Below are 57,671 nucleotides of genomic sequence, written 5' to 3'. Positions count from 1 at the left end.
CGGGTCCGGCTGGCCGCAAATGGCAGATACCACAGCCAGCCCCTGGGCCCCGGCCGCAAAAACCGCGCCGACATGTTCCTGCTTTAATCCGCCAATGGCGACAGATGGCAGCGGGCTTTGGCGGGCAAGGTGTGCCAGCCCGTCAAAGCCGATGGCTGGTTTGTGTCCGGGTTTGGTTGATGTCGCAAAAACCGGGCCGATACCGATATAGTCGACAAGTGCCGGGTCCGCCGTGCGCAGCGCGGTCGGGTCTTCGACCGAGAGGCCAAGTATTTTATCCTTGCCCAGTTTTTGCCGGGCAAGGCTGGCGGGCATGTCATCCTGTCCGATATGAAGGCCATCTGCATTAATTGCCAGGGCGACGTCGATATTGTCGTTCACAATCAAGGGGACGCCACTGCCAGCCAAAACCGCCATTAACTGATGGCCGACCTTGATCATGGCGTCGGTGCTGGCGGTTTTGTTGCGCAGTTGCACCATGGTAACCCCGCCGCGAAGGGCGGCACGGGTGGTTTCGACCATGGTATGTTCACGGCATAAATCGGGGTCCAGAACCAGATAAAGCGATAGATCAAAGGTCATGACAGGGTTTCAATCCGCGATTTGGCGTTAAGGGCGTTGGCATCCAGCCCATAAAGGGCATCAATGAAATGCACGGCAAAGCTGCCTGGCCCGTTTGCTGTATCGGCAGCAATGGCCCCGGCGGCGGCAAAGGTGGCAAGGGCGGCCACGGTGGCGTTAAAGGGGGCATTCGGGGTAATGGCAACAAAGGCCCCCACCAGGGCTGTTAACGAACACCCCATTGCCGTGATTTTTGGCATTAAATCTGATCCACCATGAATGCGAACCGCGCGGGTGCCATCGGTGACGAAATCAACGGTTCCCGTTACCGCAACCACGGCATTCCGGTTTTGGGCCAGGGTTGTTGCGGCCTCTTCGGCCTGTTCAACCGGGTCGCCGCTATCAACCCCCTGTCCGGTACTTTTGCCCCCTGCAAGGGCGATGATTTCCGATGCATTGCCGCGAATAATGGCGGGGTTAAGTTCTAAAAGTTCGGCCACGGTATCGCGGCGAAAGGCGGTGGCAAAATGGGCAACCGGGTCCAGCACCCATGGTTTGTTTGCCTGATTGGCACTTTGCGCGGCAGCTTTCATGCCCTCCACCCATTGCGGGGACAATGTGCCGATATTAACCGTTAACGCCCCGGCGATGGTGGCAAATTCGCCGGATTCCTCGGGTGTGTGTACCATTGCCGGTGAAGCGCCCGCCGCCAGCAAGGTATTGGCGGCAAAATTCATTGCGACATAATTGGTAATACATTGCACCAGCGGCGATGTGTCGCGCATTTGGGCAAAAAGGGCAGAAGGTGTGGGGTTGGTGGCATCGTTGGTCATGTTAAGGCTCCAATACAAACATGTCTGGAAACCCAGTTCGAAGCCGGAATGATGTAAAAATGCCGAAAAACAGCATTCGCACCCTCCCTACGCCAGTATGAACTGGATCAGGTTCAACGGGTCACTGCGCTGCGGGTTTTCCGTGTGGCAGTTTCTCAGCCCCCTGTCGGGGCTCCCCTTGGTGAAGATGCAAGATGGGTGTTAAGGCGGGATGTGTCAATCGGCTGTTTACCGGTGGGTGGGCCCGGCCTGATAAATAAATGGCGGCGGAACGATTATGATATCGTTCCGCCGCCAGCATAGGATTGCAAAGGCAGATAACCCGCGCCGTTGCCGGGATCCGGTTTTATTTGCGGCGTTCCATTGCAGCTTTCAGGGCCGCGGCCATGGCATTGCCACCGGCATCACCTGCGGACATATTGGCGCGGTTGTTGCCGCTGCCTCGGTTGGCATCACGGTTATTAGTGCCGTTATTTCCTGCCGGGCGACGTTGCGCGCTCCGGTCATTGCTGTTGCGCGCACCTGAGGGCTGGCTGCGCTGTTCGCGGCGGTCCTGTGCGCCTTCGTAATCCGGGTCCGATTTCATCGACAGGCCAATGCGTTTGCGCGGTGCGTCAACTTCCATCACGGTCACCGAAACGATTTGCCCGGCCTTGACCACTTCACGCGGGTCGGCAACAAATTTGTCGGCCAGTTGCGAGATATGAACCAAGCCGTCCTGATGCACGCCCACGTCAACAAACGCGCCAAAATTGGTCACGTTGGTAACCGTACCTTCCAGCTTCATGCCAACTTTCAGATCCTTGATTTCATTGACGCCTTCAATGAATTTCGCGGTTTTGAATTCCGGGCGCGGGTCGCGGCCCGGTTTGTCCAGCTCGGCCAGAATATCGCGGATGGTGGGCACGCCAAAAACGTCATCGGCGAATTTTTCGGGGTGCAATGTTTTCAAAAATGGCGAGTCGCCAATCAGGCTGGCAAGGTCGCGGCTGCTTTCACGGCTGATTTTTTCGACAATCGGGTAAGCTTCGGGGTGAACCGCCGAGGCATCAAGCGGGTTTTTACCGCCCAGAATACGTAAAAAACCGGCGCATTGTTCAAAGGCTTTTGGCCCCAGCCGTTCAACCTTGCGCAAATCGGCGCGCGAGCGAAAGGCCCCGTTGACATCGCGGTAGGTGACGATATTGCGCGCCAACCCTTCGCTAAGCCCGGCAACGCGGGTAAGAAGCGGGATAGAGGCAGTGTTAAGGTCAACGCCTACGCCGTTGACGCAATCCTCGACCACGGCATTAAGCGAGCGGGCCAGTTTTGCATCTGACACATCATGCTGATATTGGCCGACACCAATTGATTTGGGATCGATTTTCACCAGCTCGGCCAGCGGGTCTTGCAAGCGGCGCGCAATCGAGGCTGCGCCGCGCAGCGACACATCGAGATCGGGAAACTCTTCGGCGGCAAATTGCGACGCCGAATAAACCGATGCACCTGCTTCGCTGACGATAACCTTGGTCGCCTTGATTTGCGGAAAGGAGTTTAACAACATGCCTGCAAGCTGGTCTGTCTCGCGTGAATATGTGCCGTTGCCAATCGCGATCAGTTCGATTTTGTGTTTTGCCGCCAGGGCGGCCATTGTGTTGATCGCGCCTTGCACATCGTTACGCGGCTGGAACGGGTAAACGGTGGCGGTATCAAGCAACTTGCCCGTGGCATCGACCACGGCAACCTTGACACCGGTACGAACCCCCGGGTCCAGCCCCATGGTGGCTTTTTGCCCGGCCGGGGCGGCCAGCAACAGGTCTTTCAAATTGTCGGCAAACACCTTGATTGCATCTTCTTCGGCGCTGTCGCGTAAATTGCCAAACAAATCCAGCTCGATCGACAGGGACAATTTAACCCGCCAGGTAAAGCGCACAGTGTCGGATAGCCATTTGTCGGCGGGGCGACCCTGGTTGCGAATACCCACATGGGCGGCAATCACGGTTTCGGCCCGGCCCGGTTCGCCGCGCGGGCGGTCTTCGTCTTCGGCGCCCAGGGTTAGTTTAATTTGCAAAATGCCTTCGTTGCGGCCCCGGAACAAGGCCAGTGCGCGGTGCGACGGGCAGGTTTTGATCTTTTCCGAATGGCTGAAATAATCGGAAAATTTTGCCCCTTCGGTTTCCTTGCCTTCAATGACGCTGGCGGTAACTTCGCCGTCATCCCACAAAAGCTGACGCAGGCGGGCCACCAGGTCGGCGTCTTCGGCAAAGCGTTCCATCAAAATCTGGCGCGCCCCATCAAGGGCGGCTTTGGTATCGGCAATGCCTTTTTCAGCATCGATAAATTTGGCGGCTTCGGTTTCGGGGTCAAGCTGCGGGTTTTGATACAACCCGTCTGCCAGCGGCTCCAGCCCGGCTTCGCGCGCGATCTGGGCTTTGGTGCGGCGCTTTTTCTTGAACGGCAAATACAAATCTTCAAGGCGGGTTTTGGTATCGGCCGCGTTAATGGCCTTTTCAAGCTCGGGTGTCAGTTTTTCCTGCTCGCGGATACTGTCAATCACCGATGCCCGGCGTTCTTCCAGTTCGGTCAGGTAACGCAGGCGTTCATCCAGGTTACGAAGTTGGGTATCGTCCAGTCCGCCGGTCTTTTCCTTGCGGTAGCGGGCGATGAAGGGCACGGTCGAGCCTTCATTTAGCAATTCGATGGTGGCAAGGACCTGCTCGGGACGGACAGAAAGTTCTTCGGCGATACGCTGGGGGATTGAACGCATGGTTTCTCCTTGGTTTTGCTCGTCCGCTTGAAATAGCGGCTTTCACCCCTGCTGGAAAGAGCCAGTTTGCGGCAATCACAAGGCAGCCATCATAAGCCGGGGCTTGTCGTTGGCCGTTTGCGGCGCTATCTGTTGGGCAGTATTGAAAAATCGCCGCCCTACGCGGCTTTGATCGGAGGCTCCCATGGCCGGAAAATTCCGCGAAACGGTTATCCATCGTTCAACTGGTTCCGTCCCTAATGCGGCTTCGCCTGCAAACAAGGATGACGAAAAGGCAGCAGATAGCACCGTTGCCGGTGCCAATGATGCGCCTGATATGGCGAAAGAAGCACCGGCTTTATCGCAAGATGCAATTAATGCCCTTGCCGAAGCGAAAGCCTTTCGCGAAGCCGCCCAGCGCGAAATCGGTGGCCCCAAAGGCCCTGAACCCACCCGCTTTGGCGATTGGGAACATAAAGGGCGTTGTATCGATTTTTAATGTCTGCGGTGGAATAAAAACGGCGATATTCTTTAACCGGAATATCGCCGTTTGTTCTTTTGATGAGGCTTAATTCCCGCGAATGGCCTTGATATTGGGGGCATACTGGCTGGGGCCACCCTTGAAAGTGGCGGAGCCTGCGACCAGAACATCTGCACCCGCAGCGATCACGTCACGCGCAATTTCGGGGTTTACACCGCCATCAACCTCAAGATCGATGTGGCGGCCGGTTGCGTCGATCATTTTGCGGATGCGTTTGATCTTTTCAAGCTGACTTGCGATGAATTTTTGCCCGCCAAAGCCGGGATTGACCGTCATGACCAGCACCAGATCAACCTGATCCATCACATATTCAATCACACTTTCCGGGGTCGACGGGTTAAGCGACACGCCGGCCTTTTTGCCCAGAGATTTGATCAGTTGCAGGCTGCGATGCAGGTGCGGGCCTGCTTCGGCATGGATGGTGATGATATCGGACCCGGCATCGGCGAAAGCCTGGATGTAGGGATCGACGGGTGCAATCATCAGATGCACGTCAAACACCTTGTCGGTGTGCGGGCGCAGCGCCTTGACCACATCGGGGCCGATGGTGATGTTGGGCACAAAATGGCCGTCCATGACATCGATATGGATGTAATCGGCACCTGCGGCGTCAATTGCGGCAACTTCTTCGCCCAGCTTGGCAAAGTCAGCCGAAAGAATGGACGGGGCAATCTTGATGGTGTTTTGCGTTGTCATGGCGCGGCACGGTCCTGATCGAAACACGAATGAAAAAGCGGGAATTTGCGGCTGCTATAACGCAAATTCCCGTCTTTGTCACTTAAACCAGCCTCGATTGGCATTTAGCAGTGCTTATCCGCGCTGTTTTACCAGCCGTGCGCAATAAAACCCGTCCATGCCACCAAGATCGGTCATATGAACCGGTAAAATGCGTAATTCACCGTCGGCTGTTATGGCTTCATCCCAGCCACCCAGTTCGTCAGCTGTAATCGGCTTGCGGGCATAATTGGGGTGGTCGGCCAGAAATGATTTAATCTGAAATTCGCCTTCGTCGGGCTGCATCGAACAGGTGCAATATATCAGCTCGCCACCAACAGCCAGAACCCGGTCAGCCTGAAGCAGCAGTTTTTGCTGGATTGGCAACAGTGATTTCATCAAGGCATCACCCGAGCGCAGCAAAATATCGGGGTGGCGGCGAATGGTGCCAGTCGCCGAACATGGTGCGTCGAGCAAGACCGCATCCGCAATGGGGGCATCGTCAGCAAGCTCGGTGGCATCGCCGGTGACAATTGCGGCACCCAGATCAACCCGTTCAAGATTTTCATAAACCCGGCGTAAACGCCCTTCCGATTTATCAACCGCAATAGTATTGGCGCCGCGGGCCGCTAACTGCATGGTTTTACCGCCAGGGGCAGCACACAAATCGTAAATGGTTTTGCCTTCATAGTCGCCAAAGAGTGTGGCGGGAAGGGCCGCAGCGGCATCCTGCACCCACCATTTGCCGTCTTTATAACCGGGGAGATCGCGGATACGCTGGCCGCTTTCAAGGCGGATCGTGCCGGTGGGAAGCAGGATGCCACCCAGTTTTTCGGCCCATTGTGCGCGTTCTTCGCCGTCGCGTACTGAAATATCAAGTTTGGCGTAACCAAGGCTGGCACGCGCGATGTCGCGTGCGCGATCTGCCCCATAGGTCTTTTTCCACACACCGCGCAGCCAGGCCGGAATGTTTAACTGCCAGTCTTCGACGCCTTCAGGTAATTCATAGCCATCGCGTTGTAGGCCACGCAGCACCGCGTTCACCAGTTTGACATATTTATGCAAACCGGCATCACGTGCGAGATTTACCGTGCTATCAACAGCGCCATGTTCAGACACATCCATAAAAAACAACTGGGTCACACCCAGACGCATGATGTTGGTCAGGCGGTTCGCGGTGCGGTCCTGCGGCGGGTGATAACGCGGAGCAAGAATGGCATCAATTTCGCCCAGATGGCGCAGGGTGCTACCCAGGAGCTGGCGCAGAAAATTACGGTCCCGCGAGGGCAGGCCATAACCGTGTTTTGTCAGCAGTTCATCAAGGGTGACCTCGCCGCCACGCAATTCCTGCAGGGTTTTAAGGGCCAGCATACGCGGGTCTACGGCCACAGGGGTACTGGTGGCGCGACCATTGGCATTGCGGTGGTCAGGGCGGTTTGAACGGCTTTCACGCACGGAAGGGTTTCTCCTTGAACAATATAACAGTGTAAGTAAGCGCGATGATCGGGGGTGTAAAGCGTCTTGCCCGCAATTCAGCCCTGTCACACCGATGGTTTAGGTGGAAAAAGCGAAAAACCTTGCGGTTGAAGGTTGGCATCGCTAATCCAGAAATCAAATCTTACTTATGAACGGGTCTGTTTAATGTCATTTGCTGCCCTTGCCGGTTTTTCAGGTGGATTGCTGATTGCTGCGTTGCTGCTGACCGGGATTGTTTTGCGCTATTTACGCCATAAAGCGATTCTGGACATGCCGAACCATCGATCCAGCCATGCCGTTCCAACCCCGCGCGGGGGTGGCCTTGCGGTGACGCCACTGGTGTTATTGATGGTGGCCGGGGTGACGATCTGGTTTGGGGATGCGGGTTGGCAGCGCTGGCTGATGCTGGCGGCCGCCCTTGGTCTGGCCGCCATATGCTGGATGGATGACCGCCACGATTTGTCGGCACGTTTGCGTTTCGGGTTTCAGTTTGTTGCCGTTATTTGCGGGATCACAGCCCTGAGCGGCCCGGTTTTGCAAGGATTGGTACCCCTGTGGCTGGATCATGTTCTGGTCGTGCTGACATGGGTGTGGTTCGTAAATCTGTTTAATTTTATGGATGGCATAGACGGTATTTCCGGGGTTGAAGCCGGGTCGATCGGCGCAGGGGTGTTTGTGGTTGCCCTGTTGGCTTTTACCCCGGTTTTTGTTGACCTTGGTGTTATCGGCCTTGGTATTGTGGCGATCGTGCTGGGGTTTTTGATTTGGAACTGGCACCCGGCCAAGCTGTTTTTAGGGGATGTCGGGTCTATCCCGCTGGGTTATGTCCTGGGCTGGTTGTTGCTGGAAGTGGCAGCACGCGGGGCATGGTTGCCCGCGTTGATATTTCCCGCTTATTATTTGTTTGATGCGACCTTTACCCTTTTGCGCCGGGCCGCACGGGGGGAAAAAATATGGCAGGCGCACCGCCAGCATGCCTATCAGGTGGCAACCGGGCGCGGCATGAGCCACGGGACGGTTGCCTTGTTAATCCTGGTGGCAAATTTGTTTTTGATTGCGGTTGCTTTTACGGCATTGCCGGTTGAGTTTGACGGGGCGATTACCCGTTTGGTGCTGGCACTGGTTGTTGTATTGTTGCTGGTCGGGATTTTGCGGTATTGGCCGGTTAAAAAGGCTGATGGCCTGGTCGGGAAATAACCTGTCAATATACCACCTGTGCTTGACTTGCCCCCGGCTGGGCGCGAAAAGATCGAGCTAGGATAATATACAAATAAGTCAGCCGCATATTTCCCTGGAAATGAGGCGGCGCACCGGCAACTGGTTTGGGACATTTATGTGGCGATTGATACAGCGTAGCAAAGTGGCGTTTGCTCATGACGTGATCATGGCAGCAATTTCATTTCCGCTGGCGTTATATTTGCGCGTTGGCGATGCCCTGCCTTATTTTGTGCCGCAAAACATGGTTCTGGCAACGCTTGGTTTTGCGGCTCTTGCCGGCTGTATTTTTTGGTTGTTCGGGCTTTATCGCGGCATTTGGCGATATGCGTCGTTAAATGACCTGTCGCGTATTGCCAAGGCGGTGACATTGGCAATTGCTGTGTTATTTGCCGTTCTGTTTTTAACCACCCGGCTAGACTGGTTGCCACGCTCGGCGCCGATTATTCAGTGGTTTTTGTTGATGGCGCTGCTGGGTGGGCCGCGCCTGTTGTATCGCGTGATCAAGGACCGGTCGGTATCGCTTGCGATGGCGCGCCAGGGCGAAAGCCGCATTCCGATTTTGCTGATTGGGGCGGGGGATGAATCCGAAGCCTTTATTCGCGAAACCCGCCGATCTGCACTTGCACCGTTTGAAGTTGTTGGCATTGTTGGCCTGACGGACGGGCGCGTGGGCCGCAACATGCACGGGGTCAAGGTTTTTGACACGGTTGATAACCTTGAGGCGACCCTTGATAAGCTGGAAAAATCACGTTTTGATCACCGTCCGCGCAAGCTGGTATTAACCGGTAATGCCTTGCGCCATTCTGATGTTGGAAAGTGGGTGGAAATTGCCGACCGGCGCGGGCTGGTTTTATCGCGTTTGCCCAAATTGGGTGATTTGCGCGACGGCGTTTCCGACCCGCTGCAAATTCGCCCGGTGGCAATTGAGGATTTGCTGGGACGGCCCGAAGCCCGGCTGGACCGGGACAAGGTGCGCGATATGATCGCCGGGCGCCGGGTTCTGGTAACCGGGGCGGGCGGGTCTATTGGCTCGGAACTGGTGCGTCAGATTGCCAGTTATGGCCCGGCACATATTTGCCTGTTCGATGCGGGTGAATATAACCTGTATGAAATCGACATGGAGATGTCGGAAAAACATCCCGACCTGTCACGACATAGTGTTTTGGGGGATGTACGGGACCGGGTGCGCCTGGATCAGGTTTTTGCCGTTGAAACCCCCGATATTGTGTTTCACGCTGCGGCCTATAAACATGTGCCGCTGGTGGAACATAACCCCAACGAAGGCATTTTAACCAACACCATCGGAACGCATAATGTTGCCGAGGCGTGCCGGGCGGCTGATGTTGAAACCATGGTTTTGATTTCAACCGACAAGGCGGTAAACCCGGCCAATGTCATGGGCGCGTCAAAGCGGCTGGCGGAATGTTATTGCCAGGCGTTGGAAACCCTAAGTGATGAGTTGCGTGGTAAAACCCGGTTTGTGACGGTACGGTTTGGCAATGTTCTGGGCTCGACCGGGTCGGTTGTGCCGCTGTTTCGCCGCCAGCTTGAAGCAGGTGGGCCCTTAACTGTGACCCACGAAGGTATTACCCGCTATTTCATGACCATTGCCGAGGCAGTGGAGCTGGTGTTGCAGGCGGCCGAAATGGGCCGGCAGGGCATGACAGCTGGGGGCAAAATTTTCGTTCTTGATATGGGACGCCCGGTAAAAATCGTTGATCTGGCACGGCAGATGATTTTGCTGGCCGGGTTGCGCCCTGATACCGATGTGAAAATCAAGGTGACGGGGTTGCGTCCGGGCGAAAAACTTTATGAAGAATTGTTTCATGATTCTGAACCTCCGCAGCCTACGGCTACAGAGGGTGTGTTGCTGGCTGCGCCGCGTGTGCTGGATTATGGCCTGATTAAATCGGTGCTGGAGCAATTGGCCGAAAGTGCACAGGCGCGCAATTCGCAGCGTACGCTGGAACTGATTTCACAACTGGTGCCCGAATTTCAGCCCCCTGAAATCAGTGTCAGTTCGATTTTGGCCGAACAACAGGCCGAAATTGCCAATCGTGCTGTCGATGCCGGGTAAAAACCGGTTTGCCTGAAAAAAGGGCAGGTTTCATTTGTGCCGACGAGATAGCCGCCTTGCAACAATTCGGGGTCCACATTTGGCCCGTTGCGTGCTATTGCTCCGCCCGAAATCGGACCGGGCCCATTAATGATGTGTGTTTGCCGAAATTGCGGAACCATCATTAATGCGCCCGGGCCATGTTCCTGTTTCCGTTCCTGCATGAAAGCGAAGCCACGATGACAGCCCGTATTGCGCGCGCGCTTATTTCTGTTTCCGATAAAACCGGCCTGGTTGAATTTGCCAAATCCCTTCACGAACAGGGTGTTGAAATTCTTTCGACCGGTGGTTCTGCCAAAGCCATTGAAGCGGCTGGTATTCCGGTTAAGGAAGTTGCCTCTCATACCGGTTTTCCTGAAATTATGGATGGCCGTGTCAAAACCCTGCATCCGAAAATTCATGGCGGCCTGTTGGGCCGTCGTTCTGTTTCCAGCCACATGCAGGCAATGACGGATAACGACATCACGCCGATCGATCTGGTGGCCGTTAACCTGTATCCGTTCGAGGAAACCGTTGCCAAAGGTGCCGATTATGACACCTGCATCGAAAATATCGATATTGGCGGCCCCGGCATGATCCGTTCTGCCGCCAAAAACCATGAATCGGTTACCGTGATTGTTGATCCGGCTGATTATGGCCGTGTGGTTGCCGAAATGGGCGACAATGCAGGGGCAACTACCTATGAAACCCGCCGTGCACTGGCCGCCAAGGCCTATGCCCGCACCGGGGCCTATGATGCGGCGATTTCAACCTGGTTTGCCGGTCAGCTTGGTGAAACCTTCCCGCAGCGTTTGAATGTTTCGGGTGAACTGAAACAGACCCTGCGTTATGGCGAAAACCCCCATCAGCAGGCGGCATTTTACACCAATGGCAAAAACCGCCCTGGTGTTGCCACTGCAACCCAGCTTCAGGGTAAGGAACTGTCATTTAATAACCTGAATGATACCGACGCGGCCTTTGAACTGGTTTCCGAATTTTCCGAAAAACCGGCTGTTGCGATTATCAAGCACGCCAATCCGTGTGGTGTCGCCGAAGGCGAAACCCTGATTGAGGCCTATCACAAGGCTTTGTCATGCGATCCGGTGTCGGCATTTGGCGGTATTATTGCCGTGAACCGTACGCTTGACGCGCAAACTGCTGAAGAAATTGCCAAACTGTTTGCCGAAGTTGTGATCGCACCTGACGCTGACGATGCAGCAAAAGCCGTTTTGACCGCGAAGAAAAACCTGCGCGTTCTTCTGACCGGTGGTATGGCCAACCCGGAAGAAGCCGATATGACCCTGCGGTCACTGTCGGGCGGGTATTTGTTGCAGAACCGTGATGCAGGCCGGGTAAAGCGCGAAGACCTTAAGGTCGTTACCAAACGCGCCCCGTCTGATCAGGAACTGAACGATTTGCTGTTTGCCTTCCGTGTGGGCAAACATGTGAAATCAAATGCCATTGTTTATGTCAAAGACGGCAAGACCGTTGGCATTGGTGCCGGTCAGATGAGCCGGGTTGACAGCTCGCGCATTGCCGCGTGGAAAGCCGAAGAAGCCAGCAAAAACGCTGGTGAAGAAATCGTGCGGACTGAGGCGTCGGTGGTTTCGAGCGACGCCTTCTTCCCGTTTGCCGATGGTTTGCTGGCCGCGGTTAAGGCCGGTGCCACGGCTGTTATTCAGCCGGGTGGTTCCATGCGCGATCAGGAAGTGATTGATGCCGCGGATGAAAACAATATCGCCATGGTCTTTACCGGCATGCGTCATTTCCGCCATTGATCATTTTGATCGGGCAAAATTCTGAATAATTAAAAACGGCGGCCCGTCAAATATCGGGTCGCCGTTTTATATTCTGCATGGTTTATTGCGGTTGGAAATCTAGCGATTGGCGGTTTTTTGCTCGATCGCCTTTTCATCCCCGTCAATCGTTGTGCCAGCGATTGAAACAGCCAGCGGTGCGTCCGATTTGTTGCTGGTATCAGCATGGCCATGATCAACATGGGGGTGATTGTGCAGACGTAACGGTGCACGCCAGTCAATCGCACCAAATGAATGGCAGGACGGGCAAATGACCGACCATTTACCGGTTTCCGTCCCACAAGCACCACAGCGCCAATCCGGGTCGGGGTTGGCGTGGCTGGCTTTGACCAGTAATTCACGCGCCTTGGCCGGGTCCTGTTTCTCGGCAAATTCCAGATCGGCGAGCAGACGGTAATGACGGGCCTGTGCGTTTTTGGTAATTGCCTTTTCAAGGTTGCTGCGTGCCATGCCCCACAGCTGGGCATTAATGGCCGCTTCGGCCAGCAGCAACTGGCTTTCGGGGTGGTCGGTTTTACCGGCAATCAGTTTTTCAACGGCCTTGATTTTGCCAAGCGCATCGCCATCAAGGCTTTGCAAATAAAGCTGACCCAGCGCCCCATTGGGGCTGACTTGCCAGCTTTGGGTAACAATATCGCGCGCCTTGGCGGGTTGATTGACCTTGATGTAAAGTTCGGTCAGCAAAATGGCCGCACCACTGAAATCGGGATGGGCGCTTAAGGCTTTACGCAACAGTTTGACCGCTTCGCTGTTTTCCCCGTCACGTACTGCATCTTCGGCCTTCGCGGTAATCAGCAGGGCGCGACGGCGTGATAGTTCGTCTTCCTTGAAAATCTCGGCCTTTTGCGCATCAACCAGCAGGGTTAAGGCCCGGTCCCAGCGTTTTGCGCCCAAAAGCAGGTCAAAATAAGTGACAAGAACCGACGGATTGCGCGGGCGTAAACGATGGGCGCGCTCGGCATAGTCAAGGGCTGCGGTGCGGTCATCGGCTTTAAGCGATAACTGCAACAGGCCGCGCAGGCCAAAGAAGGCTGAATCAGGTGATTTCAGCATTTCTTCAAACTGGTGATGAGCGGCTTTGTCGTTGCCTTCAAGTTCGGCGGCCTGTGCGGTGAGAAGCCGGGTGAGGGTATCGTCCTCAAGGTATTTATCAACCGCACGGGTGTGTTTGAGGGCCTGACGAACATCGCCCGATGCCAGTTCAAGCAGGCCCATTGTCAGCGCCTGCTGGCCCTTTTTACGGCGACGGCTGCCCAGCATCCGGCCGACCCAGCCAGGCGAACGTGAAATGACAAACCATATGCGCCACAGCACCACCAGCACCATCACCATGGCAAGGATGGCGAGCACCACCATACCGATGGAACCATCAAACCGGTAGCCTAGCCAGATGACTGTCATGGTGCCTGGATTATTGGCAAACCACACGGCACCGGTCACAAGGGCGGCTGTGATCAGTACAAATATAACCAGCCGGATCATTGGGCTGCCTCCGATCCGGTGGTGGGATTGCCGGCTTTATCTTCGGTGCCGGTCAAAAGGCCAATCGCGTGACTGCTCAGCACATCAATCGCCTGATTGATGGTTTGGCGCGCACGGGCCTGATCCAGCCAGGGTTTAAGGGCGGTTTGGGCATTATCGCCGTCTACACCTTCAAGGGCGGAAATGGCATTGGCCAGATTATCCTGTGCCAGGGCCTGTTCGGCACTTACCAGGCGGCCATCAAGTGTTTCCTGGCCGACCACATCAACACGGCGGATCGGGAACAGCTTTTTCAGGTTTGCCACCGTCGAGTCCCAAATGCCGCCCGAATTATCATCGCTGGCAGATTTGATTGCGTCTTCCGCAGCTTTGGAAAATGTTTGGCGCAACAATTCAATTTTCAGTGCGCCCGTACTTGCAAGCGGTTTTAGCTTTTCGATCTGTTCTTGCACAACAGGATCGTCCGAACCGCTACGGGTAAGCTGGTTTAAGGCAACCTCGAACGGTCCGCCACGCTGGGCGGCATCGCGCAGGATGGCAACAGCGATGCCGATTGCCTGCCCACGACCGGCAATGCGCAGCCCTTCGGTGGCTTTAAGCTCGTCTTCTACCGTTGCCATCCGGGCGGTAAGGTCACGCATTTCGCTGGCGACACCGGAAAGTTCGGATTGCACCCGGGCAACTTCGTCAATCGGGGCCGTGCGGGTTTCAAGTTCACCCAGACGGCGGGCAACAGAATCGTTCAACTCGCCGCCGCGTTCCTGATCCAGGCGTTCGCGCAGGGCGCTGATTGTACCTTCCAGGTGTGAAAGACGGGCGGTCAGATCGCTTGCGACAACAACATTGCTGGCATTTGAATCACCTGCATTATCCGGGGCGTCCTGCGTTTCCGAGGCGTCCATATCGGCTGAGGGGGCTGCCTGTTGTGTATCCATTCCCATATTGCCCATGCCATCACCATTGCTGGCGGTGTTGGCCGGTTGCGAATTGGTGTCGGCATCATTTGCGGGTGTGGTCGCAGATGGGGTGGTTTCGGGTGCCGTATCGGTTGTTTTCGCACCGTTCTCAGTGGCTGGTGGCAGTGGTGTGTCAGGTGCTGGTTGTTGCGATATGTCAGCATTGTTTTCGGCATCGGGCGCCAGGGCTTCTATCGCGGTTTGCGGCAAAATGTCTGTCAGCGCTGGTTGGGCCTGTTGCCACCATAAGGCGCGGCTGGCCCATGCAAGCGCCAGAACGATACCAACAATGATAATCGCCCATACCACCACCATAATGGCCGGTTTGCCGGGTTTTCCCGGTTTACCTGACGCAGCACCGGAAGCAGGGCGCGCGGGGCCATCATTATTACCACCGGGCGTTTTGCCGCCTGCACCACCTGCCGAGGCAGTTCCGGTTCCTGTGGCCGTACCGGCGGGTTTTGATGTGGTGCCGTTTGCGGGTGCATTTGTGCCAGCGGTTTTGTTCGCACCGGATGTGGTTGCGGCAGACTTTGTGTTGCTTGCTGCATTGCCAGGTTGTGCTGTGCTGGTGGCAGACGCAGGCTTGGATGATGCGCCATCCTTGCCAGATGGGGCATTTTGCCCGGGTGTTTCGCCCGTATTGGCATTGCCTTTGCTGTCGATCGAAATTGTATCCTGGCCTTTGGCCGGCGTCGCAGAGGTGTCGGTTCTTGGCGTTTCTGGTTTTTTCACGGTCGGACCATTGCAGTTTGCGGTTGTTCCGATACGCCCATTGGCGCAGGACAGTCAGGCGATTGCGTTATCTAGTGCAGATAACAGGCTTTGTTGTGTCGGTTGTTCCGCGACCTTGATCTTGCGCCAGTCAAGGCAGGCAAGCCGGTCTTTTACGGCGGGGCTTAGACAAATTGCGGTCATGTTGGCCATTGCCCCTTTTATATTGTGATGTTCAACCAGCTTAACAAAGGTTTCCGCAGTGCGGGGAGAGAAAAATAACACTGCATCAATGTTAGCGTGAACAAGGCCATCCATAATGGCAGGTGGAAAACTGTTTGTCGCGTGGGCTTCGTACAATGTTTCGCGGCGTACCAGATAACCCTTTGATGCCAGTAATGTTCCCAGGCCACCGGCGGTTTTTCGTGCTGCAGGATGATAAAGTATACCGGCGTCCGGTGACAATCGTTGCGAAATCAGCCGGGCTAAATCATGGATATCGCCGCCTGCACTGGCAATATTTACAAACCCGGCGCTGCGTGCGGTGCTGGCGGTAGCATCACCCACGGTCAATACCGGCCAATCGCGCCTGTTACAATGGCAGGTAAAGGCGCGCACCCCGTTGGCCGAGGTGAAAACCAGCGCATGAACGTCCTCAAGATCGAGGGTGTTGTTGCCATTGGTCAGCGGGGGGAATTCTATCGTCAACATCGGCGCGCTACAGACCTGATACCCACGTACAGCCAATTCTGCACGTAATTCAGTCGAGTCTGTTTCCGGCCGCGTGTTGAGGACAGTTTTCCCCATATTTTCTTCCGTGTTGTTTAAGTTCGGTCGTGCATTGTTACGTGGTTGCAAACGGCATGTCAGGCCAGAATAAAGTCTGGCCCACCACGTTCCTTAAGCTCATTTCCGGCATCGGTGCCGATTTTGTCGGCACCGGCAATATCCGGGTTTTCCAGAATCCGTTCCGCATTAAGCCATTCGCTGCCATCGGGGCGCACAATGGCGACGCGTAAACGCATGGTGCCGTTGGCGTCAAATTCTGCCAGGGCGGCGATGGGCGTTTTGCACGATCCGTCAAGCGCACGTAATGCGGCGCGTTCGGCTGTAATACGCAGGTCGGTTTTATGGCAATGCAGCGGGGCAAGCCAGTTTGCCACTTTTTCATCGCCCGTGCGAATTGCAAGTCCGATAGCCCCCTGCCCAACGGCGGGCAGCATGTCGTCTTCGGCGATAACATGGGTGGCAATTTCGGGATGGCCCAAACGGTTCAGCCCGGCCATTGCCAGCAAGGTGGCATCGGCTTCGCCGTCTTCAAGTTTGCGCAAACGGGTTTGCACATTGCCGCGAAATGTTTCGACTTTCAGGTGCGGGTATTTGTTTAACACCATTGCCTGACGGCGCAGCGATGCGGTGCCAACAACGGACCCGGCGGGCATATCGGCAAAGTTTTTGTATTTCACCGAAATAAAGGCATCGCGCACATCTTCACGCGGCATAATCACGGGCATGGCAATGCCATCTGGCAGGATGGTTGGAACATCCTTGATGCAATGAACAGCGATGTCGATCTCGCCCTTAAGCTGGGCTTCGTCGATTTCCTTGGTAAACAGGCCCTTGCCGCCAATTTCAGATAGCGCACGGTCGGTTACCCGGTCGGCAACCGTGGAAATAACAACGATTTCAATATCGTTTTCGCCCGCAAGGTCGGCATGGGCCTTTGCCAGCAGGTCGCGTACTTCATACGCCTGTGCCAAAGCAAGAGGGGAGCCACGGGTGCCGATGCGAAGTTTTACTGTATCTGTCGCTGTATTTTTCATGGTGCCGGTTTGTAATCCGAATTCAGTGTTTAAACAAGTTTTGCACGGTATCGTTGCGGTGCCGCTGGTGTCCATGATCATTATGTAGCCCTGACGATGCGGGCCTGCATAGGATCAATATCACGCAGGATAGATGAAATTTCCTAATCTGATCGTATTTGATTGCTGCGATATCCTGCAAGGGGTGGCAAGGCGTGTTACTTTGGGCTACATCATCGCCCACAGGCTCGCTTTGATCGGGCGCAAATCAGTGATAGCCGGATATCAAAATCCATGATTGTTCTTGGTATTGAAACCAGTTGTGATGAAACGGCCGCCGCCGTTGTAAATGACAAACGCGAAATTTTGTCCAGTCGCGTTTTGACCCAGCTGGAAGACCATCGACCCTATGGCGGGGTTGTGCCCGAAATTGCTGCGCGCGCGCATCTGGAACATATCGACCGTCTGGTGGCCGAGGCCATGGATGATGCCGGGCTGGAATTTGATGATCTTGATGCCATTGCCTGCACTGGTGGCCCCGGCCTGATTGGCGGGGTGATGGTTGGTACTATGACGGCGAAATCAATCGCCTTTGCCACGGGTAAGCCGTTTCTGGCGGTCAATCATCTTGAAGGGCACGCCTTAACCGTGCGCCTGACCGATGATGTTGCCTTTCCTTATTTATTGTTGCTGGTTTCGGGCGGTCATTGCCAGGTTTTGATCGTCGAAGGGGTTGGGCAATATAAACGCATTGGCACGACCATTGACGATGCAGTTGGCGAGGCCTTTGATAAAACAGCGAAAATGATGGGCCTGGGCTATCCCGGTGGCCCCGCGCTGGAAAAGCTGGCAGCCACCGGCGATCCGTTGCGGTTTCGCCTGCCACGTCCGTTGCGCGGGCGACCCGGCTGTGATTTTTCGTTTTCCGGTTTGAAAACGGCGGTGCGGGTGCATTTGGACGGTTTCCCGGTAGAGCAACGCACGCCAGAAGTTAAGGCTGATCTGGCGGCATCGTTTCAACGTGCGGTGGGTGAAACCCTGATTGATCGCTGCAAAAACGCGATTTACCAGTTTATGAACGATTATTCGGCGGGCAATACACTGGTGCTGGCCGGTGGGGTTGCGGCGAATAAGTATTTGCGCACCCGCCTGACAGAATTGACCGACAAGGCAGGGATGAAGCTGGTTGCCCCGCCGTTGGAACTGTGTACCGACAATGCCGCCATGATCGCATGGGCGGGGCTGGAACGTTTTCGACTGGGGCAGGAGGATCCGCTGGATTTCAAGCCGCGTCCGCGCTGGCCACTGGACCCTGAGGCCCCCAAACGACCTGGTGCCGGGGTGAAGGCCTGACCTTGATAACCGGGTATCGTTGCCCGGAATATATATGAATATTTTACGTTAATGGAAATAACCGGCATGTCGGAAAAACGCATAGGAATTGTTGGTGGCGGGGCATGGGGCACAGCATTGGCGATACAGGCGGTGCGGGCCGGCGCGCAGGTGCATATGTTACTGCGCGACGGTGACCTTGCCGCGCGGATGAACGAAACCCGCGAAAATGACTTGTATTTGCCCGGCGTTAAGTTGCCAAACGGATTAACCGCAACCCGAAATCCCGACGACGTATTACAGGCCGATGCCGTTTTGCTGGTAACCCCGGCCCAGTTTTTGCGCGAGTCCTTAGGGGCCATTGCTAATAAATGGCAACAGGGCGTGCCAGCCATTATCTGCGCCAAGGGCATTGAAAAACACACCGGTGCCTTGATGGAAAACGTGGTGCGCGATGTTTTGGGCGATGTGCCGGTTGCGGTTTTGTCCGGGCCAACATTTGCCCAGGAAGTTGCTGCAGGTTTGCCTGCCGCCCTGACATTGGCATGCCGGGACCGCGAGATAGGCAAAAACCTTGTTGATATGATTGGCACGGCGTCGTTCCGTCCCTATTACAGTTCGGATGTAACCGGGGTGGAAGTGGCAGGGGCGATTAAAAACGTGCTGGCAATTGCCAGCGGTGTTGTCGCCGGTATGAAGCTGGGCGACAATGCCCGGGCCGCTCTTGTGACACGTGGGCTGGCTGAAATGTCGCGTTTGGCAATCGCCATGGGCGGGCGGGCAGAAACCCTGATGGGGCTGGCCGGTTTGGGCGATTTGATGTTGACCTGTACCGGTACGCTGTCGCGCAACTACAGCTTTGGTGTGGCCCTTGGCGAAGGACAGAAGGCCACCGATATTTTAGCATCGCGTCGCAGTGTGACCGAAGGGGTGCATACCGCCGCCTCGGTTAGTGCGGTGGCCGAAAAATACGGTGTGGAAATGCCGATCTGTAACGCGGTGAACCAGGTTGCGAACCATGAAGCGGCACTCCGCGATACCATTGACGCATTGCTGACCCGCCCGTTTCGGGACGAGCAGGAAGCCCGTCTTTAACCCTGTTTTTGTGTGTTTTACGGTCGATACCACACATATAGTTTTTGGTGGGTCAGATTTGACATCACTTTGAACTTACAGGCTGAAACTATTTTTTCGCTTGCGGTGTTGTCGGCATTAATACGGGCCAGCACATAGGATGGATCGTGTTTGTGTATAACCTGTTTAAAGGCCGTTTTCAGAAATTCCCGCCCAAAACCTTTTCCCCGGTATTCGGGGTTGGTCCAATAACCAATTTGATGTGATTTATAATAATATAATAGCACAAAAATGCAGGAATTTCCCGGGGTCGAAATGCAAAAACAATTTGCCTCAACCCCGTTTAACGGGAAATGACGGGTGAAATCGTTACATGAAATACCGTTCTGTTTCAGGCGGGAAATAACATTCTCTTGCGACAGACATGCGATATCTCTGATCTTAGTCATCATCTTCTGACATGCGTTCTTAATACGCGTCCCATTCTCCTTCCGTTGGATAATTAGACCTTTCTCTTATTCTTTTCTTCCTCATTTCTTCAATTTTCTCGACAGATATCTGATCAACAAGGAACTCGCGCAATTTCTTTTGTGTGGATTGCAGGGAAGAATCGCACATATCTGAGCATAGAACAATCTGAGGGATATCTTTGCTATTATCGGGAAGGCGTCTGAAACTCATGTAAAAGACAAAAGGATTATAGGCGGAAAATCGCTCATCTCCCTTTGCGTCGGCCAGCAAAGGCGAGTTGTCGAAATTTTCAGTCAGGGTGATACGGGCCCCTCTATCGAGTGATGGCAACCAGAAATCGAACATAACCGGGTTATAGAACGGTTCAGGCCCGTTATCCCGTTCGTAATCCTGCAAAGTTTCGCATTTGGGGAACAGTTCCTCGCCCAGAGACTCTTTCACAAGCTGTTGCCAAAAATCTATCAGCAACTGAAGTGCCGCGTCATTTTCCCTGAAATCGGCAAAGGGAAACAGGGGATGCTTTTTATAATCAGAAACGTTCATTGGCAGCTCATGATTTTGGAGTGCAATCCATAGTTTTAGCGTTAAAACGATTGCTGCCTTTATCGGGTTCCCCGCCCGAGGTCACTTGGCATGTTTTACCGGAAAATCATAAGGCGGATGTCGCTCGGTCCACACATGAAACATCGTCCTGTTTCAGGCGAAAAATAGCCTCTTTTTGTGATAGACATGCGATCTCTGACTTCAATCATCACCTTCTGACATGCGTTCCCAATAGTCATCCCACTCTTCTTCCGTTGGGTAATTTGGTATGTCTCTTATTTCGTTTTTTATCATTTCCTCAATTTCCTCGACAGATATCTGATCAACAAGGAATTCGCGCAGTTTTTCTTGAGTAGCTTCCAGGGAAGAACCTGACATGTCCGAACATAGAACGATCTGTTCGATGTCTTTGCTATCGTCAGGCAGCCGTCTGAAACTCATGTAATAGATAAAAGGATCATAGGCGGTAAATCGCTCATCTCCCTTTGCATCGGCCAGTAAGGGGGAGTTGTCGAAATTTTCAGTCAGGGTGATACGGGCCCCTCTATTAAGCGCTGGCACCCAGAAATCGAACATAACCGGATTATAGAACGGTTCAGGGCCGTTATCGCGTTCGTAATCCTGCAAAGTTTCGCATTTGGGGAACAGTTCCTCGCCCAGGGACTCTTTCACAAGCTGTTGCCAAAAATCTATCAGCAGCTGAAATGCCGCATCATTTTCCCTGAAGTCGGCAAAGGGAAACAGGGGATGATTTTTGAAATCCTTAAGTTTCATTGTCTTATCGGTCGCTTTCCTGTGCAGAGCGTAAGCGCAGAATACACAATCAGGTGATCAGATGGCGCAAAATGACGGCGCGGGTGAGGTCAATCTTGAGCTGTGCGGATCATTCTGTCACTTTGGCGGTATCTTGTTTTTCAATCCTATCAAATGCAGGAAAAACCCATGCTGTTTTACATTCGTTGTGTTGATAAACCCGGCCATCTTCATGTGCGCAAAGCCAATCGTGATGCCCATCTTGCCTATGTGAAAGATGGCTATGCCGATAAAATCGTCGCCGCCGGGCCGACCCTTGACCCGGACCTTGAAGGGATGAACGGATCGGTTTTTATCATTGATCTGGAAGATATGACGGCTGCCGAAACCATGACGTCAAATGACCCCTATGCCAAAGCAGGCTTGTTTGAATCGGTGGTGATCGGGCCGTTTAAAAAGGTTTTCTGATCCATGGCGTACTGGCTGATCAAAACCGAACCGTCAAGTTGGTCCTGGGCGGATCAGGTGGTGAAGGATATTGAAGGCTGGGACGGGGTGCGCAATTATCAGGCGGCTAATAATTTACGGGCGATGAAAGTCGGCGATCAGGCGTTCTTTTATCATTCGGTAAAGGAAAAAAGCATTGTCGGCATTGTCGAGATCGTGCGTGAATCCTACCCGGACCCAAGCGATCTCAAAGGCAAGTTCGTGCAGGTGGATGTTAAAACCGTCAAACCGTTTGTTCGGCCGGTCACGCTTGATGCGATCAAGGCAGACCTACAATTTTCCGAACTGGCATTGTTAAAGCAGTCGCGCCTGTCGGTCCTGCCGATTGACGATGCGTCCTGGAAAGCCATTTGCGAAATGGGCGGCGTGGCACCATGAGCCACATTGCCCCTGAAGGTACTGTTTTATGTGCGCTTGACGACCTCGATGCCACAGGGGCCAAGGGCCTGTTTGTGGGCGAAGGGGCGGCACGGCAGAATATTTTTGTCGTGCGTGAGGAGGATGCGGTTTTTGGCTACGTCAATAGCTGCCCGCATATCGGTGTGCCGCTGGAATTTGAGCCTGACGAATTCATCAGCGAATTTGGCGGCGAGATTTTGTGTTCAACACACGGTGCCCGCTTTCGTATTGAAGACGGCTATTGTGTTTCCGGCCCCTGTAGCGGGGATGCGCTGGAACCTGTTGCGGTTAAGGTTGTTGGCGGCAATGTGGTGATGGCATAAGGCAAGAAAGCCTGTGAATTCAGTAGAGAGAGCGGGGCGGCACCATATGGAGTCGCCCCGCTCTCGTAAGGTCGGTATCTCGTTTAGTCTGCACGAAAATCTGTCAGAACATCGATATGATGGGTGATGGCATCAAGCTCGGCCGGTTTGGACAGGCGGTGATCGCCCGATTTGATCAACTGAACTTCGACATCGGTGCTGGTCAGAGTTTCGGCGAGCTTGAGGGCAGTTTGCCAGGGAACGTCCGGGTCTTGCATGCCCTGGACCAGCCGTACCGGAATGTTCAGCGCGATGGGCTTGCGCAATAAAAGGTGATTGCGCCCTTCAACGATCAGTTCCCGGGTGATGGTGTAGGGATCGTCGCCATAATCGGTCGGTTCGATCAGCGCGCCTTTTTCCTCAATGGTTTGTTTTTGGGCATCACTAAATTGTGCCCACATCAGGTCTTCGGTAAAATCGGGGGCGGCTGCAACGCCGATTAACCCTTTGATGCGCTCTGGTCTGGCAAGGGCGGCAAGCAGGCTGATCCAGCCGCCCATCGATGATCCAACAAGGATTTGCGGCCCTGTGGCAACATGGTCGAGAATGCTAACGGCGTCCTTGCTCCATTGGCCGATGGTGCCATCGGCAAACTTGCCCGATGATTGTCCGTGACCGGAATAGTCAAAGCGGGTATAAGCCAGCCCGCGCCGTACACAATGTTCTTCAAAATGCGTTGCTTTGGTGCCTGTCATGTCGGACATGAAACCACCAAGGAACAGGATACCGGGCTTTTGTTCATTTGGTGTCGCTGTCTGCTTGCGGGGGATCGCGTGGTATGCGATTTTTGATCCGTCAGGCCGGTCGAGAAACATAAGTGTCGGCATGTCATAAGTCATCTGGGCCAAGAATCCTGGATGCTGAATGGTTAAGGTTGGATGAGCGCGTCACAAAACGAGACACACGCAGTCTATCGCCCCGGGCGGCAGACGCAAGGTTCGGACTTTCGTCCGGCGGTAATCCTTCAGGTTCTGCCCGAACTGGAAACAGGCGGTGTGGAACGTGGAACGGTTGATATTGCCAAGGCCATTGTCGATGGTGGCGGGGTGGCGTTGGTGGCATCCCAGGGCGGGCGGCTGGAGCGTGAGCTTGAACGCATTGGCGCACGTCATATTACCTTGCCGCTTAAATCCAAAAATTTACTGACCATGCGCCAGAATGGGCGTTTGCTGGCTGATTTGATTGGTGCTGAAGGTGTGGATATTGTTCATGCCCGATCCCGCGCCCCGGCCTGGAGTGCGCGCTGGGCAGCGCGTCATATGCAGGTGCCGTTTGTGACCACCTTTCATGGTACCTATTCGGGGTATACCAACCCGTTTAAGCGATATTACAATTCGGTCATGACCATGGGCGACCAGGTGATTGCGGTGTCGGAATTTATCGCCAATCATATTCGCAAATATTACAAGATTGACGAAGAACGCCTCAACGTGGTGCCGCGCGGCACCAATGTGGATCTGTTTAATCCGGAAAATGTCAGTCAGGAACGGTTGATTGCGCTTTCAACCCAATGGCGGCTGAACGGGGATGACTATGTCATCATGTTACCGGGCCGGTTGACGCGCTGGAAAGGACAGGCCTTTTTGATCAAGGCTATTCCGGCAATGCTCGAAGAAATCGGTCATCGCAATGTGCGGTGTTTGCTGGTCGGGTCTGACCAGGGGCGCACGGCGTATCGCGAGGAATTGATCGAACTTAGCCGCAGTCTTGATGTGCAGGATATTGTTCATATCGTTGACCATTGCGCCGATATGCCAGCGGCCTATATGTTGGCCAACGTGGTTGTATGCCCGTCATTGGACCCCGAAGCCTTTGGCCGGGTGCCGACCGAAGGGCAGGCGATGGGACGACCGATTGTGGCAACGGCCCATGGTGGCGCAACCGAAACAGTTTTACCCGGTGAAACCGGCTGGCTGGTGGCAGCGGGTGAAGTGGCCCAGTTGTCCCATGCTTTGGCACAGGTTTTAAAACTAAGCCCTGAACGGCGCGAGGCAATTGCGCAAAAGGGGCGGCAACATGTGATTGAGAAATTTTCCCTGACCCAGATGGCGGAACAAACCCTGGCGGTTTACGACAAGGCCTTGCAGCGTATCGTCAGGAATAATGCGGCATGACAGACGACAAAATGGCGCCGGTTGGTGCGGAAATGGCAGTCGGTGGGGAAGAACCCGTTCGGCAGCAACGAATTCTGGTGATCAAATTAAGTGCATTGGGCGATGTGGTGATGGCAACAGGGCCATTTGCCGCGATAAGACAGGCACATCCTGATGCCCATATTACGCTTTTAATCACCAAACTTTATGTGGATCTGGCCAAATCGACTGGTTGTTTTGATGCAATTGCCGTTGACCGGCGACCAAAACTGACACGTATTGGCGATGTTCTGGCGTTGCGCCGTTTTTTGCGCAGCGGTGAATTTGACCGCGTATATGATTTGCAAACATCGGACCGGACCACGTTTTATTATCGGTTATTCTGGCCGGGCAAGGTGCCGGAATGGTCGGGGATTGCCTGGGGATGTTCGCATCCTCATAAAAACCCCGAACGGCATAAAATGCATACGATTGACCGCCACATTGACCAGCTTGCCGATGTTGGCATTACCAATGTGCCATTGCCCCATATCCGGGCGCCCAAGGTTGAGCCGGACCGCTATGGCATTAAAACGCCCTATGTTCTGATTTGCCCGGGCGGGTCGCCTCATCGACCGGAAAAGCGCTGGCCTGCCGAACGTTTTGGTTTGCTGGCAAAAATGTTGGCCGATTACCGGTTAACACCGGTGCTGATTGGTACCGATAGTGAATCCGAAGTTTTGGACCGGATCAGCAATATGTGCCCGCGAGCGCGCAATTTGATGGGACGAACCGATTTTCTGGAAATCGCCAGTCTGGCCCAGCAGGCGGTACTGGCAATTGGCAATGACACAGGGCCAATGCATTTGGCCGCGGCGGCGGGCGCGCCAGCAATTGTTCTGTTTTCTGATGCTTCGAACCCGGAAATGTGTGCTCCGCGTGGACATGCAAAAGATGCGGTCAGCATTATTCAGCAGCCTGATTTGCGTAATTTGCCAATTACCCGCGTGTTTGATGTGATTCGCCAGCGCCTTAATCTGGAAGACTGAACCGCAAAACAGCAAAGCCATGCAAGTGCCGGGCCAGTGAACTGTTACCTAACTGTCTTATGTTGTGAAATCATTGCTTTCTGATATGAGGTGGATATGCTAAATCAACTTGCTACTGATGCTTTTGCGGGCATCGGGCATGTTTTGTTGTTTGCCTTTGTTTTTTGACTGTCATAGGAGATTCTCCATAGCACGACCACGCAAACCGATGCAGCCGACCAAAGACGGTCCGCGCGTCAATCAGGATATCAAAGCCCGTTCCATCTGTGTTGTTGACGCAGAAGGCAATTTGTCACAGCCGATTAGTGTTCGTGAAGGCATTGACATGGCGATGGAGGCAGGACTCGATCTCGTCGAAGTCGCCCCGACTGCCGAGCCGCCGGTTTGCAAGCTGATCGACTTTGGCAAATTCAAATATGAATTAAGCAAGAAACAGAACGAAGCCAAAAAGAAGCAGAAGGTTATCGAGGTCAAGGAAATCAAACTGCGACCGAATATCGATATCCACGACTATAATGTCAAACTGCGTGCGGCTCAGAAGTTTCTTGGTGGCGGCGACAAGGTGAAAGTCACCCTGCGTTTTCGCGGGCGTGAAATGGCGCACCAGGATCTTGGTCTTGGCATGTTGCAACGTTTTTCCGGGGATTTGGAAGATCTGGCCAAACCGGAAATGATGCCAAAAATGGAAGGCCGGATAATGATTATGGTGCTGGCGCCGCGTTAACACGTGGCGACAAGCCAAACCGGAAGGAGACGCCGATGGGAGCAAGTCAGGGACCCCTTGTTGTCGGTGTTGATGACGACGGGAAAAGCCTTGTTCTGCTTAAACGGATCGTCGAAAGTGGCGGTTACCGTTTCATCGGCGTGTCTTCCGGGCACGAACTTTTGTCGGTTTTAAAAACCGAGAGGCCACGTGTGATCCTGATGGATGTGATGTTGCCGCAAATGAATGGCTTTGAAGCCAGCTTGCGGGTCCGTACCGGGTTTCCGCAAATTTCGGCCGCCATTATTTATGTCACCGCGCGCCAAAGCGAAGAAGATTTGCGTGGTGGTATTGCGGCGGGGGGCAATGATTTTGTTCTTAAGCCGGTTAACCGCGAGAAGCTGCTAAGCCGAATCGAAAAATGGTTGGGCAAGGCGCATCTGATCAAGACGGCGGTTTAACTGTTTTTGACCGTTTTTCCATGGTCTCGTCTGTTTGAGACTGTTTTTTCCTTTGTGATATTCCGGTTATTGGCACGCGATGCTGTTATGCAAAAGCATAACGGGTGTGTGTGGCGTTAATTGCGGGTATGTTTGGCGCTGGTTTGTGCCGCTTTCGTCGCAGAAATCTGCCGAAATTGGCGAAATGAACGGTAAATGCAGCATTGATGGCAGTTTGCCGGGCTTTGCGGAAAAGTTCCTTGAAAAAGCATGGGGTGGAGTCTATAACCACCCGTCCCCGAACCAGGTGGTGAGGCTGGAGATAATTGCGATTATCTCAGGGCATGCCCAGCCGCCGAAGGGGATTTTTGTCAAATTGCTTTTTGCAAGGATAGAAAAATGCCCAAGATGAAGACCAAAGCGAGCGTCAAAAAACGCTTTAGCCTGACTGCCAAGGGTAAGGTTCGTCACAATGTCGCTAACAAGCGTCACCTGTTGACGGCAAAGTCGACCAAGATGAAACGTCATGCACGTGGCACAGAAATTCTCTGTGATGCGGATGCACGTATCGTCAAAAAATTCCTTCCCTACGGCTAAGGCAAGAGAGAGTATAAATGGCTCGTGTTAAAGGGGGCGTGTCTTCACACGCCCGTCACCGCAAGGTTATCAAGGCTGCCAAGGGTTACCGCGGTCGCCGTAAAAATGCTTATCGTACTGCCGTCCAGGCTGTCGAAAAAGGTTTGCAATATGCATACCGCGATCGTCGCACTAAAAAGCGCCAGTTCCGCAGCTTGTGGATCCAGCGTATTAATGCCGGCGCTCGTGAAAACGGCCTGACCTATTCGCAGTTCATGAATGGCCTGAAAAAAGCTGGTGTCGAGCTGGACCGTAAAGTCCTGGCTGATATCGCTGTGCGCGAACCCGAAGCCTTTAAGGCTTTGGTGACCCAGGCCCAGGCTGCGCTCGGCTGATAAACCTTTTTTAAAAAGGTTTTTACGGCATTTGCCTGATTTATTTCGGGGGCGGCCATTTTTTGGCCGTCCCCGTTTTGTATTTAAGTCCCTTTATCCTGTTCACCCCAGCCAAAGCGTCGGAAGTTATGGAAAACATCGAAGCGTTGCGCGAAGAGGTTCTGGCAGAAGTTGAGAAGGCCGCCGATCTGGCCGCCCTTGAAGACATCCGCATCAGTGCTCTTGGCAAAAAAGGCCGTATTACCGGCCTTATGAAAAACCTTGGCAAGATGGACCCGGACCAGCGTCGCGAATTTGGTCAGGCCCTGAATGCTGTTAAAGACCAGGTTGCAAGTGCGCTTGATATGCGTAAGGGTGACCTTGAAAACGCTGCCCTTGAGGCACGCTTGACCGGTGAACGTATTGACGTGACATTGCCGTCACGCCCGACCGAAACCGCAGGCCGCATTCACCCGATCAGCCAGACGATTGACGAAATTGTGTCGATCTTTGGTGAAATGGGGTTTGCCCTGGCCGAAGGCCCGGATATCGAGGACGATTTTCATAACTTTACCGCCTTGAATATTCCGCCCGAACATCCGGCGCGTGAAATGCAGGATACGTTTTATCTGCCCGAAGGCGAAGATGGATCGCGGCTGGTGCTGCGGACCCATACATCCCCGGTGCAGATCAGAACGATGCAGTCCAAAACGCCGCCGATCCGCATTATTGCGCCGGGCCGGACCTATCGTTCCGATAGCGATATGACCCATACGCCGATGTTCCATCAGGTTGAAGGCCTTGTCATCGACAAGAAAACCCATATGGGCCACCTAAAGGGGTGTTTGCTGGAATTTGTGAAAACCTATTTCGAGCTTGATGACGTGCCGGTGCGCTATCGCCCCAGCTTTTTCCCCTTCACTGAACCCAGTGCCGAGATGGACATTGGCTGTTCGCGCAAGGGCGGCGAGCTTAAAATCGGTGCTGGCGACGACTGGCTGGAAATTCTGGGGTGCGGCATGGTGCATCCGCGCGTTTTGGCGGCTTGTGGCCTTGACCCCGAAGAATATCAGGGCTTTGCCTTTGGCATGGGCATTGAACGTATCGCCATGCTGAAATACGGCATTCCCGACCTGAGAACCTTTTTCGATACCGATCTGCGTTGGCTGAAACATTATGGTTTCGTGCCGCTGGATGTGCCGAATATGGTTAGAGGCTAAGATTATGAAATTCACATTAAGCTGGTTAAAGCAGCATCTTGAAACCGACGCGCCGGTGGAACAGATTACCGACAAACTGACGGCTATTGGCCTTGAGATTGAAAGTTTTGTTGATCGTTCTGCTGCCCTTGCCGACATTCGCGTGGCTTATATTGAAGAAGCTGGCCAGCACCCTGATGCTGACCGTTTAAAGCTGTGCAAGGTTAATACCGGAAGCGGAATGATTCAGGTGGTGTGCGGCGCGCCCAATGCCAGAACCGGCATCAAGGTGGCGTTGGCACAGCCCGGTGCGATTATTCCGATTGATGGATCAAAACTGAAGCCGGGTAAAATCCGCGGGGTCGAAAGCCAGGGCATGATGTGCTCAACCCGGGAATTATGCCTGGGTGAAGACCATGACGGCATTATTGAATTGCCGGATGATGCCGAAATTGGCGCGCCGGTGGCAGGTGTTCTTGGGGCGGATGACCCCATCATAGAAATTAACCTGACGCCAAACCGCCCCGATTGTACCGCTGTTCGTGGCATTGCCCGTGACCTTGCAGCTGCCGGATTGGGAACGCTTAAGGATGATCCTTATCAGGTGCCGGTCGATGGCAGCTTTGACAGCCCGGTAACTGTTACGATTGCCGACGATGTGGCCGCCAACGCAGCTGCCCCGGCATTTTATGGTCGCTATATTCGCGGTGTTAAAAATGGCGAAAGCCCGGCCTGGTTAAAAGCCCGTCTTGAAGCCATTGGTTTGCGCCCGATTTCAATTCTGGTGGATATCACTAACCTTGCGACCTTTGACCTTGGCCGCCCGCTGCATGTGTTCGATGCCGATAAGCTGAGCGGTAATATCGATGTGCGTTACGCCCGTGAGGGTGAAAAGCTTCAGGCACTGAACGACAAGGAATACACCCTGACCAGCGACATGGTTGTTATTGCTGACCAGGCGGCTGCACAAAGCATTGGTGGCATTATGGGCGGTGAATTGACCGGTTGCCAGAACGACACGGTTAATGTGTTTGTTGAATGCGCCTTGTTTGATCCGATCGTAACGGCAAAAACCGGCCGCAAGCTGCAAATCAATTCTGATGCTCGCTATCGGTTTGAGCGCGGCGTGGATCCGCAGTCGGTTGTTTGGGGAATCGAGGTGGCAACCCGTCTGATTACCGAACTGTGCGGCGGCGAGGTTTCACATGTTGTAACTGCTGGAACCGTACCGGCACCCAAAAACAGCTTTGATTTGCGCATTGCCCGCATTGCAGAACTGGGCGGTGTGAGCGTTTCGCAGGACCGTGCTGCCGAAATTCTGACATCCCTTGGTTTTGATGTGACTGCTGGTGACGGTGTGTTAACCGCCATTGCGCCGACATGGCGTCCCGATGTGGTTGGCGAAGCCGACCTGGTCGAGGAAGTTTTGCGTATTGTCGGTTACGATCAGATCCCGACTGTGGAACTGGAACGTGAAACCAGCCTGCCGGTCCCGGCCCTAAGCCCGATGCAAAAACGCGTTGGTTTGTCGCGCCGGGTTCTGGCTTCGCGCGGGATGTATGAAACCGTGACCTGGGCTTTTGCCGATTCGCGGTTGGCCAGGGAATTTACCGATCTGAAAAAAGGTCTGTTTCTGGCCAATCCGATCAGTTCTGATCTGGATGTGATGCGACCCAATGTGCTGATCAATCTGATTTCGGCGACGGGGCGTAACCAGAACCGTGGTTTTGCCGATTTGGCCCTGTTTGAAGTGGGGCCGGAATTTTTCGGTGATCAGCCGGGTGATCAGCGCCTTGTTGCGGCAGGTCTTCGTGCCGGGGCAACCACCGATCGCAGTTGGACCGGTTCGCGCCGTGATGTCGATGTGTTTGACGTCAAGGCCGATGCCGAAGCCCTGATTGATGCGCTGGGTGTGCCGGCGGGCAATATTCAGGTGAATGCTGACGGTGCGCCGTCCTGGTATCACCCGGGCCGTTCGGCTGCCCTGCAATTGGGTCCGAAAAACGTTCTTGGCTATTTCGGTGAACTGCATCCGCGTATCCTTAAGGCACTCGATGTCAAAGGCCGTTTGGTAGCGTTTGAACTGTTTGTTGAAAACCTGCCGATGCCCAAAAAGAAAGGCACCAACCGTCCGCCGCTGAATGCGTCGGCATTCCAGTCGGTTGAACGTGATTTTGCCTTTTTGCTTGATGCAACGGTTAGTGCCGAGCAGGTGGCCAAGGCTGCGCGCAGTGCGGATAAGGGCCTGATCAGCGATGTGACGATTTTCGATCTTTATGCCGGTAAAGGCATCGAAGATGGCAAAAAGTCACTGGCATTTTCCATTACCCTGCAGCCGACCAAACAAACCCTGACTGATGAAGAAATCGACGGGGTTTGCAAAAAGGTAATTGCAGCTGTTGAAAAGGCAACTGGCGGCGCATTGCGCGGCTGATAAGTGTTGTTTTAATACCGAATAAAAGCGGGCCACCAAATGGTGGTCCGCTTTTTTTTATGAGCTGTTTCTGTGCGCGTCAGGTGGGCATTGTACAGAGTGATTAAGCCTGACTCTCCGACTTTAACCGGTCAAGAACAGCAAACATATCAGACGGTTCCGGGCGTTTGGTGTAGTCAGCGTTAACCTCGGCATAGGCGATGGTGCCAGTTTGATCAATTACATAGCGGGCAGGTATGGGTATTTCGCCGGGGAGGAGAGGTATCGTCTGTTCGTGTCAGTGGACAATTGTCAACCACTGTAAACGAGGTGGCGACGGCAGCCGCCATGGCCGGTCTGGGCCTTGTCTCTATGAGCCGTGCAGGTTGCGCACAAGAAATTGCCAGCGGTCAACTGGTGGAGGTTTTAACCGGGTGGGATATGGGGCAGGTTGACCTGCATGCTATTTTCCCCGCTGGGCGGGCCGCGATACCCGCCGCCCGCGCCTTTGCCGATTTTATGGCGGCGGAATTGGCCAAGGTTCTGGCAACAGCCCCTTAAAGCTGTATCAGGTCCTGTTTGGCTTTAATATGTGCTGCGTTTTTTCATTACCGCATAGGTTTCTTCTTCAAGGTCGGCGGCAATCAGGTCTGGTCCATTGGTGTAAATGCGCCAGGATTTTTCGAATTTTTCGCAATCAAGTGTCAGACGGTCGGCAATACTGGTCCATTGGCATTTGCGCGGCTGGTCCAGCCCGACAAGATTGCCGGTGGAATTGTCTTCGAGATGGATTACCAGCAATTGCTGGTCCGTGGTTACCGAATAAACGCCATATGTTTCGTTTGCAAAACGATAGCTGATTTCTGTGCCATCAAGCTGGCGCCAGCCGCTGGGTAGCGGCCCGTGAATGTCGCGTTGGGAAAAGTTCGCTGCAAGTTGCTGCATATGGTTGTTGGGCATAATGCGCGGGTCGCTGCTACAGGCGGAAAGTAACATCAGCCCGGTGAATATCGCGGGAATAAAGCTGTTTTTCGTCATTGCAAGTCTCCTGTAGGTGCCGGTTAAAATCCGCGATTTTCCGGGCTATTATAATCATTCCTCTGATCCGCGCAGGGTAAAGACAAATGTTGCACCGGGGTCGCTGATCGGGCGGTTGGTATCAAGCCAGATTTCGCCGCCATGCTGTTCGACGATTTTTCGACAAAGCGAAAGACCAAGGCCGGTGCCGCTAAATTCTTCCTTATGCAGGCGCTGAAACAGACGGAAAATGCGCTGGGCATGTTCGGGGTGAATACCAATACCGTTGTCATGCAGGGTAAAACGCCAGAAATCCGGTCTTTCGGGGTCGCGGACGGCTTTGATGTTAATCAGAGGTGGCACGCCAGGACGCGAATATTTGATGGCATTACCGATCAGGTTTTGAAACAGCCGCGACAAGGCGATCCGGTCGCCATATAATTGCGGCAGGGCGGCATGGATGATGGTTGCCTGGGTTTCACTGATCGCGGCTTTAAGGTCGGCCTGGGCTTCGTTCAGGACCTCGTTACAATCGATCAGGGTTTGGCCGCCATTGCTGCCTGTGCGGGCATATTCCAGCAAATGGGTAATCAGTTTGTGCATCCGTTTGGCACCATCAACGGCATAGTTGATGTATTCGTCGGCATCTGGCCCCAATGTGCCGCCATAACGCCGTTTGAGAAGCTGGGTATAGCTTGTGACCATGCGCAGCGGCTCCTGCAGGTCATGCGATGCGACATAGGCAAATTGTTCAAGGTCTTCGTTGCTGCGTTTAAGCTGGTTCAGGGTTTCGCGCAGTTTTTCGGCATTGTCGACAAATTCGGTCACATCGCGCGCGCTTCCCAGCATCACGCCATCCAACGGGCCAATGCAATGCCACGCCAGCCAGCGTAAATCTCCGTCTTTGTCGGCCATACGAAATACCAGTTCGGCACTGGGTTTTTCGCCGCTGATACAGGCGGCGAAGGCATTGGCGGCCTCTTCGCGCTGGTCGTCGGCAAAAAGGTCAAAAAACGGGGTGCCGATGGCAAAATGAACCTTGTCACCCAACACGCTTTCAAGGGCGGCACTAAATCCGCGTAAAATGCCTTGCAAATCAACAGCAATGGCGGGTTCGGGGGAATGTTGCAAATAGGCTTCAAACGGGTTGCAGATTTCCTGGCTGCCGGTGGTTTCAAGCAACAGCACCGTGGCAAAATTTTCCCCATGATCGGAATGGCGGGTCGCGGTCAGGTAAAATCGTTGACTGTAGTTATCGTCAGGATGAAGCGATACCATTGCGGCAATGCGGTCCTGGGGCCAGCGGTCCTCAATCAGGGCACCACGCAGTTGGGCATAGGAAGCCGGGCCGAGCAGCTTCATAAAATCGTTTGCGGTGACCATTTCGGGATTATTGTCGGATTTTCCTAATATTTCAGGCCAGTTCAACCGAAGGTTAAGGGCGGCGTGCGGGGTAGACAAACGCCAGCCAATTAATGCGCAGCCAAAATTTGACAGGCTGTTTTCAACATCGTTGAAATGCCCTGCCAGGTCTGATGCCCGGATATGCTGACGTTTCAGGCGAATCCACAGCCAGATCGACAACCACGCCATAACGGCCAGGATCATGGCAAAAAGAACGGCATGCAAGGCGAGGCCCCGAAACCATTCGTGCAGGAGTGTCATTTTGGGCACCATCACCACCGTCATACGGTTAAGCCGTGGCATGGCATGATAGGCCAGCATGATGGATTTTTTGCCGTGTTCGCAGGTCAGGCTGCCATCAATATTATGGCGATTTTTAATCAGGGTTTCGCGGAGTTCTGTTGCAAGATGAGGGGGGAAACTGCCATGCAACACATCAAGGTTGTTGTCGACGACCACCAGCGAAATATTATCCTGATGGGTGGGAATGGAGAGCAGGTTGCGTTTGCTGGCCTGTGCAACTGATATGCTGATAGAGGAAACAAGACGTACCAATTCGGAACGTCCCTGTTCCAGGGCGCTGTCATACAGTGTTTTCTGGATAATACCGAATGATAACAAAACGATGAATGTGCCGCTTAGGGAAAGCAGCAACAAGCGATGACGCAATGTACGCAGACTTCGCTGCGACAGAGACGGTTCAATAGCGGTCAGAAACATTGTACTGGGCGCATCCCTGTCGATTTCCTCTATACGGATGAAGGACAAAAGCCTAAATAAACCGGCACGAAGCGTAAAGCGAGATTGCTATGACCCGGTGGTTGCTGTTAAACGATCCGCTTGTGATCGGAAATGGTGTTTTCATCGCAGACAGCTTCTTGCTGAAAAAGGGCTGTCTGGTTGCCTGCTGTCGCATCTTTGGCATGCAGACGCGGCATTTTGAACAAACTTCTTTTTCGATCTGTTGACGTGACACTGGATATATCGATAGCTGATTGCTAGAAAAGCATCCCATGACCGATCTTAAACATATACGAAATTTTTCGATTATCGCCCACATTGACCACGGCAAGTCCACACTTGCTGATCGGTTGATTCAGTTAACGGGTGGTTTGACCGATCGCGAGATGAATGAACAGGTTCTCGATTCGATGGATATCGAACGTGAACGGGGCATTACCATCAAATCGCAAGCGGTACGCCTGAAATATGTCGCCAGGGACGGGGAAGAATACACCCTGAACCTGATGGACACCCCGGGCCATGTCGACTTTGCCTATGAAGTCTCGCGTTCGCTGGCAGCGTGCGAGGGATCGTTGCTGGTGGTTGACGCCGCACAGGGTGTTGAAGCCCAGACGCTGGCCAACGTTTATCAGGCGATGGACAATAACCACGAAATCATTCCGGTCCTGAACAAGGTTGACCTGCCCGCGGCAGAACCTGATCAGGTTAAGGAACAGATTGAAGAGGTTATCGGCATCGATGCGTCGGATGCGCTGATGATTTCGGCGAAAACCGGTATGGGTGTGCCCGATGTGCTTGAAGCCCTGGTGACCCGCTTGCCAGCACCAACCGGGGATGCCGATGCGCCGCTTCAGGTTTTGCTGATTGATAGCTGGTATGACGCCTATCTGGGCGTTATGATTTTGGTTCGGGTTAAGGAAGGCACGCTTAAGCGGGGCCAGAAGATCCGTTTTATGAATGCCAAGGTCACCCATACCATCGACCGTGTCGGGGTGTTTACACCCAAGCCGCTGGCGCTTGATCAGATGGGGCCGGGCGAAGTCGGCTTTATCAATTGTGGTATGAAAACTGTTGCCGAATGCGAAGTTGGCGACACGATTACCGAGGAAAAACGCCAGTGTGCCAAGCCGCTGGCCGGGTTCAAACCATCTATTCCGGTGGTTTTCTGCGGTATTTTCCCGGTTGATACCAGCGAATACGATTCGCTGCGCGATGCACTGGAAAAACTGCACCTTAATGATGCGTCTTTCCAGTTCGAGCCTGAAAACTCGACCGCCCTTGGTCTTGGTTTCCGCTGTGGCTTCCTTGGGTTGCTGCATCTTGAGATTATTCAGGAACGGCTGGAACGCGAATACGAACTTGATCTGATCACAACCGCACCGTCGGTTTCCTACAAGATCAACATGACCAATGACGAAGAAATCATGCTGCATAACCCGGCAGATTTCCCTGAGGTCACCAAGATCAGATCAATCGAGGAGCCGTGGATCAAGGCGTCGATTATGGTGCCCGATGAATATCTGGGCGGCATTTTGACCCTGTGTACCGAACGCCGTGGCGTTCAGCTGGACCTGACCTATGTCGGGAACCGGGCGATGGCGGTTTATAAATTGCCGCTTAACGAAGTGGTTTTCGATTTTTATGATCGCCTGAAATCCATTTCGCGCGGCTATGCCAGCTTTGACTATGAACTGGCTGATTACGACGAAAGCGATCTGGTCAAAGTTTCGATTCTGGTAAATGACGAGCCGGTTGATGCGCTGGCATTGATGGTTCACCGTGGCCAGGCCGAAACCCGTGGCCGTGCCATTTGCGGCCGGTTAAAGGATTTGATCCCGCGTCAGATGTTCCGCGTTGCCATTCAGGCCGCCATTGGCGGCAAGGTGATTGCCCGTGAAACCGTTTCGGCGCTGCGTAAAGACGTGACGGCGAAATGTTATGGCGGCGATATTTCGCGTAAACGCAAACTTCTGGAAAAACAGAAGGCCGGTAAAAAGAAAATGCGCCAGTTCGGCAAGGTCGAAATTCCACAATCGGCCTTTATCAATGCGCTTAAAATGAGCGACGATAAATAAGCCAGCAGGACATAAACATTAAAGGCCGCGCCTGATAATCAGGGACGCGGCCTTTTTTATGTTGCGTGACGCCGGGGTGGTGCGTTTAGCTGATGAGCAGCGGCCCCACAACTTTTGATATGGATGACAGGCATGGATCTGGATTTACTGGCCCGGCAGGAAAACGAACTGGTTTTTGATGCCTTTGATGAAAATATGGCATGGAAGGTTGGGGCCGCCCTGGTGGAAGTAGCCCGTGCACGCAATGCCCCGGTGGTGGTTAATATTCGCACCCCGAACCGGGTGTTGTTTCATGCGGCCCTGCCTGGTGCTGTGCCTGCCAATGACGAATGGGCGCGGCGCAAAAGCAACCTTGTTTTGCGAGAACATCAATCATCGCGCCGGTTTGGCATGGCGCTTAAGACCAAAACCAAAACTCTGGCCGATCATGGCCTTGATTTCGCCGATTATGCCGATCACGGCGGCAGTTTTCCGCTGCGGGTCAAAGGGGTGGGGGTGATCGGCGCGATTACTGTTTCCGGGTTGGCATCGGCCGATGATCATGCCCTGATTGTTGAAGTTCTATCGGCTGTGTTGAAAGTGGCACCGGACTAACGCATGGGGGTATGAAAAACGCCCCGTTTTAGAAACGGAGCGTTTTTGTTTGCCATGCGAGCAATAAACGGATGTATTTGAGGTTATTCCGCAGGGACGCCAGTGGTTGTTGAATATTCGAAATGAAATTCCTTGTCCGGGAACAGATAGCTGCGTGCACTGTGAATGGCACTTGCCCCTTCGGCGAAGCCTGACAGGATCAATTTGAGTTTATGCTCATACGTGGCAATGTCGCCAATGGCGTAGATGCCCGGAACAGATGTTTCCATCGTTGCCTGGGTCACCCCAATATGGTTGCGTTCCAGGTTCAGGCCCCAGTCTGCAATTGGCCCCAGTTCCATCGCCAGGCCAAAGAAGGGCAGCAAATGATCGGCTTCAAGGTCAAGTTCTTCGCCCTTCAGCGTCGCAACAGTCACATGGCTGAGTTTGCCACTGGCAACATCGCCCTTTAAGCCTTTAAGCTGATAGGGGATGACCATTTCGATTTTACCGGCCTCGGCAAGGGCTTGTAATTTGGCGCTGCTATCGGGGGCGGCGCGAAATTTGGGGCGACGATGGACAACATAAACTTTTTCTGCAATGTCGTGCAGTGACAGCGCCCAGTCGACCGCCGAATCACCGCCACCGGCAATAACTACCTTTTTACCGGCGAAATCGGCCCGGCGTTTAACATAATACTGAACCCCGCCAGACCCTTCAAAATCATCCAGACCGTCCATCGGCGGTTTATTGGGGCCAAAGGCGCCGCAACCAGCCGCAATGACCACCGCGCCAGCGTCAATCACAGTGCCGACCGAAGTTTCGAGGGTAAAGCGGCCATCGTCGCGTTTTTCAAGTTTCGTCACCTGTTGGCCCAGGTGATAGGTCGGTTCGAACGGAGCGGCCTGTTTGGCAAGCTGGTCTATCAGGTCCTGCCCGGTGATTTGCGGATGGGCGGGAATATCGAAAATCGGTTTTTCCGGGTAAAGGGCGCTGCACTGGCCACCCACCATGTCGAGCGCATCAATAACATGAGCTTTAAGACCCAGCATTCCGGCTTCAAATACGGCAAAAAGCCCGACCGGGCCTGCACCAATGATGGCGATATCCGTGCTGTGCGACGCTTCCGACATTTTGATTCCATTCCAAAAAACAAAGGGCGTAGACCTGTCAGGGGCGAAATAGCATTTTGTCCCTGCCATCGCAACGTTATCTGGCCCTGATAGTTGGGTGTTGATATGGTTTTAACCGGTTCAGGTTACACTGAAACTGGTTTTAAAAGCATTGCGAAATCGTCCTTTCTGACCTTAGAACAGGGGAAAGCTGATGATTTTTGTTACCTCAGGCACAGCGGGCGCAGGCGGATATGGAAAAGAATCTTGTTATCAAAAATCAGGCTGACACAGAAAAGCTGGCGGCCGAACTGGCAGCGGTGGCGCGGGTTGGTGATGTGATTTTGATGCACGGGACACTGGGGATGGGCAAAAGTGCCTTTTGCCGCGCCTATATTCGTGCATTGGCGGGGAACCCGGACGAAGAAGTGCCCAGTCCGACTTTTACACTGGTCCAGATCTACGATCTTGAGCCGCTACCGGTTTGGCATTTTGACCTGTATCGTTTGTCTGATCCTGAAGAGGTTCATGAGCTTGATATCGAAGATGCCTTTAGCGAGGCTGTTAGCCTGATCGAATGGCCTGAACGACTGGAGCATTTAACTCCCGAAAACCGTTTGAATATTTATATCGAACCCGGATCAAACCCTGATGCCCGCCGGATCAAGCTGGTTTCGCATGGGGAAAACTGGGAAACGCGACTGGATAACATCAGCGGAAACGCGGCATGAGCCATTTTGCTCAAAGCCGGCAAGATCAGCGGCTTCGCGTGATTGATGTTTTTTTGCGTCAATATGGCTGGGCAGATGCCCTGCGTGAAAAACTGGTTGATGATGCTTCGGCCCGCAAATATTGGCGGTTAAGCAGGGGCAATGAAACGGCCTTGTTGATGGATTTTGCCCCTGATGCTGTATCGATTGATCCGCATGGCTTAAGCGATATCCCAGAACGGCCGGCATCAATTTTACCGGTTGTGCGGACAACCGCGTTGTTTGCCCGGCTGGGCTGGCGGGTGCCGGATATTTTTGCACATGATATTCAGCAGGGGTTGGCGATTATCGAGGATTTCGGTGATCTGACCTTTACCAAAGCCTTGAGCATGGGCGAAATCGCCCCTGCTAGCCTGTATATTCGCGCTACCGATTCTCTTGTATTGCTGCATCGTCGTGTTGATGCCGAGATGGCAAACGCGGATAGGGAAAACACGGAATGGGCGGAATTGGCCCGGTATCAGCCCGAAAATTTGCGCCGTCAGCTTGCCAGCTTTTGCCGCGATTATCTGCCGATGGTTTTGGTCGATGCGACCGCACGCGATAAGGCAGTTCAGGATTTTAACTGTCTGCTGGACGAGGTCTTGCCCCAATGCGGGCTGGTTGGCGATACCCTTATTCATCGGGATTACCATGTTGATAATTTGATGCTGGTTGATACCGATGACGGCGGGGTGGATTGTGGAATTATTGATTTTCAGGATGCCGCCCTTGCCCCACGTCCTTATGATCTGGTGTCCTTGTTGCGCGATGTGCGCCATGATGTCGGCAAGGATCTGGAACGCAATATGCTGGATCGATATCTGGCGGCGTTTCCCGCCATTGATGAAGCGGCGTTTTACCGCGCTTATATTGCTACCGGTATGGTGCGTAATTTCCGTATTTTGGGCCGGTTTGGCTGGCTGGCACGTGAGACCGGTAAAACCCGGTATCTGGAATTTATTCCCCGCTGTTGGGAATTGATTCTGCGCGGAGCGCCTGAAAACCTGCCAGCGCTTGCAGCGTGGGTAGATATGCACATCCCGCGAGATGCCCGCATGATCTCTGCGATTAACGCCGCTGTTTAATCCTTTTTTGACCACGGTAAACTGGACCCGGATATGAGCACGAATGCGCACACCGTTTTAAAGCCGGCACAGGCGATGGTTCTGGCTGCCGGGTTGGGTAAGCGTATGCGCCCCCTTACCGATCATATGCCAAAGCCGCTGGTCAAGGTGGCGGGCAAGCCGATGCTGGACCATGTTTTGGACAGGTTGGGTGATGCCGGGTTTGACCGGGTGGTGGTTAATCATCATTACCTTGGCGAAATGATAGCGGAACATGTGGAAAAGCGCGATTTTCCGTCGGTTGTTTGTTCGCCAGAGGCCGATTTGCTGGAAACTGGCGGTGGTGTGCAAAATGCGCTGCCGATGCTCGATGAAAATGCAGTTCTGGTCGCCAATGCCGATATGTTCTGGACCGAAGGCAAAGAACCGCTTTTTACCCGCATGATCGAGGCCTTCGATGCCGACCATATGGATTGCCTGATGGCGATAGCCCCGGTGCAGGGGGCGTTTGGCTATGACGGGGCAGGCGACTTTTTTTGGCAGGTTGACGGGCGGTTAATGCGCCGGGGCGATGCCGCCAGCGCGCCGTATTTTTTTACCGGGGTGCAAATTTTAAACCCCCGGCTGTTTGAGGGCATTTTGCCGGGTAACTTTTCGCTTAATGTTATTTACGACCGGGCCTTGGCAAACGGGCGCTGTTACGGGCTGGTGCATGATGGCGGCTGGTTTCATATTGGCACGCCCGAAGCCCTGCGCGATGCCGAGGATGCGATTGCCGCGTTGTAAAACAGTGTAATTGCGGTGCTTAACTGGCCCAGTGTCGCGCGCCAGATTTTTGTTGTGTGTCCGCAGCGTATAAAACGATGATTGCCAGGGTGCCATCCCGGCTATATTCGCGTTAGTCTGCATTATTAGCATCATTATTATTTCCACATGAATACGGACCGGTGGATTTTCCCGGTTGGACGTAATCTTATCAAACAGGGACCACAATGACGGACAATCTGTTTTACATCCCGCCAGGTGCCCCATTTGCCGATATGCTGGCACAGCAATTATTGCGCGAAACGGTGGATCAGCCGGTGGCCTTGTCCGATACGTTGCTGTTGGTGCCCAATCGCCGGTCTTGCAAGGTGATGCGCGATGCTTTTTTGCGACAGACGCAAGGCAAGGTAACGCTGCTTCCCACCATTCGTCCGTTAGGTGAGGCCGATGAAGACGAACTGGCGATGTTTGGCCGCGCCGATCAGGATGTAGTGCTTGATTTACCGCCAGCCATTCCGGATTTGCAACGAAAATTGCTGTTGACCCGGTTGATCATGTCGCGCGCCGATTACAAAGGTGAAAAACCAACGGCCGATCAGGCGGCACGGCTGGCAGGCGAACTGGCCCGCTTTTTAGACCAGGTGCAAACCGAAAATTGCAAATTCGATGATCTTGAAGGTTTGGTACCGACCGAATTTGCCCAACACTGGCAATTAACGCTGGAATTTTTGCAAATCCTGACCACCTTTTGGCCAAATATTTTGGCTGATCAAGGGGTGAGCGACCGTGCCGCCCGGCGCAACGCCATGATTGCGGCCCAAATCGAGCTTTGGGGTGTTAACCCGCCCGACTACCCGGTGATTGTGGCCGGGTCCACGGCCCCGTTCCCCGCATTGCGCACGTTGGTGGGTGCGGTTTTAAACCTGCCACAGGGGCGGGTGGTGTTACCGGGGTTAATGAGTGGTCTGTCCGCAGGCGATTGGCTGGCGATTAACGAGGATGCCGCCCATCCACAACATTTGCTGGCACGGCTGTTAAACCAGATAGAGCGTACGGCGGATGATGTTTTGCCTTGGGGGGGAGAAGATGGGGGCAACGATGGCAGCAATGCTGGCGTGCCTTTGCAAGGTGCCGCCATTCAAAAATCGGCAATTGCGCCTGCGATGCGTGATTTGTTTGCGGATGGCAATGAAGATGCCCGCGTTTCTGTGCCGTCCGTCGCATCCCCCCAGCATGCGGCTGGAATGCCGGGCAATGCGCGCTATGAACGGCGGCGTTTGGCGCGCGAAGCATTGCGCCCGGCCCAAACCACTGATCAATGGCGCTATATTGATGATTTTGCGCCCGATGTTTTGGCAGGTGTGTTGCGGGTGGATTGTTCCGGTGCGCGCGAAGAGGCCGCAACCATCGCCCTGATGATGCGCGACGCGCTGGAGGACCCCGGCAAGACCTGTGCGCTGGTCACACCCGATCGCGGGTTGGCCCGCCGGGTGGCTACTGAATTGCGGCGCTGGGAAATTGATGTTGATGATTCCGCCGGGGTGCCCTTGCATGATACGGCCCCGGCCATTTTCATGCGGCTGGTGGTGCGTACCGTGCAAGAACAATTTGCCCCTGTAGCGTTGCTGGAGCTATTAAAGCACCCGTTATGTGCGGCTGGTTTACCCCCCGAAACGTTTCGTACGCAAACCCGCCTGCTGGAATTGCAAATTTTGCGCGGTCCACGCCCGGGGCCGGGATTGGCCGGTTTGGCCGATGCGATTGATGGCTGGTGCGATGAAACCATCGAGCGGATAACCAGGGCTGATGCGGTGAATGCAGCCCCGCGGATCGAACGTATTCGCGATGATCATCAACGTTTGCATCACCTGGTCGAAGCCCTTGAGGCGTCCTTGTCGCCGTTGCTTGATTTGATGGCAGATAAAACTGTGCTGCCGGTCGAAGCCCTGCGCACCCATGTGCGGTGTTGCGAAACATTGGCGGCCAGCGACCAGCAAAGCGGGCCAGACCGCCTGTGGCGCGGCGATGCGGGCGAAGCCCTGGCCGATTTCGTTTATGAATTGTTGCAGGCTTTGCCGGGATTTGATGCCTTGCAAGGCGCGCGATATGGCGCGTTTTTAGATGCCTTGATGGCCGACCGGGCGGTGCGCCCAAGGTTTGGTAAACATCCGCGTTTGTTTATTTGGGGCACGGTCGAAGCCCAGATGCAGCAGGCCGATTTAACCATATTGGGTGGGCTAAACGAAGGCGTCTGGCCGCCTGATGCCGGGTCCGACCCGTGGATGAGCCGCCCGATGCGCGCCAAATTTGGCTTGCCCGCCCCTGAACATCGCATTGGCCAGTCCGCCCATGATTTTCAGCAACTGTTTTGCGCGCCAACAGTGGTAATGACCCGCGCCTTGCGCGTCGGCGGCACGCCAACCGTACCGTCGCGGTGGTTGTTACGGATTGAAAACCTTTTGCGCAAGTCTGGCGTGGCAATGGAAAAGGCCGATGCCACGCAGTGGCGCCACTTGGCCGATCAGCTTGATGAACCCACAGCCGAAATGCGCGTGCGCGTGGGCCGCCCGGCACCGACACCGCCGGTCGCGGCCCGGCCCAACCGCCTGTCGGTCACGCAAATTGAAACATGGATGCGCGACCCTTATGCGATTTATGCCCGCCATATTTTGAAATTGCAAAGCCTGGATGATATCGACCTGGACCCCGGTGCGGCCGATTATGGCAATTACATTCACGAGGCGCTGGACCGGTTTATCAGCCAGTATCATGATTATTTACCCGCCGATTCCGAAGCCCGCCTGATGGCGATTGGCGAAGAGGTTTTTGCCCCGTTAAAAGCCCGCCCGGGGTTATGGGCGTTTTGGTGGCCCCGCTTTGGGCGCATTGCCAAATGGTTTGTGCAAACCGAAGCCGGGCGGCGCGATTATTTGCGCGCATCCTATACCGAACGCAGCGGCAGCCTTGTTTTAGGATCAGGGTTTGAGGTTTATGCCCGGGCGGACCGGGTGGATGTGCTGCGCGATGGTGGCATTGCGATTATTGATTATAAAACCGGCGTGCCGCCCAGCGCCAAGGACGTGATTAACGGGTTCGCCCCGCAATTGCCGCTGGAAGGGGCGATTGCCGAGCAGGGCGGCTTTAATGACGTGGATAAAGGCCCGCCCGCGTCCTATGCGTTTTGGAAGCTATCGGGCGGGGACCCGGCAGGGGAAATTCGCGAAATTGATACCGCGCGGATGAAAACCACCCCGCATGACCTTGCGCGCGATGCGGTTGCCGGGGTGGCCGCCCTTGCCACCGCCTTTGCCGACCCGCAAACCCCGTATTTAAGCGTGCCGCACCCCGATAATGCCCCGAAATATTCCGATTACGTGCATTTGTCGCGGGCGCGCGAATGGATGGGCAGCGAAGAAACGGGCGAGGGCGAACCTGCCTTGGCAGCCATCAACGCCGGAGACGAGAAATGAGAAATTCTGTTGAGGGTGCCGGAATGAATGTTGCGGATAATCGCCCGTCTGTGCTGTTAACCGGGGGGGATGGCGGCGGTGACGACCCTAACGTGTTGCAGCGTATGGCATCGGACCCGATGGCATCGGTGTGGGTGTCGGCATCGGCCGGGGCGGGCAAAACCAAGGTGCTGTCGGACCGGGTTTTGCGCCAGATGTTATCGGGCACGGAACCGCACCGCATATTATGTTTGACCTTTACCAAGGCTGCCGCTGCCGAAATGGCCAACCGGGTGAATGAACGGCTGGGCCGCTGGGCGACGATGGATGATGCCGATTTACAGCGCGATCTGGCCGAACTGGCCGGGACAGCACCGGGCGCAGATGAAACGCCCCGGGCACGTCGCCTGTTTGCCAGTGTGCTTGACGCGCCAGGCGGGATGAAAATTCAGACCATTCATGCCTTTTGCCAATCCTTGTTGCGCCGGTTTCCATTAGAAGCCGGGTTGGCCCCGCACTTTGAAATTATGGATGACCGTACCGCAGCCGAAACGATGGCCGATACCCAGGAAGAAGTGCTGGCCTATGCGCGCAGCGGGCAAGACCCGATTTTGGCCGATGCCCTGGCAGTGGTGACAGGGCAGGTCCGCGAAGGGGCCTTTGGTGATGTGATGCGCGATCTGGCCCGTGAACGGGGCCGGTTAAAACGGATGCTGGATTTTCATCATGGCCGTGATCGCATGTGTGAGGCGGTTTATAAATCGTTGGGCGTGGCACCGGGGCAAACGGCCGATATGATGTTGCGGGCGGCTCTTGCCGATGGCGCATTTGATCGCGACGGCTTGATGATGGCGCTGGCAGCCCTTGAGGCCGGGACAAAAACCGACAAGGACCGTGTGCCCGCCTTGGTGCAGTTTTTGGAAAAAACCGATATTGATGCCCGTATCGCGGTTTTTAGCGATTATCGCACTGTGTTTTTTACGGCCTCCACCGGTGCGCCGCGCGCAAAGCTGATTACCAAAAAAGCGGGCGAGAATCACCCGTCCGGGGCCGATGCGCTGGAACAGGAATGTGCGCGGCTGGTGGAACTTGAGAAAAACCGCAAGGCAGCGATGCTGGCGGAATCGACAACCGCCCTGATTTGCATGGGCGAAGCCATGTTGGCGCGTTATGCCCGCAAAAAGGCGCTCCATGCGTGGCTGGATTATGATGACCTGATTTTAAACAGCGTGCGCCTTTTGGAACAACAGGCCGGAATGGCTGGATGGGTATTGTTTAAACTGGACGAAGGGTTGGAACATATCCTGATTGACGAGGCCCAGGATACCAACCCGGACCAATGGAAAGTTGTGCAAATTCTGGCTGAAGAATTTTTCAACGATGCCAGCCAGCACGAAGATAAACCCCGCACTATCTTTGCCGTTGGGGATGCGAAACAATCGATTTACAGTTTTCAGCGCGCCGACCCCGAAAAGTTTGCCGACATGCGCCGCCATTTTGCCCGACGTGCCGCCGAGATTGAGGCCGAATGGCGTGAAGTGCCGATGAACATATCGTTTCGCTCGACCGATGCGGTTCTGGGCGTGGTGGACAAGGTGTTTGCCGGGCCAATTGCCCGTCAGGGCGTGGGCGATGAAGGCCGCGATGTTGCCCACCAGGCCTTTCGGCAGGGCCATGCCGGGCGCATTGAATTATGGCCGCCGGTGGCCCCGCTGGCGCGTGAAGAGCAAGAACCCTGGACGCCGCCAACCAAAATTGTGCGCCTTGATGACCCGGAAATAAGGCTGGCGCGCGTCATTGCCGGGCATATTCGCCATGCAATCGACAGCCGTGAAGTTTTGCCCTCGCGCGGGCGGGCGGTACGGGCCGGTGATTTTATGATTTTGGTGCGACGGCGCACCGCCTTTGTCGATGAAGTGGTAAAGGCCCTTAAAGAACGCAACGTGCCAGTGGCCGGTGTGGACCGCATGGAAATTACCGAACAGCTCGCTGTGATGGACCTGATCGCCTTTGGCCGGTTTTTGCTGATGACTGATGATGATTTGAATTTGGCAACCTTGCTGAAAAGCCCGATCATTGGTTTTAGCGAGGATCAGTTGTTTCATCTGGCCCATAACCGCAGGCGCACATTGTGGCACGCGCTGCGTGAACGGGCCGGGGATGACCCGATGTTTGCGCGGGCCTATGGCTTTTTGGCGCGATGGCTGGGGCGGGTGGATTATGAACGCCCGTTTGAGCTGTATGGCGAATTGCTGGGGGGGCGCGGCGAGGGGGCACGTGGGGTACGCGCGCGCCTTGTGGGCCGGTTAGGGATCGAAGCCAACGACCCGATAGATGAATTTTTGAACCTGGCAATGAATTACGAGGCCGAACACGCCCCGACCCTGCAAGGATTTTTGCATTGGTTGATGGCCGGCGATGCCGAGATTAAACGCGACCTGGAACAAAGTGGCCGCGATGAAGTGCGGATCATGACGGTGCATGGGGCCAAGGGCCTTCAGGCCCCGATTGTGTTCTTGCCCGATACCATGCAAGTCCCCACCCAGGCCCCGAACCTGTTTTGGCAGGATAAGGACCAGTTGATGTTCTGGTTACCCCGTGTGGCCCTGGAAAATGACCGGGTAAAGCTGTTGCGCGATGACATCGCCTTAAAACGCGATCAGGAATATAACCGCCTGCTTTATGTGGCGCTGACCCGGGCCGAAGACCGGCTTTATATTTGTGGCTGGCAGGGGCAGAAAACCCCGCCCGAACATTGCTGGTATAATTTGTGTGAAGCGGCCCTAAGCGATTTTGCATCGCCCGACGCGATGGATTTTAGCATGCTTTCGCCCTCTGGTTGGCAAGGGGATGGCTTTATTTGGGAAACCAAACAAAGTGCGGAACCCAAGCTGGACAAGATTGCGACGGGGATGGCAACCGCTGGGGCAGACACATCATCCGATGATGTGGGAATGCGCAAACTGATCCGGACAGTGGCCCCCGAAGAAGTATTTCCGCCGCGCCCTCTGGCGCCCAGTCGCCCGTTGGAAGACGAACCATCGGTGCAATCGCCCTTGGGCGGGGATCAGGGGCAAAGTTTCAAACGCGGTATTTTGATCCATAAATTGCTTGAACTGTTGCCCGACCTGGCGCCCGATCGCCGGTTTGATGCCGCTGAACGGTTTTTAGGCCAGCCGGTGCATGGGTTGGAGCCCGACCAGCAGTTTGAAATTGCCAATGAAACATTGGCGATTTTCGATAATCCCGATTTTGCACCAATCTTTGGCCCCGCGTCGCGCGCCGAGGTGCCTTTGGTGGGGATTGTGGGGGGGGATGTGGTTTCTGCCCAGATTGACCGATTGGTGATAACTGGCGATGAGGTTATGATTGTGGACTATAAAACCAACCGTCCGCCGCCGCGCGATGTGGCCCAAACGCCAATGGCATATCGGCGGCAAATGGCGATTTATCGCGATGCATTGACCCAGATGTACCCAGATAAAATCATTCGCTGTCATATTCTGTGGACCAACGGGCCGTGGATGGTGGAACTGCCAGAAACCCTGATGCGAATGCAACGCGCTTGACCTTTGGCCTCCGCCTGCCTACCTTTGCATCCATAAGCGGATCGAGGTTGCCCGCTTGGGCGTTTGACCTCGTAACAACTAGGATCTGACAGAATGACAACGATTAAAGTATCCGATACGTCATTTGACTCTGACGTTATTGGCGCAGACGCGCCGGTTCTGGTCGATTTCTGGGCGGAATGGTGCGGTCCGTGCAAGCAGATTGCCCCATATCTTGACGAAATCGCCGGTGAACTTGGCACGAAACTGACCATTGCCAAGGTCAATATCGACGAAAACCCGAACACGCCAGCCAAATACGGCGTTCGCGGCATCCCGACCCTGATGATTTTCAAGGATGGTGAAGTGTCTGCGATCAAGGTTGGTGCCATGCCGAAAAGTGCATTGGTTGACTGGATCAATCAGTCGCTTTAATCGTCATGAGCGGACTTAACTATCGAAAAAGGCGGGTGCCGGCAGGCCCCGCCTTTTCTTTTGCCCGATAGCAGGAGAATGAAATGCCTGAAATGATAAAGCTGACATCCGCGATAGACGGATTTGAATTTGATGCCTGGTACGGGGCACCAACCGGGCCGCGTAAAGGCGGGCTGGTTCTGATTCAGGAAATTTTCGGTCTGGATCATTATATGATCGAGGATGCAAAACGCTGGGTGGCCGAAGGCTATGAAGTGATCGTGCCATCGATGTTTGACCGCCAGGAACGCGGCTTTGTGGCCGATCATGATGCCAGGGGTTTTGAAACCGGGCGTCAATATGCCGGGGATAATGGCATTGAAAATCCGGTATCTGATGTGCAGGCTTGCGTAGATGCACTTAAGCAAAATGGCTCGGTATTTTTAATCGGCTATTGTTATGGCGGTACTGTTGCGTGGCGAGCTGCGGCGCAAATCAGCGATTTGTCTGCAGCGGTCAGTTATTACGGTGGCGGAGTCGCCGGGATTGCCGATGTGGCGTTAAAATGCCCGGTCATTTGCAATTTTGGTCGCAAGGATGCGCATATTCCGGCCGATGACGTTACAGCCACGATCAAAAAAGCCCATCCCGAAGTGCCGGTTTATATTTATGAAAATTCCGGCCATGGTTTTAATAACGATGGCAGGCCGGATTCAGACCCTGCCGATGCCAAATTGGCCCGGGCACGCTCGGCAGCGTTGTTTGTCGCCTGTGGCGCGGTTATCTGAGCTTTGCTGCCATTATCCGGTGACTGCCGTTAAATCGTGGCACATTACGTATTGTCGATAAAAAACGGGCAGACTGATGATGTTCAGCCTGCCCGTTTTATCGGGTTTGATGCGGGGTTAATTATGCGGCCCGGATATCACGCAGGAAGTCGTGGATTTGCGACAAAAGTGCGTGGGATTTATCGCTAAGGTCACGGGCAGCGTGCAATACCTCGCCCGATGCCTGGCGTTCATCCTCGGCAGATGCGCGCAAGCCTTCAACATTGCGCGAAACTTCCTTGGTGCCGGTGGCAGCTTCGGCAACATTGCGGGCGATTTCGCCGGTGGCGGCATCCTGTTCCTGTACGGCGGCGGCAATGCCGGCGGCTACTTCGTTTAGTTCCTTCATGCGCGCGGCGAGATGCTGGATCGCCCCAAGGGCATTTTGGGTCGAGCCCTGAATATCGCCAATTTGCCCGGCAATTTCTTCGGTAGCGCGGGTGGTTTGGTTGGCCAGGTTTTTAACCTCGGCCGCGACCACGGCAAAACCCTTGCCCGCGTCACCGGCGCGGGCGGCCTCGATGGTGGCGTTTAGCGCCAAAAGGTTGGTTTGTTCTGCAATGGACTGGATCAGTTCAACAACCTGGCCAATTTTTTCCGATGCGGCGCCAAGGGCACTAAACAGTCCGCTGGCTTCGTCGGCTTCTTCGGAACCCGACTGGGCAATTTGCGAACTGCGGCTGACCTGCAAGGTGATTTCGTCAATCGCGGCAGCCAGCTGTTCGGCGGCTGACGCAACGGTATCAACATTGTTGGCAGCCTGTTCGGTGGCGGCGGCAACGGCGGTCGCCTGTTCTGTTGTGTGCGAGGACTGGTTGCTCATATCGCCAGCCGTGCCGCGTAGCTGGGTTACCGCCGCGTTTACCACGGTCAGGTTACCTTCAACTTCGCCTTCAAAACTGTGGATCAGGTTTTCAATGCGTTCGGCACGATCGATGTGTTCCTGCTGGATACGGGCCTGTTCTGTTTGCAGGCGGTCGGTTTCCTTGCGATTTTCACGGAAAACAACAAATGCCCGTGAAAGTTCACCAATTTCATCTTCGCGATCCGTGTGGTGAATTTCGGCGTCGGTGTTGCCGCCGATAAGGGCAGTGAGGGCGTTGGTAATTTCGCCAAGGGGTTTGGTAATAGACCGGCCAATGGAAAAGCCGATCACGCACAAAATGATCAGTAAAATGGCAGCAAATGTAATGTCGGCGGTGGCGCGCTGCCAGAAAATGGCATCAACATCGTCAATATAAATGCCGGTGGTTAAGACCCAACCCCAGGGGGCAAAGTTGCGGGCATAGGAAAGTTTCGGTGCTGTGCCGTTTTGGCCGGGTTTGGCCCATACATAATTAACAAATCCGCCATCGTGGCCTTTGGCTGCCGTGATCAGATCCGACAGGAATGCCGTGCCGTTGGCATCTTTAATTTGTGCAACGCCTTTGCCAACCAGGGACGGCGTTACAGGATGCATGACGATGGTGCCATTTGCATCCATGATGAAAACATAATTATCGCCGTTGAAACGCAGCCTTGATATCGCATCAAGCGCCTGTTGTTTGGCTTCCTGCTCGGTAAGGTCGCCGGATTTTACCTTGTCATCCAGGTGGGCAATGCTGGTTTCGGCCATATCAATGATCTGGCGGATGTTTTCCTTGCGATCGTCAAGCAGGGTTGAACGCAGGGTAAACAGATCGAAAACTGTTGGAATACATAAAGCAATCGCAACGAGGATCATGAGTAAACGAAGTTTTGCTGCAATTGAGAAATTGGAAAGAGTCATATGTGAAACCCTGCGCGTGATGTTACCAGACCGGAACCGGCTAAATGCCCATTCTTGCGAAATGCTGAAAATCGCCAATTCACCTTATAGTGGCAAAAAGATAGCAAAATTCATCCAGACGTGAATTGATCTGATACCAAGTGGCAACACAAAAAAATAAAATTATTGAGGATTAAAAAGGGTTTGAAGGGTATATTTTATATAAGAAAAATATTATGTTGTTATAGCTTATCGGTTTCGCTTAATTTTTATAATAATTCCAGAAGAAAAATATTTTCTTCTTTTTATCCTCAGGGTTGTGTGGCGCGTGGTCTTCAAACATTTTGCCCCCATAAAACCGTTCTAAAAAATAACATGCTGTTATCCCGACATGCTTCCGGGGGCATTTTTGACCGGCGATAACGGGGATATACGAGTCGTTTAACCCTGGTTTCGGGCATGGAAACAGACGTCCTATCAGAACCGGTAGAAGCGTTGCTGTTTCACAGGGAAGCGGAATTATGAGTGAGCATGTGCCGCCAGGGCGAGGTCATCGCAGGTGTGCAGGTCTGTGAAGGGGCAGGTCACTTATCCTGATTAATGTGTTTACCCCGTATGAAGGGATTGCAGCGGATAAATTTAAAGGCAGGGTATGCCCTGCCTTTAAAAGATGGTTTTACATTATCCCGGGTTGTTGGTGCGTCCGGTTTTGAAAATCCCGGCTCAGGCGTTGCGGATATCAGCCAGAAAATTGCGGAACTGGTTCATAAGTGAATGAGACTTTTGATCCAGTCCCTGTGCCGAATTTAATACGTCATTTGATGCGACACGTTCGCTTTCAGCTGACTGACGCAATCCGGCAACATTGGCCGAGACTTCCTTGGTTCCCTGTGCGGCTTCGCCCACATTGCGGGCAATTTCGCCGGTGGCCGCATCCTGTTCGGCAACAGCGGCGGCAATGCCAGCGGCAACTTCGTTTAGTTCCTTCATTCGTCCGGACAAATGGCTGATCGCGCCCAGGGCGTTTTGGGTGGATCCCTGAATGTCGTTAATCTGTACGGCAATATCTTCGGTGGCGCGAGTGGTCTGGTTGGCAAGGTTTTTAACCTCGGCTGCAACGACGGCAAACCCCTTGCCGGCTTCGCCCGCGCGGGCGGCTTCAATCGTGGCGTTCAGGGCCAAAAGGTTGGTCTGTTCGGCAATTGACTGAATCAGCTGAACAACTTCACCAATTTTTTCCGAAGCGCTGCCAAGGGCCGCAAAAATTTTGGTGGCGTCATCGGCTTCCTGCGCACCGGTCCGGGCGATATCGGAACTGCGGTTAACCTGCTGGGTGATTTCGTCAATCGAGGTTGCAAGCTGTTCGGCTGCGGCAGCAACTGTATCAACGTTACGGGCGGCCTGGTCGGTTGCTGCGGCAACGGCAGTGGCCTGATCGGTGGTGTGCGATGACTGCCGGGTCATTTCGCCTGCCGTGCCATGCAATTTACGCACAGCATCGTTAACCCCGTTCAGGTTTTGTGTTACATCGCCTTCAAACTGGCCAATAAGCTGTTCAATCCGCTGGGCCCGTTCGATCTGGGCTTGCTGATTACGTTGATGTTCGGCGCTTGCGGCTTCGTTGCGTTTTCGATTTGACCGGAAAACGGCAAGTGCGCGGGCCAATTCGCCAATTTCATCCTGGCGGTCTTCGACATCGGGAATATCTACTTCAATATTGTTGTTTCCCTGTGCCAAACCATTGATGGCCCGGGTGATATCGCCCAGTGGTCGCCCGGTTGAACGGCTAATTGCAGCGCCAATCAGGCCAACAATGACAACAACAAGCAAGGCTACGATAATATCACTGATGGCGCGTTGCCAAAAGGCATCGTCAACATTATCGATATAGGTGCCTGCGCCGATAACCCATCCCCAGGGCTTATAGCTGGCGCCATATGAAATTTTCTGTGCCGAGGTTTTCTGATCTGGCTTGGGCCAGATATAGTTCAGATATCCGCCTTGCGGTGCAGATGCGACCTTTGCCAGATCGGCAAATATTCTGACACCATTTTCGTCGGTAATTGTGGTGCCATCCTTGCCGTTCAGTTCCGGTTTTATCGGGTGCATCAGAATATGAGCACTATGGTCGATAACAAAAACGTAGTTGTCGCCGTTAAACCGCTGGTCTTTTACCGCCGCCAGTGCCTGTGTTTTGGCATCATCTTGCGACAGGGTGCCATTTTGCGCCTGCCGGGCGAAATGGTCGATCGTTGAGCGCGCCATTTCGACAACGTTTTTGACGTTTTGCTTGCGACCATCAACAAGGGTGCCGCGAAGGGTAAAAAGGTCATAGGCCGTTAAGGCCAAAAATGCGACTGCGACAATTCCTAATAAAAGTCGCAGTTTTGTCGATATTGTACAATTGGATAGGTTTATCATCATCGCCCCAAGTATTTATAATGTTGCAGCAGACAATGCAGTTTCGCGCATTGTGACCGTTTTCTGTCATTCTCTTATAAGTTGATGTCTGTTTATTGATTGAAATAACGGTCGATATTGTCTTCCTGTGCAACTTTCTTTCCACATGTCCCATTCGTCTTGCTAGAGAAGCATTAATTATTGAGGTGGTCAGTAAATAACAATGACCGGCAACAAAAAAATAATACTTTCAGGCTGTGAATTAACCCTGGATTGATAATATTTAAGAAATAAACACTAATGGTGTTGGTTTTTGGGGTTTTGGCGGTGTTTTTTCTTTGCGATGGTTATATTTAAAGTGTTGTTTTATCTGGGGACCTTCGGTTTAAAGTTGTAATGACAAGGGCGGGGATGATGCCTGTGTTTTTACTTGTGATTGGCGGGGTGGGGCGTGAAAATGGAAGCCGGGTGTTTCGGGGGGAAACCCTGCAAAAATCGGGGATGATATGAATCTTAAGGCGCTACGGCTGTTTCGCCTGACTGTGTTGCATGGCACCCTTTCGGGGGCGGCGACGGCGGCCCACCTTAGTCAGTCTGCCGCCAGCCGAATGTTGTCGGGGCTGGAAAGTGAACTGAAGCTGACCTTGTTTGAACGGACGAACCAGCGGCTGGTCTTAACCCGCGAAGGGGAACGTTTTTTCCACGAAGCTGAACATATTTTAAACGGGGTCGAGGAAATCCCGGCGATTGCGCGTGAAATTCGCGAAAAGGCGGTGGATACCCTGCGCATTATTACGGTTGGTCCGATCGGGGCATCGTTGTTACCGCCCGTGATTGATTTGCTAAATGCCGAACATGCCAATTTGAAATGCAAAATTGATATTGGCACGCGGTCCGATGTTGAAAATCAGGTGGGGTCACGGCGCTATAATCTGGGCCTGCTGTCGTTACCAATTAAAACATCTGTGGTCGAACTGGCGATTGAACCCGTGCTGGAAGCGCGAACCCAGGTGCTGTTGCCCGTTGATCATCCGTTGGCGGCCCTTGCATGTGTGCCGGTCGAGGCCCTTGTTGATCAGCCTTTTGTTTCCTTGCGATCCAATCAGATATGGCGGCAAAGGCTGGACCACCTATTTGAAGCGATTGGCAAGGTGCCACGCATCAGCCTTGAAATCGGGTCGAGTTTGCTGGTGCCCAAATTTGTTGAAAGCGGGTATGGTCTTGGCCTGATGGACGGAATCAGCAGTGTTTTTATTGATCCGTCCAAAACCACCTTGCGCCCGGTTGGGCCTGAATTTTGGTTGCCTTATGCCTGTGTTTTTCCGCCGGCCGGGCAAAACCCCGTGGCGATGCGGTTTGTGGCCCTGTTGCGCCAGCAAATTGCGCGTCGGTGCGCCGATGACGCGGCATATGGCGCCAATGTAAGGCTGTTATTACCAGATTAACCGGCACATATGCATGCCATTGGGCAAATATCTGTCATTCCCCTGCGGTTTTTTATTACACCTTGCATAAAAAACGGCCCGGTCCTGTTTCAGGCCGGGCCGTTTGTGTTTTGCACCAGTAAAGTCTGGAATGTTAACCGGGTTTAACCTGGGCAATATGCTGACGGATATGTGCGACATGCTTGCGCGCGCTGGTGGCGGTATCGTGGGCAATGGTGGTGCTGCACCCGGTGTAAAGGCGCGGGTCAAGTGCGGCGTTCAGATCCTTGCGGTGGGCAAAACATGTACGAACGTCGTTGTGTTTGTATAACGCATCTGCAAAGGAAATGCCGGTATCGCGGCAATCAACAATCGCGTGATGCACCAGATCATGGGCGGTTTGGCGACCAATTGTGTTGGCCAGTTCCATCATGATTTTTTCCGACACAAGCGGAGCAGGATCGCGCATCAGGTTTTCATACATGCGATCCTGATTGATTTTCACATGGTCGAGCAATGTTTCAAGCTGGCTGGCGACCTTGTAGGAAAGCGAGCCTGCTTCATCAATCAGTTCGTAGAGCCGGAAATTATAAGCCGCATCGCCTTCGTGGCTGGGGCGGCAGGCTTCCATTGTCGGGCCTACCAGATTACGCAGCCTGGACGCTGCGGTTAGCAGGCTGACAACATATTTCGGGTTAAACTTGTGCGGCATGGTAGAACTGCCAACGACATCGGCTGCCTGAACCTCGCTGACTTCATCCACCTCGTTTGACATCAGGGTATAAAGTTCGGTGCCCATGCGTTCGCAGGCGACAGCAAACATGCCCAGCATGGCAACATATTCGGCAAAGCCATCATTGGTGGCACGTGAATGCACGGTGGAGGCGGTCAAACCCAAATGTTTCGCCATCGTATCGGCCAGTTTTTGGCCGATATCGCCATAGCTGTGCATGGCGCCGGCGGCACCGCCAAAAATTAGCATAAAGGTGCGTGGTTCGGCGCTGATCAGGCGGTCGGCACAGCGTTGAAATTCGTCAATCCAGCCCGCCATTTTATAGCCAAAGGTAATTGGCAGGGCCTGGCGGCGGTTGGTGCGCGCCACGGTAAGCCAGTCCGCCGTCCGGTCGGCCATATCGGCCATTTTCGCCAACGCATTTGCGATACGGGCCAGGACAAAACGGTGTGATTTGCGCAATTGCAGGGTTTTACCGGCAATGATGATGTTTTGGGTGGTAGCCCCCCAATGAACATACCCCCCGGCATCGCCCGCACATTTTGCCGCCAGGGCACGTACGGTCGACATAATCGGGGACATGCTGGCGGCGATGTCATTTTTTAAGGCGTCAACGTCAAATTGGGCCAAATCGGTATGCTTGATGATCTCGTCACAGGCCGATTGGGGGATCATGCCCAATTCGGCCTGGGCGATTGCCAATGCGCCTTCTACATCCAGCCAGCTTTGCCAGGTGGCTTGTGATGTAAACAAATCGTCGGTCGAGACAGGCAGGTTGCGCGTGTTCATTATCATCGTCTCTTGTGTTGCGGCGTCAGGGCAGGGCGGGCGCATTGGCAGTTCAGGTTGATCGGGGCGAGGTTAACCCACCACAAACAGCAGGTTATAGACAAACAGCATAACCAGTCCGCCAATCAGCGGTATGGCCGTTCGTTTAACAATATCGATTGGCGAGCATTCGGCGACTTCGGCTACGGCAATGATGACACCCGATACCGGCGACAGTGACCGGGCGATACCGGCAGTAAACTGAAGCGGCAATAACAGGCTGACAGCGCCGGTGGCCGTGCCAGCGGTAATGTTTGGGGCCAGGCTGGCAAACGAGAAGAACGCCGCATTACCCGACCCGGTCATAATAGCGGTGATGGCCACCAGCGCACAGGCCACCAGCATCATACCCAGAATGCCAAAACCGGCATTTTGCGCACTGGCGATCATGAAATCGATGGCGCCAATGGCTTTAAGGCCTGCGGCAAAAAATTCGGCGCAAATGATCAGTGAAATGATGGTCGAGAACATGTTGCCCATGCCCCGGAAAAACACCATGAACCCCTTGAACACATCGGCCATTTTGTGACGATTGCGAAACATTTCGCAGAAAAGGCCAATTAACGCGCCAATAATCATGGCGGTAACAACACCGAGTTCAATTTGATGGATCAGCAATTTGCTGAAAATCAGAATCAGGGTTAAGGGCAGAATGGGTAACAGGGCATAAAAACCCGGAGCGTGCGGTTCGTCACTCGCTGTGGAGCCGGCACCGGTTATGACCGCGCCATGATGGGGCATGACAACTTCGTGATTATCGCGGCGGTCAAAATATTTCGCACTGAAATAGGTCAGAATGCAGATAACAGGCACAATGCAGGCGGCGACCGGAATTTGATATTGGGCAAAGAAAATCGCCACATCAATATTGGCGGTATGGGCGGCAAGGTTAGCGGTGCCCGATGCCGGGCCAAGGTCGAGAACCGATGTGGTGCCGATCATGGCAGCTGCGGCCGCGCGGCTAACACCAAGTTTTACCAGTGTCGGATACAGGGTAACCAGCAACAGCATGGCAAGGCCGGCGGCACTGGGGATAAAAATGTTCAGGATCTGGCCGACAGCATAACCCAAAGCCAGCACAATATAAGGCGCGCCAATACGGGCGAGGGGACGGGTCGTGATGTTAACCATCGCCTGTGTCGCGCCAATATGGTCCATATATTTGGCAAAGCCGCCAGCTGCCATAATGATCAGGCCCAAACCCGCCAGGCGATAGGACATGATGGCATGGATATGTTCAAAAATATCGAAGCCGGGCCAGCCGGTGGGGTCGTCTTTTTTGAAAACAATATCATGGGTCGGGTAAAAAATGGCGGTAACGGCAAACAGCGTTAAACCGGCCAGCAGCAAAACGGTATGTGGCTGGTATTTTTTGACGATTAAGGTGGCAGCAACCACGCTGACCACAATCGCAATCATTAATTCTATCATTTTGTTTCCTCCCAGTCGTACGGTCGGGCACGATATGGGGGGCGGGCAAAGGCTGTATATTGCTTTGTCGCGATCACTTTATCGCATTTTTGCATCGGTCGCGTATGGGGAGCACGGTAAATGCAAAAAAGGGCTGCCGGTAAGGCAACCCTTTCGCAATGCA

General features: G+C 54.0%; 48 protein-coding genes, 1 pseudogene and 1 riboswitch (1 of these 50 only partly in view). Of the genes and pseudogenes, 29 read left to right on the top strand and 20 right to left on the bottom strand.

The window, feature by feature from the left end; translation table 11 throughout:
- The 3 genes from thiE to THS27_RS09100 all read right to left on the bottom strand — a co-directional run.
- Window positions 1-582 carry the 5' portion of a thiamine phosphate synthase gene (gene thiE / locus THS27_RS09110; RefSeq protein WP_085590031.1) on the bottom strand. The gene continues 81 nt to the left of window position 1, outside the view, so only the first 582 of its 663 coding nucleotides appear in the window; the start codon lies at window positions 580-582; its stop codon lies off the left edge, out of view.
- Window positions 579-1,394, bottom strand: a complete 816-nt coding sequence (gene thiM, locus THS27_RS09105) for a hydroxyethylthiazole kinase (protein ID WP_085590029.1) — start codon at window positions 1,392-1,394, stop codon at window positions 579-581. Before thiM ends, thiE begins: the two co-directional genes overlap by 4 nt.
- Window positions 1,395-1,461: 67 nt before the next feature.
- A riboswitch (TPP riboswitch) is annotated at window positions 1,462-1,583 on the bottom strand.
- Between the two features lie 157 nt (window positions 1,584-1,740).
- On the bottom strand, window positions 1,741-4,140 hold the full coding sequence (locus tag THS27_RS09100; RefSeq protein WP_085590027.1) for a Tex family protein: 2,400 nt from the start codon (window positions 4,138-4,140) through the stop codon (window positions 1,741-1,743).
- A gap of 316 nt (window positions 4,141-4,456) precedes the next feature.
- Here THS27_RS09100 and THS27_RS27725 point away from each other — a divergent pair, with 316 nt between their 5' ends.
- On the top strand, window positions 4,457-4,618 hold the full coding sequence (locus THS27_RS27725) for a DUF1674 domain-containing protein (protein WP_085590159.1): 162 nt from the start codon (window positions 4,457-4,459) through the stop codon (window positions 4,616-4,618).
- Window positions 4,619-4,687: 69 nt separating this feature from the next.
- Here the strand turns inward: THS27_RS27725 and rpe are convergent, their stop codons facing one another.
- A complete protein-coding gene (gene rpe / locus THS27_RS09090; protein WP_085590026.1) occupies window positions 4,688-5,356 on the bottom strand; it encodes a ribulose-phosphate 3-epimerase in 669 nt (222 codons plus the stop codon).
- A gap of 114 nt (window positions 5,357-5,470) precedes the next feature.
- Complete coding sequence (locus tag THS27_RS09085; RefSeq protein ID WP_246832902.1) at window positions 5,471-6,829, bottom strand: RsmB/NOP family class I SAM-dependent RNA methyltransferase; 1,359 nt, start codon at window positions 6,827-6,829, stop codon at window positions 5,471-5,473.
- 186 nt (window positions 6,830-7,015) lie between these two features.
- On the opposite strand from THS27_RS09085, the gene THS27_RS09080 reads away from it, so the two are divergent.
- The 3 genes from THS27_RS09080 to purH all read left to right on the top strand — a co-directional run bounded on the left by THS27_RS09080 (window position 7,016) and on the right by purH (window position 11,941).
- Complete coding sequence (locus tag THS27_RS09080) at window positions 7,016-8,047, top strand: glycosyltransferase family 4 protein (protein WP_085590024.1); 1,032 nt, start codon at window positions 7,016-7,018, stop codon at window positions 8,045-8,047.
- 187 nt (window positions 8,048-8,234) lie between these two features.
- Entirely contained in the window at window positions 8,235-10,145 is a 1,911-nt protein-coding gene (locus tag THS27_RS09075) for a nucleoside-diphosphate sugar epimerase/dehydratase (RefSeq protein ID WP_246832901.1), read from the top strand.
- A gap of 179 nt (window positions 10,146-10,324) precedes the next feature.
- Window positions 10,325-11,941: a bifunctional phosphoribosylaminoimidazolecarboxamide formyltransferase/IMP cyclohydrolase gene (gene purH / locus THS27_RS09070; RefSeq protein ID WP_085590022.1), complete on the top strand. Its 1,617-nt coding sequence runs from the start codon at window positions 10,325-10,327 to the stop codon at window positions 11,939-11,941.
- Window positions 11,942-12,040: 99 nt separating this feature from the next.
- Here purH and THS27_RS09065 read toward each other — a convergent pair whose 3' ends face one another.
- From THS27_RS09065 to hemC, 4 genes are read right to left on the bottom strand one after another with little or no spacing between them, the layout of a single operon-like run.
- Window positions 12,041-13,462, bottom strand: a complete 1,422-nt coding sequence (locus tag THS27_RS09065; protein WP_085590020.1) for a heme biosynthesis protein HemY — start codon at window positions 13,460-13,462, stop codon at window positions 12,041-12,043.
- Entirely contained in the window at window positions 13,459-15,153 is a 1,695-nt protein-coding gene (locus THS27_RS09060) for a mitofilin family membrane protein (RefSeq protein WP_085590019.1), read from the bottom strand. Before THS27_RS09060 ends, THS27_RS09065 begins: the two co-directional genes overlap by 4 nt.
- A gap of 54 nt (window positions 15,154-15,207) precedes the next feature.
- A complete protein-coding gene (locus THS27_RS09055) occupies window positions 15,208-15,939 on the bottom strand; it encodes a uroporphyrinogen-III synthase (protein ID WP_085590017.1) in 732 nt (243 codons plus the stop codon).
- Between the two features lie 59 nt (window positions 15,940-15,998).
- Window positions 15,999-16,955 carry a hydroxymethylbilane synthase gene (hemC, locus tag THS27_RS09050; RefSeq protein ID WP_085590154.1) on the bottom strand — a complete coding sequence of 319 codons (957 nt, stop codon included), beginning with the start codon at window positions 16,953-16,955 and terminating at the stop codon, window positions 15,999-16,001.
- 273 nt (window positions 16,956-17,228) lie between these two features.
- On the opposite strand from hemC, the gene tsaD reads away from it, so the two are divergent.
- Both tsaD and THS27_RS09040 read left to right on the top strand, forming a co-directional pair.
- Window positions 17,229-18,287 carry a tRNA (adenosine(37)-N6)-threonylcarbamoyltransferase complex transferase subunit TsaD gene (gene tsaD / locus THS27_RS09045; protein WP_085590015.1) on the top strand — a complete coding sequence of 353 codons (1,059 nt, stop codon included), beginning with the start codon at window positions 17,229-17,231 and terminating at the stop codon, window positions 18,285-18,287.
- 66 nt (window positions 18,288-18,353) lie between these two features.
- Window positions 18,354-19,361, top strand: coding sequence for an NAD(P)H-dependent glycerol-3-phosphate dehydrogenase (locus THS27_RS09040; protein WP_085590152.1), 1,008 nt, complete (start codon window positions 18,354-18,356; stop codon window positions 19,359-19,361).
- 17 nt (window positions 19,362-19,378) lie between these two features.
- Here THS27_RS09040 and THS27_RS27720 read toward each other — a convergent pair whose 3' ends face one another.
- The 3 genes from THS27_RS27720 to THS27_RS09025 all read right to left on the bottom strand — a co-directional run bounded on the left by THS27_RS27720 (window position 19,379) and on the right by THS27_RS09025 (window position 21,128).
- Window positions 19,379-19,789: a GNAT family N-acetyltransferase gene (locus tag THS27_RS27720; protein WP_371455369.1), complete on the bottom strand. Its 411-nt coding sequence runs from the start codon at window positions 19,787-19,789 to the stop codon at window positions 19,379-19,381.
- 19 nt (window positions 19,790-19,808) lie between these two features.
- Window positions 19,809-20,354, bottom strand: coding sequence for a hypothetical protein (locus tag THS27_RS09030; protein ID WP_085590011.1), 546 nt, complete (start codon window positions 20,352-20,354; stop codon window positions 19,809-19,811).
- Window positions 20,355-20,555: 201 nt separating this feature from the next.
- Window positions 20,556-21,128, bottom strand: coding sequence for a hypothetical protein (locus THS27_RS09025; protein ID WP_085590009.1), 573 nt, complete (start codon window positions 21,126-21,128; stop codon window positions 20,556-20,558).
- A 168-nt stretch (window positions 21,129-21,296) separates the two neighbouring features.
- On the opposite strand from THS27_RS09025, the gene THS27_RS09020 reads away from it, so the two are divergent.
- From THS27_RS09020 to THS27_RS09010, 3 genes are read left to right on the top strand one after another with little or no spacing between them, the layout of a single operon-like run.
- Window positions 21,297-21,575, top strand: coding sequence for a YciI family protein (locus tag THS27_RS09020; protein WP_085590007.1), 279 nt, complete (start codon window positions 21,297-21,299; stop codon window positions 21,573-21,575).
- Window positions 21,576-21,578: 3 nt separating this feature from the next.
- On the top strand, window positions 21,579-21,992 hold the full coding sequence (locus THS27_RS09015; protein WP_085590005.1) for an EVE domain-containing protein: 414 nt from the start codon (window positions 21,579-21,581) through the stop codon (window positions 21,990-21,992).
- Window positions 21,989-22,336: a Rieske (2Fe-2S) protein gene (locus THS27_RS09010; RefSeq protein WP_085590003.1), complete on the top strand. Its 348-nt coding sequence runs from the start codon at window positions 21,989-21,991 to the stop codon at window positions 22,334-22,336. The genes THS27_RS09015 and THS27_RS09010 overlap by 4 nt, the downstream gene beginning before the upstream one ends.
- 83 nt (window positions 22,337-22,419) lie before the next feature.
- Here THS27_RS09010 and THS27_RS09005 read toward each other — a convergent pair whose 3' ends face one another.
- Window positions 22,420-23,214, bottom strand: coding sequence for a carboxylesterase (locus THS27_RS09005; RefSeq protein WP_085590001.1), 795 nt, complete (start codon window positions 23,212-23,214; stop codon window positions 22,420-22,422).
- 39 nt (window positions 23,215-23,253) lie between these two features.
- On the opposite strand from THS27_RS09005, the gene THS27_RS09000 reads away from it, so the two are divergent.
- The 10 genes and pseudogenes from THS27_RS09000 to THS27_RS08950 all read left to right on the top strand — a co-directional run.
- A complete protein-coding gene (locus THS27_RS09000; protein ID WP_085589999.1) occupies window positions 23,254-24,489 on the top strand; it encodes a glycosyltransferase family 4 protein in 1,236 nt (411 codons plus the stop codon).
- Complete coding sequence (locus THS27_RS08995; RefSeq protein WP_085589997.1) at window positions 24,486-25,496, top strand: glycosyltransferase family 9 protein; 1,011 nt, start codon at window positions 24,486-24,488, stop codon at window positions 25,494-25,496. Before THS27_RS09000 ends, THS27_RS08995 begins: the two co-directional genes overlap by 4 nt.
- Window positions 25,497-25,704: 208 nt before the next feature.
- On the top strand, window positions 25,705-26,220 hold the full coding sequence (gene infC / locus THS27_RS08990; protein WP_085589995.1) for a translation initiation factor IF-3: 516 nt from the start codon (window positions 25,705-25,707) through the stop codon (window positions 26,218-26,220).
- Window positions 26,221-26,255: 35 nt separating this feature from the next.
- A complete protein-coding gene (locus THS27_RS08985; RefSeq protein ID WP_085589993.1) occupies window positions 26,256-26,660 on the top strand; it encodes a response regulator in 405 nt (134 codons plus the stop codon).
- A 145-nt stretch (window positions 26,661-26,805) separates the two neighbouring features.
- Window positions 26,806-27,051: a hypothetical protein gene (locus THS27_RS08980; RefSeq protein WP_139835532.1), complete on the top strand. Its 246-nt coding sequence runs from the start codon at window positions 26,806-26,808 to the stop codon at window positions 27,049-27,051.
- Window positions 27,039-27,236 (top strand): 50S ribosomal protein L35, encoded by a 198-nt coding sequence (rpmI, locus tag THS27_RS08975; protein WP_085578950.1) that lies wholly within the window; start codon window positions 27,039-27,041, stop codon window positions 27,234-27,236. The genes THS27_RS08980 and rpmI overlap by 13 nt, the downstream gene beginning before the upstream one ends.
- Before the next feature lie 17 nt (window positions 27,237-27,253).
- On the top strand, window positions 27,254-27,610 hold the full coding sequence (gene rplT, locus THS27_RS08970; RefSeq protein WP_085589989.1) for a 50S ribosomal protein L20: 357 nt from the start codon (window positions 27,254-27,256) through the stop codon (window positions 27,608-27,610).
- 128 nt (window positions 27,611-27,738) lie between these two features.
- Complete coding sequence (gene pheS / locus THS27_RS08965) at window positions 27,739-28,809, top strand: phenylalanine--tRNA ligase subunit alpha (protein WP_085589987.1); 1,071 nt, start codon at window positions 27,739-27,741, stop codon at window positions 28,807-28,809.
- A gap of 4 nt (window positions 28,810-28,813) precedes the next feature.
- On the top strand, window positions 28,814-31,222 hold the full coding sequence (gene pheT / locus THS27_RS08960) for a phenylalanine--tRNA ligase subunit beta (protein WP_085589985.1): 2,409 nt from the start codon (window positions 28,814-28,816) through the stop codon (window positions 31,220-31,222).
- Between the two features lie 261 nt (window positions 31,223-31,483).
- Window positions 31,484-31,762, top strand: a pseudogene (locus THS27_RS08950) (LysR substrate-binding domain-containing protein); the annotation flags it as partial.
- Between the two features lie 24 nt (window positions 31,763-31,786).
- Here the strand turns inward: THS27_RS08950 and THS27_RS08945 are convergent.
- Together THS27_RS08945 and THS27_RS08940 are read right to left on the bottom strand one after the other, a co-directional pair.
- Window positions 31,787-32,239: a hypothetical protein gene (locus tag THS27_RS08945; RefSeq protein WP_085589983.1), complete on the bottom strand. Its 453-nt coding sequence runs from the start codon at window positions 32,237-32,239 to the stop codon at window positions 31,787-31,789.
- 54 nt (window positions 32,240-32,293) lie between these two features.
- Window positions 32,294-34,342, bottom strand: a complete 2,049-nt coding sequence (locus tag THS27_RS08940; RefSeq protein WP_085589981.1) for an ATP-binding protein — start codon at window positions 34,340-34,342, stop codon at window positions 32,294-32,296.
- A 293-nt stretch (window positions 34,343-34,635) separates the two neighbouring features.
- Between THS27_RS08940 and lepA the strand changes: the two genes are divergently transcribed.
- Together lepA and THS27_RS08930 are read left to right on the top strand one after the other, a co-directional pair.
- Complete coding sequence (lepA, locus tag THS27_RS08935) at window positions 34,636-36,441, top strand: translation elongation factor 4 (protein ID WP_085589979.1); 1,806 nt, start codon at window positions 34,636-34,638, stop codon at window positions 36,439-36,441.
- A gap of 132 nt (window positions 36,442-36,573) precedes the next feature.
- Window positions 36,574-37,035, top strand: coding sequence for a heme-degrading domain-containing protein (locus THS27_RS08930; RefSeq protein ID WP_210402864.1), 462 nt, complete (start codon window positions 36,574-36,576; stop codon window positions 37,033-37,035).
- 83 nt (window positions 37,036-37,118) lie between these two features.
- Here THS27_RS08930 and THS27_RS08925 read toward each other — a convergent pair whose 3' ends face one another.
- Window positions 37,119-38,147, bottom strand: coding sequence for an NAD(P)/FAD-dependent oxidoreductase (locus THS27_RS08925; RefSeq protein ID WP_085589975.1), 1,029 nt, complete (start codon window positions 38,145-38,147; stop codon window positions 37,119-37,121).
- 233 nt (window positions 38,148-38,380) lie between these two features.
- Between THS27_RS08925 and tsaE the strand changes: the two genes are divergently transcribed.
- The 7 genes from tsaE (at window position 38,381) to THS27_RS08890 (ending at window position 48,906) form a co-directional block, all read left to right on the top strand.
- Window positions 38,381-38,857: a tRNA (adenosine(37)-N6)-threonylcarbamoyltransferase complex ATPase subunit type 1 TsaE gene (tsaE, locus tag THS27_RS08920; protein ID WP_085589973.1), complete on the top strand. Its 477-nt coding sequence runs from the start codon at window positions 38,381-38,383 to the stop codon at window positions 38,855-38,857.
- Entirely contained in the window at window positions 38,854-39,963 is a 1,110-nt protein-coding gene (locus THS27_RS08915; protein ID WP_085589971.1) for an aminoglycoside phosphotransferase family protein, read from the top strand. Before tsaE ends, THS27_RS08915 begins: the two co-directional genes overlap by 4 nt.
- A 33-nt stretch (window positions 39,964-39,996) precedes the next feature.
- Window positions 39,997-40,728, top strand: coding sequence for a nucleotidyltransferase family protein (locus THS27_RS08910; RefSeq protein ID WP_085589969.1), 732 nt, complete (start codon window positions 39,997-39,999; stop codon window positions 40,726-40,728).
- 206 nt (window positions 40,729-40,934) lie between these two features.
- Window positions 40,935-44,177 (top strand): double-strand break repair protein AddB, encoded by a 3,243-nt coding sequence (gene addB, locus THS27_RS08905; RefSeq protein ID WP_246832900.1) that lies wholly within the window; start codon window positions 40,935-40,937, stop codon window positions 44,175-44,177.
- Window positions 44,174-47,725, top strand: a complete 3,552-nt coding sequence (addA, locus tag THS27_RS08900; protein WP_371455338.1) for a double-strand break repair helicase AddA — start codon at window positions 44,174-44,176, stop codon at window positions 47,723-47,725. Before addB ends, addA begins: the two co-directional genes overlap by 4 nt.
- A gap of 93 nt (window positions 47,726-47,818) precedes the next feature.
- Entirely contained in the window at window positions 47,819-48,139 is a 321-nt protein-coding gene (gene trxA, locus THS27_RS08895; RefSeq protein ID WP_085589967.1) for a thioredoxin TrxA, read from the top strand.
- A gap of 83 nt (window positions 48,140-48,222) precedes the next feature.
- Window positions 48,223-48,906: a dienelactone hydrolase family protein gene (locus THS27_RS08890; RefSeq protein WP_085589966.1), complete on the top strand. Its 684-nt coding sequence runs from the start codon at window positions 48,223-48,225 to the stop codon at window positions 48,904-48,906.
- Between the two features lie 121 nt (window positions 48,907-49,027).
- On the opposite strand, the gene THS27_RS08885 is transcribed toward THS27_RS08890, so the two are convergent.
- Both THS27_RS08885 and THS27_RS08880 read right to left on the bottom strand, forming a co-directional pair.
- Complete coding sequence (locus tag THS27_RS08885) at window positions 49,028-50,713, bottom strand: methyl-accepting chemotaxis protein (protein ID WP_085589964.1); 1,686 nt, start codon at window positions 50,711-50,713, stop codon at window positions 49,028-49,030.
- Window positions 50,714-51,415: 702 nt separating this feature from the next.
- Complete coding sequence (locus tag THS27_RS08880) at window positions 51,416-53,041, bottom strand: methyl-accepting chemotaxis protein (protein WP_246832899.1); 1,626 nt, start codon at window positions 53,039-53,041, stop codon at window positions 51,416-51,418.
- Window positions 53,042-53,598: 557 nt separating this feature from the next.
- On the opposite strand from THS27_RS08880, the gene THS27_RS08875 reads away from it, so the two are divergent.
- Entirely contained in the window at window positions 53,599-54,537 is a 939-nt protein-coding gene (locus THS27_RS08875; RefSeq protein WP_085589962.1) for a LysR family transcriptional regulator, read from the top strand.
- 133 nt (window positions 54,538-54,670) lie between these two features.
- On the opposite strand, the gene THS27_RS08870 is transcribed toward THS27_RS08875, so the two are convergent.
- Both THS27_RS08870 and dcuC read right to left on the bottom strand, forming a co-directional pair.
- Window positions 54,671-56,038, bottom strand: coding sequence for a lyase family protein (locus tag THS27_RS08870; RefSeq protein ID WP_168184859.1), 1,368 nt, complete (start codon window positions 56,036-56,038; stop codon window positions 54,671-54,673).
- 72 nt (window positions 56,039-56,110) lie between these two features.
- Window positions 56,111-57,508: a C4-dicarboxylate transporter DcuC gene (gene dcuC / locus THS27_RS08865; RefSeq protein ID WP_085589958.1), complete on the bottom strand. Its 1,398-nt coding sequence runs from the start codon at window positions 57,506-57,508 to the stop codon at window positions 56,111-56,113.
- Window positions 57,509-57,671: the final 163 nt, after the last annotated feature.

Source organism: Thalassospira sp. MCCC 1A01428, assembly GCF_002115825.1.
Taxonomy (GTDB): Bacteria; Pseudomonadota; Alphaproteobacteria; order Rhodospirillales; family Thalassospiraceae; genus Thalassospira.
Note: the sequence above shows the minus strand (reverse complement) of the source record. Positions and strands in the feature narration are given on the sequence as shown.

Coding starts and splice junctions, on each gene's coding strand:
- thiM (WP_085590029.1), bottom strand. CDS start 1,394: ATGACCAACGATGCCACCAACCCCACACCTTCTGCCCTTTTTGCCCAA.
- THS27_RS09100 (WP_085590027.1), bottom strand. CDS start 4,140: ATGCGTTCAATCCCCCAGCGTATCGCCGAAGAACTTTCTGTCCGTCCC.
- THS27_RS27725 (WP_085590159.1), top strand. CDS start 4,457: ATGGCGAAAGAAGCACCGGCTTTATCGCAAGATGCAATTAATGCCCTT.
- rpe (WP_085590026.1), bottom strand. CDS start 5,356: ATGACAACGCAAAACACCATCAAGATTGCCCCGTCCATTCTTTCGGCT.
- THS27_RS09080 (WP_085590024.1), top strand. CDS start 7,016: ATGTCATTTGCTGCCCTTGCCGGTTTTTCAGGTGGATTGCTGATTGCT.
- THS27_RS09075 (WP_246832901.1), top strand. CDS start 8,235: ATGGCAGCAATTTCATTTCCGCTGGCGTTATATTTGCGCGTTGGCGAT.
- purH (WP_085590022.1), top strand. CDS start 10,325: ATGTTCCTGTTTCCGTTCCTGCATGAAAGCGAAGCCACGATGACAGCC.
- THS27_RS09065 (WP_085590020.1), bottom strand. CDS start 13,462: ATGATCCGGCTGGTTATATTTGTACTGATCACAGCCGCCCTTGTGACC.
- THS27_RS09055 (WP_085590017.1), bottom strand. CDS start 15,939: ATGGGGAAAACTGTCCTCAACACGCGGCCGGAAACAGACTCGACTGAA.
- hemC (WP_085590154.1), bottom strand. CDS start 16,955: ATGAAAAATACAGCGACAGATACAGTAAAACTTCGCATCGGCACCCGT.
- tsaD (WP_085590015.1), top strand. CDS start 17,229: ATGATTGTTCTTGGTATTGAAACCAGTTGTGATGAAACGGCCGCCGCC.
- THS27_RS09040 (WP_085590152.1), top strand. CDS start 18,354: ATGTCGGAAAAACGCATAGGAATTGTTGGTGGCGGGGCATGGGGCACA.
- THS27_RS27720 (WP_371455369.1), bottom strand. CDS start 19,789: ATGACTAAGATCAGAGATATCGCATGTCTGTCGCAAGAGAATGTTATT.
- THS27_RS09030 (WP_085590011.1), bottom strand. CDS start 20,354: ATGAACGTTTCTGATTATAAAAAGCATCCCCTGTTTCCCTTTGCCGAT.
- THS27_RS09025 (WP_085590009.1), bottom strand. CDS start 21,128: ATGAAACTTAAGGATTTCAAAAATCATCCCCTGTTTCCCTTTGCCGAC.
- THS27_RS09020 (WP_085590007.1), top strand. CDS start 21,297: ATGCTGTTTTACATTCGTTGTGTTGATAAACCCGGCCATCTTCATGTG.
- THS27_RS09015 (WP_085590005.1), top strand. CDS start 21,579: ATGGCGTACTGGCTGATCAAAACCGAACCGTCAAGTTGGTCCTGGGCG.
- THS27_RS09010 (WP_085590003.1), top strand. CDS start 21,989: ATGAGCCACATTGCCCCTGAAGGTACTGTTTTATGTGCGCTTGACGAC.
- THS27_RS09005 (WP_085590001.1), bottom strand. CDS start 23,214: ATGACTTATGACATGCCGACACTTATGTTTCTCGACCGGCCTGACGGA.
- THS27_RS09000 (WP_085589999.1), top strand. CDS start 23,254: ATGAGCGCGTCACAAAACGAGACACACGCAGTCTATCGCCCCGGGCGG.
- THS27_RS08995 (WP_085589997.1), top strand. CDS start 24,486: ATGACAGACGACAAAATGGCGCCGGTTGGTGCGGAAATGGCAGTCGGT.
- infC (WP_085589995.1), top strand. CDS start 25,705: ATGCAGCCGACCAAAGACGGTCCGCGCGTCAATCAGGATATCAAAGCC.
- THS27_RS08985 (WP_085589993.1), top strand. CDS start 26,256: ATGGGAGCAAGTCAGGGACCCCTTGTTGTCGGTGTTGATGACGACGGG.
- rpmI (WP_085578950.1), top strand. CDS start 27,039: ATGCCCAAGATGAAGACCAAAGCGAGCGTCAAAAAACGCTTTAGCCTG.
- rplT (WP_085589989.1), top strand. CDS start 27,254: ATGGCTCGTGTTAAAGGGGGCGTGTCTTCACACGCCCGTCACCGCAAG.
- pheS (WP_085589987.1), top strand. CDS start 27,739: ATGGAAAACATCGAAGCGTTGCGCGAAGAGGTTCTGGCAGAAGTTGAG.
- pheT (WP_085589985.1), top strand. CDS start 28,814: ATGAAATTCACATTAAGCTGGTTAAAGCAGCATCTTGAAACCGACGCG.
- THS27_RS08945 (WP_085589983.1), bottom strand. CDS start 32,239: ATGACGAAAAACAGCTTTATTCCCGCGATATTCACCGGGCTGATGTTA.
- THS27_RS08940 (WP_085589981.1), bottom strand. CDS start 34,342: ATGTTTCTGACCGCTATTGAACCGTCTCTGTCGCAGCGAAGTCTGCGT.
- lepA (WP_085589979.1), top strand. CDS start 34,636: ATGACCGATCTTAAACATATACGAAATTTTTCGATTATCGCCCACATT.
- THS27_RS08930 (WP_210402864.1), top strand. CDS start 36,574: ATGGATCTGGATTTACTGGCCCGGCAGGAAAACGAACTGGTTTTTGAT.
- THS27_RS08925 (WP_085589975.1), bottom strand. CDS start 38,147: ATGTCGGAAGCGTCGCACAGCACGGATATCGCCATCATTGGTGCAGGC.
- tsaE (WP_085589973.1), top strand. CDS start 38,381: ATGGAAAAGAATCTTGTTATCAAAAATCAGGCTGACACAGAAAAGCTG.
- THS27_RS08915 (WP_085589971.1), top strand. CDS start 38,854: ATGAGCCATTTTGCTCAAAGCCGGCAAGATCAGCGGCTTCGCGTGATT.
- THS27_RS08910 (WP_085589969.1), top strand. CDS start 39,997: ATGAGCACGAATGCGCACACCGTTTTAAAGCCGGCACAGGCGATGGTT.
- addB (WP_246832900.1), top strand. CDS start 40,935: ATGACGGACAATCTGTTTTACATCCCGCCAGGTGCCCCATTTGCCGAT.
- addA (WP_371455338.1), top strand. CDS start 44,174: ATGAGAAATTCTGTTGAGGGTGCCGGAATGAATGTTGCGGATAATCGC.
- trxA (WP_085589967.1), top strand. CDS start 47,819: ATGACAACGATTAAAGTATCCGATACGTCATTTGACTCTGACGTTATT.
- THS27_RS08890 (WP_085589966.1), top strand. CDS start 48,223: ATGCCTGAAATGATAAAGCTGACATCCGCGATAGACGGATTTGAATTT.
- THS27_RS08885 (WP_085589964.1), bottom strand. CDS start 50,713: ATGACTCTTTCCAATTTCTCAATTGCAGCAAAACTTCGTTTACTCATG.
- THS27_RS08875 (WP_085589962.1), top strand. CDS start 53,599: ATGAATCTTAAGGCGCTACGGCTGTTTCGCCTGACTGTGTTGCATGGC.
- THS27_RS08870 (WP_168184859.1), bottom strand. CDS start 56,038: ATGAACACGCGCAACCTGCCTGTCTCGACCGACGATTTGTTTACATCA.
- dcuC (WP_085589958.1), bottom strand. CDS start 57,508: ATGATAGAATTAATGATTGCGATTGTGGTCAGCGTGGTTGCTGCCACC.